Annotated in this window: 34 protein-coding genes and 3 pseudogenes; 29 read left to right on the plus strand and 8 right to left on the minus strand. The window is 68.3% G+C overall.

The genetic code is table 11. The features are described from left to right. The 4 genes and pseudogenes from AC4GY7_RS17165 to AC4GY7_RS17180 all read left to right on the plus strand — a co-directional run. Positions 1–101: pseudogene (locus AC4GY7_RS17165) on the plus strand (IS5/IS1182 family transposase); the annotation flags it as partial. 605 nt (positions 102–706) lie between these two features. Then, positions 707–1,957, plus strand: coding sequence for a toxic anion resistance protein (locus tag AC4GY7_RS17170; RefSeq protein WP_491116326.1), 1,251 nt, complete (start codon positions 707–709; stop codon positions 1,955–1,957). A gap of 4 nt (positions 1,958–1,961) precedes the next feature. Continuing rightward, positions 1,962–2,693 (plus strand): hypothetical protein, encoded by a 732-nt coding sequence (locus AC4GY7_RS17175; protein WP_491116328.1) that lies wholly within the window; start codon positions 1,962–1,964, stop codon positions 2,691–2,693. A gap of 64 nt (positions 2,694–2,757) precedes the next feature. Then, on the plus strand, positions 2,758–3,582 hold the full coding sequence (locus AC4GY7_RS17180; RefSeq protein ID WP_491116330.1) for a glycoside hydrolase family 16 protein: 825 nt from the start codon (positions 2,758–2,760) through the stop codon (positions 3,580–3,582). A 4-nt stretch (positions 3,583–3,586) separates the two neighbouring features. On the opposite strand, the gene AC4GY7_RS17185 is transcribed toward AC4GY7_RS17180, so the two are convergent. Together AC4GY7_RS17185 and AC4GY7_RS17190 are read right to left on the minus strand one after the other, a co-directional pair. Further along, positions 3,587–4,771, minus strand: coding sequence for an MFS transporter (locus AC4GY7_RS17185; RefSeq protein WP_491116332.1), 1,185 nt, complete (start codon positions 4,769–4,771; stop codon positions 3,587–3,589). Positions 4,772–5,267: 496 nt separating this feature from the next. Beyond that, a complete protein-coding gene (locus AC4GY7_RS17190; protein ID WP_491116334.1) occupies positions 5,268–7,493 on the minus strand; it encodes a beta-glucosidase in 2,226 nt (741 codons plus the stop codon). Positions 7,494–7,698: 205 nt separating this feature from the next. Between AC4GY7_RS17190 and AC4GY7_RS17195 the strand changes: the two genes are divergently transcribed. The 16 genes from AC4GY7_RS17195 (at position 7,699) to AC4GY7_RS17270 (ending at position 30,975) form a co-directional block, all read left to right on the plus strand. After that, positions 7,699–10,770, plus strand: a complete 3,072-nt coding sequence (locus AC4GY7_RS17195) for a TonB-dependent receptor (RefSeq protein WP_491116335.1) — start codon at positions 7,699–7,701, stop codon at positions 10,768–10,770. A 254-nt stretch (positions 10,771–11,024) separates the two neighbouring features. Then, complete coding sequence (locus AC4GY7_RS17200) at positions 11,025–12,530, plus strand: tryptophan halogenase family protein (protein ID WP_491116337.1); 1,506 nt, start codon at positions 11,025–11,027, stop codon at positions 12,528–12,530. Further along, the gene (locus tag AC4GY7_RS17205; protein WP_491116339.1) at positions 12,527–13,243 is read left to right on the plus strand and encodes a SapC family protein; all 717 of its coding nucleotides are present in this window, start codon (positions 12,527–12,529) and stop codon (positions 13,241–13,243) included. Before AC4GY7_RS17200 ends, AC4GY7_RS17205 begins: the two co-directional genes overlap by 4 nt. Before the next feature lie 16 nt (positions 13,244–13,259). Next, positions 13,260–14,258, plus strand: a complete 999-nt coding sequence (locus tag AC4GY7_RS17210) for a cupin-like domain-containing protein (RefSeq protein ID WP_491116341.1) — start codon at positions 13,260–13,262, stop codon at positions 14,256–14,258. After that, a complete protein-coding gene (locus AC4GY7_RS17215; protein ID WP_491116343.1) occupies positions 14,255–15,733 on the plus strand; it encodes a tryptophan halogenase family protein in 1,479 nt (492 codons plus the stop codon). The genes AC4GY7_RS17210 and AC4GY7_RS17215 overlap by 4 nt, the downstream gene beginning before the upstream one ends. Beyond that, positions 15,733–16,785 (plus strand): LacI family DNA-binding transcriptional regulator, encoded by a 1,053-nt coding sequence (locus tag AC4GY7_RS17220; RefSeq protein ID WP_491116345.1) that lies wholly within the window; start codon positions 15,733–15,735, stop codon positions 16,783–16,785. The genes AC4GY7_RS17215 and AC4GY7_RS17220 overlap by 1 nt, the downstream gene beginning before the upstream one ends. Positions 16,786–16,864: 79 nt before the next feature. Beyond that, on the plus strand, positions 16,865–18,061 hold the full coding sequence (uxuA, locus tag AC4GY7_RS17225; protein ID WP_491116347.1) for a mannonate dehydratase: 1,197 nt from the start codon (positions 16,865–16,867) through the stop codon (positions 18,059–18,061). Next, positions 18,058–18,810, plus strand: a complete 753-nt coding sequence (locus AC4GY7_RS17230; RefSeq protein ID WP_491116349.1) for a FadR/GntR family transcriptional regulator — start codon at positions 18,058–18,060, stop codon at positions 18,808–18,810. The genes uxuA and AC4GY7_RS17230 overlap by 4 nt, the downstream gene beginning before the upstream one ends. A 115-nt stretch (positions 18,811–18,925) precedes the next feature. Then, a complete protein-coding gene (locus AC4GY7_RS17235) occupies positions 18,926–21,955 on the plus strand; it encodes a diguanylate cyclase domain-containing protein (RefSeq protein ID WP_491116351.1) in 3,030 nt (1,009 codons plus the stop codon). Positions 21,956–22,085: 130 nt separating this feature from the next. Further along, positions 22,086–22,934 (plus strand): TorF family putative porin, encoded by an 849-nt coding sequence (locus AC4GY7_RS17240; protein WP_491116353.1) that lies wholly within the window; start codon positions 22,086–22,088, stop codon positions 22,932–22,934. Between the two features lie 106 nt (positions 22,935–23,040). Continuing rightward, positions 23,041–23,130 (plus strand): K(+)-transporting ATPase subunit F, encoded by a 90-nt coding sequence (kdpF, locus tag AC4GY7_RS17245; RefSeq protein ID WP_037531783.1) that lies wholly within the window; start codon positions 23,041–23,043, stop codon positions 23,128–23,130. A 14-nt stretch (positions 23,131–23,144) separates the two neighbouring features. After that, on the plus strand, positions 23,145–24,848 hold the full coding sequence (gene kdpA / locus AC4GY7_RS17250; protein WP_491116356.1) for a potassium-transporting ATPase subunit KdpA: 1,704 nt from the start codon (positions 23,145–23,147) through the stop codon (positions 24,846–24,848). 17 nt (positions 24,849–24,865) lie between these two features. Next, on the plus strand, positions 24,866–26,908 hold the full coding sequence (gene kdpB, locus AC4GY7_RS17255) for a potassium-transporting ATPase subunit KdpB (protein ID WP_491116358.1): 2,043 nt from the start codon (positions 24,866–24,868) through the stop codon (positions 26,906–26,908). A gap of 114 nt (positions 26,909–27,022) precedes the next feature. Then, positions 27,023–27,592, plus strand: a complete 570-nt coding sequence (kdpC, locus tag AC4GY7_RS17260) for a potassium-transporting ATPase subunit KdpC (RefSeq protein WP_491116360.1) — start codon at positions 27,023–27,025, stop codon at positions 27,590–27,592. A gap of 24 nt (positions 27,593–27,616) precedes the next feature. Beyond that, positions 27,617–30,304, plus strand: coding sequence for a DUF4118 domain-containing protein (locus tag AC4GY7_RS17265; RefSeq protein ID WP_491116361.1), 2,688 nt, complete (start codon positions 27,617–27,619; stop codon positions 30,302–30,304). Continuing rightward, complete coding sequence (locus AC4GY7_RS17270) at positions 30,301–30,975, plus strand: response regulator transcription factor (protein WP_491116363.1); 675 nt, start codon at positions 30,301–30,303, stop codon at positions 30,973–30,975. The genes AC4GY7_RS17265 and AC4GY7_RS17270 overlap by 4 nt, the downstream gene beginning before the upstream one ends. A 164-nt stretch (positions 30,976–31,139) precedes the next feature. Here the strand turns inward: AC4GY7_RS17270 and AC4GY7_RS17275 are convergent, their stop codons facing one another. The 3 genes from AC4GY7_RS17275 to AC4GY7_RS17285 are packed head-to-tail and all read right to left on the minus strand — an operon-like array spanning position 31,140 to position 34,350. Next, complete coding sequence (locus tag AC4GY7_RS17275; RefSeq protein ID WP_491116365.1) at positions 31,140–32,327, minus strand: ROK family protein; 1,188 nt, start codon at positions 32,325–32,327, stop codon at positions 31,140–31,142. Beyond that, the gene (locus AC4GY7_RS17280; RefSeq protein WP_491116367.1) at positions 32,327–33,487 is read right to left on the minus strand and encodes a hypothetical protein; all 1,161 of its coding nucleotides are present in this window, start codon (positions 33,485–33,487) and stop codon (positions 32,327–32,329) included. The genes AC4GY7_RS17275 and AC4GY7_RS17280 overlap by 1 nt, the downstream gene beginning before the upstream one ends. Next, complete coding sequence (locus AC4GY7_RS17285; RefSeq protein ID WP_491116369.1) at positions 33,484–34,350, minus strand: DUF6528 family protein; 867 nt, start codon at positions 34,348–34,350, stop codon at positions 33,484–33,486. Before AC4GY7_RS17285 ends, AC4GY7_RS17280 begins: the two co-directional genes overlap by 4 nt. Before the next feature lie 125 nt (positions 34,351–34,475). Here AC4GY7_RS17285 and AC4GY7_RS17290 point away from each other — a divergent pair, with 125 nt between their 5' ends. The 3 genes from AC4GY7_RS17290 (at position 34,476) to AC4GY7_RS17300 (ending at position 38,784) form a co-directional block, all read left to right on the plus strand. Then, positions 34,476–37,184, plus strand: coding sequence for a TonB-dependent receptor (locus AC4GY7_RS17290; protein WP_491116371.1), 2,709 nt, complete (start codon positions 34,476–34,478; stop codon positions 37,182–37,184). After that, a complete protein-coding gene (locus AC4GY7_RS17295; protein ID WP_491116373.1) occupies positions 37,184–37,939 on the plus strand; it encodes an acid phosphatase in 756 nt (251 codons plus the stop codon). Before AC4GY7_RS17290 ends, AC4GY7_RS17295 begins: the two co-directional genes overlap by 1 nt. Before the next feature lie 143 nt (positions 37,940–38,082). After that, entirely contained in the window at positions 38,083–38,784 is a 702-nt protein-coding gene (locus tag AC4GY7_RS17300; RefSeq protein WP_491116375.1) for a glycerophosphodiester phosphodiesterase family protein, read from the plus strand. 55 nt (positions 38,785–38,839) lie between these two features. On the opposite strand, the pseudogene AC4GY7_RS17305 reads toward AC4GY7_RS17300, so the two are convergent. Then, a pseudogene (locus AC4GY7_RS17305) lies at positions 38,840–39,091 on the minus strand (cyclic nucleotide-binding domain-containing protein); the annotation flags it as partial. A 251-nt stretch (positions 39,092–39,342) separates the two neighbouring features. Between AC4GY7_RS17305 and AC4GY7_RS17310 the strand changes: the two are divergent. The 5 genes from AC4GY7_RS17310 to AC4GY7_RS17330 all read left to right on the plus strand — a co-directional run bounded on the left by AC4GY7_RS17310 (position 39,343) and on the right by AC4GY7_RS17330 (position 45,100). Continuing rightward, positions 39,343–40,434 (plus strand): alpha/beta hydrolase, encoded by a 1,092-nt coding sequence (locus AC4GY7_RS17310; protein WP_491116377.1) that lies wholly within the window; start codon positions 39,343–39,345, stop codon positions 40,432–40,434. A gap of 55 nt (positions 40,435–40,489) precedes the next feature. Next, positions 40,490–41,572, plus strand: coding sequence for a catalase family protein (locus tag AC4GY7_RS17315; RefSeq protein ID WP_491116379.1), 1,083 nt, complete (start codon positions 40,490–40,492; stop codon positions 41,570–41,572). Positions 41,573–41,741: 169 nt separating this feature from the next. Then, positions 41,742–43,772 (plus strand): alpha/beta fold hydrolase, encoded by a 2,031-nt coding sequence (locus tag AC4GY7_RS17320; protein ID WP_491116381.1) that lies wholly within the window; start codon positions 41,742–41,744, stop codon positions 43,770–43,772. 11 nt (positions 43,773–43,783) lie between these two features. Further along, positions 43,784–44,869 carry a catalase family protein gene (locus tag AC4GY7_RS17325; RefSeq protein WP_491116383.1) on the plus strand — a complete coding sequence of 362 codons (1,086 nt, stop codon included), beginning with the start codon at positions 43,784–43,786 and terminating at the stop codon, positions 44,867–44,869. An 81-nt stretch (positions 44,870–44,950) separates the two neighbouring features. After that, entirely contained in the window at positions 44,951–45,100 is a 150-nt protein-coding gene (locus AC4GY7_RS17330) for an SDR family NAD(P)-dependent oxidoreductase (protein WP_491116385.1), read from the plus strand. Between the two features lie 227 nt (positions 45,101–45,327). Here AC4GY7_RS17330 and AC4GY7_RS17335 read toward each other — a convergent pair. Continuing rightward, positions 45,328–46,079 (minus strand): IS5 family transposase gene (locus AC4GY7_RS17335; protein ID WP_491116389.1). Its coding sequence is split into 2 segments (ribosomal slippage): positions 45,328–45,743 and positions 45,743–46,079, totalling 753 coding nucleotides; the frame shifts between segments, so codons are not numbered across the junction. Between the two features lie 83 nt (positions 46,080–46,162). Next, positions 46,163–46,329: pseudogene (locus AC4GY7_RS17340) on the minus strand (IS3 family transposase); the annotation flags it as partial. 127 nt (positions 46,330–46,456) lie between these two features. On the opposite strand from AC4GY7_RS17340, the gene AC4GY7_RS17345 reads away from it, so the two are divergent. Further along, a partial coding sequence (locus tag AC4GY7_RS17345) for a transposase (RefSeq protein ID WP_491116387.1) occupies positions 46,457–46,662 on the plus strand: 206 nt, incomplete at its 3' end.

Genomic DNA, 46,662 nt, shown 5'->3' on the forward strand with positions numbered 1-46,662 from the left:
GCCTCAAAGACTGGCGCCGGGTTGCTACCCGCTACGATCGATGCCCGACCGCCTTCCTCTCCGCTATTGCCCTCGCTGCCACCGTCATCTTCTGGCTGTGATCAACGAGTCCTGACCCTAACCGCCGCGTGGACTTTCGTGGATAGCGGCGACAGATGGTGGTTCGACCAGAAGGATGAAACCAATCCCCGTGCAGACGCAGCGGATTGGATTTCAGCAAGGGAAGCCGCCAAGCCAAAAATGTGATGTTAGCCACATTCGCGGCCGCGCGTACAAAAGCTGCCAGTCTCCAAGCGGCCCCCTTCCCGCCATAGGCCTGAACCTTAACAACGATTACTTTCGGGATGTTGAGCAGCCCTGAGTGACCGGGATCGGGCGGAAGCGGGCCGTCCGCATCGGGCGTAACAAACCGCCCAAGACAGTCTCGCGCAGACATCACCCCCACATCACCCTCACCCCCGCTGTCCTACACCCCGCCGTTCCGCTACACTGCCACCATGGTCACGCCCGCTCTCGCTTCGCTCCCGTCGCACGGGGCACATGCGAGGCGCGATTCCGACGCCGACGTGCCGTCAACTTTGGCAACTTCCGCACTTGAATCGCCCCCGGCCGCGGCCAGGCGTATTATTCACATGACACACTTGAACCCCGCCCCTGCAACCGGCACATTGCGGGCGACCGGGCCGATGCCTGCTGGAGGACGATGATGGCGACCACCGCCGATACGCTGACTGGACAGACTGGGACCGGACAGACCGGGACTGCACCCGGCCTGGTGCTCACCCCGCCCGATCCCGTGCCGACGGTGCAGGCCGAGCGTGCCGCCGGGCTGGTGCCGGTGGACGAGGCCAAGAAGACGCAGCTCGAGGCGCGCGTCGACACCTTCGTCACCGAACTGGTGGCGCAGGACGTCAACAGCCCCGAATTCGGCAAACGCGTCGATGCGATCACCGCGATGGGCGCCAAGGAAATCCGCGAGGCGGCGGGCCAGTCCAACCGGTTCCTCGACCGCCCGATCCGCGCGATGGACAAGGACACCGGCGTCGGCGCCGACCTTGCGCAGCTGCGCCGGGTGATCGAAGACCTCGATCCCGGCCGCAAGGGCGCGCTCAGCGGGCCGAAGAAGATCTTCGGCATCATCCCCTTCGGCTCCAAGATGCGCGACTATTTCGACAGCTACCAGTCGTCGCAGACGCACATCAGCTCGATCCTCAAGAACCTTGCCGGCGGCAAGGACGAGCTGCTGATGGACAATGCCGCGATCGATACCGAACGCGCCAACCTGTGGGCGGCGATGGGCCGGCTCGAACAGATGATCCACCTCAGCAAGACGATGGACGCGCGGCTGGAGGATACGGCCAACGAACTCGACCATACCGATCCCGCCAAGGCCAAGGCGATCCGCGAAACCGCGCTGTTCTACACCCGCCAGCGCACGCAGGACCTGCTGACCCAGATGGCGGTGACGGTGCAGGGCTATCTGGCGCTCGACCTCGTCAAGAAGAACAACGTCGAGCTGGTGAAGGGCGTCGATCGCGCCAGCACCACCACCGTGTCGGCGCTGCGCACCGCGGTGACGGTGGCGCAGGCGCTGACCAACCAGAAGCTGGTGCTGGAATCGATCACCCAGCTGAACACGACCACCGCCAACATCATCGATTCGACCGGCAAGCTGCTGCGCAGCAACACCGCCGCGATCCACGAACAGGCCGCCGCCTCCACCATCCCGCTCGAAACGCTGCAGCGCGCCTTCCAGAACATCTACGACACGATGGACGCGATCGATACGTTCAAGCTGAAGGCGCTCGATTCGATGAAGACCACCGTCACCGCATTGGGCAGCGAGGTGGAGAAATCCAAGGGCTATATCGCCCGTGCAGAGGGCGCCGCACAGGGCGCTCTGACGGGTTCGGGCAAGGGTCCGGGCGGCGACCAATACCGCCTGGAGTCGCTGTGACGCGATGACCGAGGTCGACCAGCAGATCGAACGCGCCCGTGCCGTGATGGCGCGGATCAGCGAGGATTATCGCGGGCAGGTCAGCACCGCCTATCGCGCGCACGGCAAGCGGCTGAAGCGCAAGGCGGTCGGCGTCGGCACCCGCCTCGCCTTCATCTTCGCGGTCAATGCGATCATCCTGATCGCGGCGGGCGTGCTCGGCGTGATGCTGCCGACGGGGATCGGCCTGTTCGGCGGGCTCGCCGTGCTGCTGCTGATGGCGGCGGTGACGATCGCCATCGCCATCGCGCCCGCCGCGCGCGCGCCGTCGGAAAAGACGCTGCGCGAGGTCGACATCAAGGCGCTGCCCGCCAAGACCGAACGCTGGCTGGAGGCGCAGCGGCCTGCGCTGCCGGCGCCGGCGCGCGGGCTGGTCGACCAGATCGGCGTCCGCCTCGAAACGCTGTCGCCGCAGCTCGGCCGGCTCCAGGGGCGCGAGGAAGAGGCCTATGAGGTGCGCCGCCTGATCGGCGAGCAATTGCCCGCCTTCGTCAACGATTATGCCCGTGTGCCCGAGCCGCTGCGCCGCGTCGAGCGCAACGGCCGCACCCCCGATGCCGAACTCGTCGCCGGCCTCCAGCTGATCGAGCAGGAGATCGCCGACATGACCGCCCGGCTGGCTCAGAACGACCTCGACAGCCTATCGACGCGCGGGCGCTATCTCGAGATCAAATATCGCGACGAGACCGGCGGGTAAGCTCGCTTGCCCCGCCGGATCTATGCGCTAATCATCTGACGGAGAACAATAAAGGGGAGAGACGATGCTGATCCTGCTGCTCGCCGCGCAAGCTGCCCAGGTGCAGCCGGCGCCCACCGGACCGACGCTGGGTGCCAGCGACCACCGTGTCGACCAGCCGATCGCCGCCCCCGCCCGCAAGCCCGACTTCGCCGACGAATTCAACGGCGCCCGCGTCGATACCGCCACCTGGCGCTTCGACGGCGATTATAACAAGCAGGGCTGGTTCAACCACGAGAAGCAATATTACGGCCCCGCCAACGCCCGCGTCGCCGGCGGCGCCCTGACCCTCACCGCACGCCGCGAGACGCCGACCGCCCCCGATTCCGGCGGCCAGTCCTATACGTCGGCCAAGCTCGTCAGCCGCGGCACCTTCGGCTACGGCTTCTACGAGGTCAGCGCCCGCCTGCCCTGCGGCCGCGGCATGTGGCCGGCGATCTGGATGCTGCCGACCAGCGGCACCTGGCCGGCGATGGGGGAGATCGACATCATGGAGATGGTCGGCTGGAACCCCAATGTGGTTCACGCGACGCTGCACAGCGAAGCTTACAACCACGTCAAGGGCACGCAGCGCGGCGCCGACGTCACCGTGCCCACCGCTTGCACGGCATTCCACCGCTACCAGCTCGACTGGCGGCCGGATGCGATCCTGATCGGCGTCGACGGCCGCGCCTATATGCGCGTCGCCAACGACAAGCCGGGCGGCGCCGCGGCCTGGCCCTTCACCCGTCCGTTCCGCATGATCCTCAACCTGGCGGTCGGCGGCGACTGGGGCGGCGCCAAGGGCATCGACGATGCCGCGCTGCCGCAGGCGATGCGCGTCGACTACGTCCGCTACTGGCGGCGATGATCGCTCACCGCCACGCCTTGACGCCGAGCATGCCCAGGCCGCCGCACGCGGTCAGCACCGCCAGCATCACCATCACCGCGCTGAAATCCTGTGGGCTGGCGAGCCACCAGGTCAGCGGCGGCCCGAGCAGCGAAGGCGCGGTGTTGGCGAGGTTGAGGAAGCCCAGGTCGCGGCCGCGGTGCCGCGGGTTCGGCAGCAACTGCATCGCGAACGCCGCATGCAGCGCCACGAACACCGAAGATCCCAGCGTATACACGCCGAACGCCACCGCCCCCGCCACCCAGCCGCGCGCCGCCGCCATCCCGATCAACCCGATCACCGCCACCCCCGCGGCCAGCAGCAGGAACGGCTTGCGCCGCCGGGTGAGGTCGGAAAGCCGGCCGAGCAGCAATGCGAAGGGCAGCGGCACGACGAAGGCCAGCGTCAGCAGATGGCCGATCCGCACCGGCAGGCCGCCATGCTCGCTTGGGGGCAGGAAGCTCTCGAAATAATAGAGCAGATAGGCCTGCGTCACCACCGCGGCGATCTGCACCAGCAACCGCGATACGCCCGCCACGACCAGGTCGCGGCGCGGCGGCACAGGCGCCGGCGCCGTCCCCTCCTCCACCGCCAGCCTCTGCCGGGTCAGCAGCAGCGGCAGGGTGCACACTCCGGTCACCACCGGCACCATCGCCAACCGCCCCGCCTCCGATGCCCATGCCGCGCCGACCAGCACCGCCGAGAATGCCGAAGCGGCCGGCGCACCGAGCGACAGCAGGCCGCCGGCCAGCCCCTTCTGCGCGTCCGGTATCTCCTCCGCCATGGTCGCCATCATCGGTGCGAGCAGGGCATTCACCGCCAGCTGGAAGGCGACGATCGCCGCGACGATCACCCCCGGCGTCGTGGCGAGCGCGATGCCGGCGTAGGTGATGGCGGTGGCGACGATCCCACCCGCCATCCACCGCCGCCGGCCGCCGCCCCGGCGCAGCGACCGGTCGCTCAGCCAGCCGAACAGGATGTTGGACGCGCTCGCCGCCACTGCGCCGGCGGTGGCGCAGGCGGCGAACACCCCGATCCGCGCCTCACCCCCCAGCCCCTCCACCTTCACCGGCAACAAGAGCGTCAACAACGGCAGATAGGCAATGACGCCACCGACATTCGCCAGCGCGAAGATGAGCAGAAAGGCGGGCGAGCGACGGACGGACGACATGGGTCCACGAACCTGCCCGCCCCGGCGCCTTCCTGCAACCGACACCCGCGCACCGCCATCGCCATGTGCCGTGTCGCACCTGTTCAAGGTCCAACCGTGCTCCTGCCTGCGCAGGAGCACGGCGCCCCCTCGATCGGCGCATCGGTTCAAAGCGATCTGGGGCTGATCGACCTTCCATCCTCCCCCGCCAGGGCAGCTATCGCATATGGCGATGATGGCTCACGGCTTCGGATGAAGGAGCATGCCATCCCAGTATCCTTCGTCACCCCGGACTCGTTCCGGGGTCCACCGTGCCGCAAAATCAAGAGCGTATGGGTGTGCGGCACGGTGGATGCCGGACCAAGTCCGGCATGACGGAGGATTGAAGATCGCGGATCAGACAGCCCATATGCGATAGCCCTCCCCCCGCCAGATGGAGGATTGAAGGTCGACTGGTCCTACAGGCCTGCCGCCGATCTCGTTCTTCAGCGACGGCCCTCCCTCGTAAACACGCCCGTCAGGGTCGCATCGTCGCCCCCTCCAGCATCGCGGTCGATACCATCGTCCGGTCGCCGGCATCGCGGGCCAGTGCCACCCGGTAGCGGCCCGGCGCGATCCGCCAGCCGGGCAGCTTGACGTCGTAATCTGCCACCACCCGCGGCTCCGAGGTCAGCGTCACCCGCCGCGTCTCACCCGGCTTTAGCGTGACGCGCGTGAAGCCCGCCAGTCGCATCGGCGCGTCGCCGCCGTCGCGCGCCACATACATCTGCGGCACATCGGCGCCGGCGCGCTTGCCGGTGTTCACCACGTCGAACGTCACCGACAGCCGCGCGCCGCCGGTCACCACCGGGTTGCGATAGGCGAACTGCGTGTAGCTGAGCCCGTGGCCGAAACGGAACAGCGGCGTCAGCCCCTTCTTCTCGTACCAGCGATAGCCGACATCGGCCCCCTCGACATAATCGACCGGGAAGCTCTCCAGTACATAGGTGGACGCCGCCGCCGGGTTCGCCGCCGCTGCCGCTTCCAGCCCGCCCAGCCGGTCGAGGCCGACGGGCCGCGGGCGTGGCGGCTGCGAGGCGTCTGCGGGAAAGGTGATCGGCAGCCGGCCCGACGGATTGACTCGCCCGGTCAGAATCGCGGCCAATGCCTCGCCACCACGCTGGCCGGGGTACCAGGCCTGCACCACCGCCGGCACCGCCTTGATCCACGGCATCAGCACCGGCCCGCCTGTCTCCATCACCGCCACGGTGTGCGGCTGCGCGGCGGCGATCGCCGCGATCAGCGCGTCCTGCTGGTTGGGCAGGCGCAGGTCGGGCACGTCGTCCGCCTCCGTCGTCCATTGCGTCGCAAAGACGATGGCGAGATCCGCCGCCTTCGCTGCCGCCACCGTCGCATTAAGGCTGCGTCCGTCGACCCAGTCCACCCGCACGCCCGGCAGCGCCTTGCGCAACGCGGCGAGCGGCGAAGAGGCGTGGTAGGTGATCCGCGCGAAGGACGCCGATCCCCCGGTCGCCAGCGGAATCTCGACCGGCGCGCCGCCGACCGATCGCACCTGGCTCGATCCGCCGCCGGACAGCACGCCGACATCGGCATTGCCGCCGATCACCACGATCCGTTTGGCGGTGCGCGCGATCGGCAGCAGGTCGCCGTCGTTCTTCAGCAGCACGATGCCCGCCTCCGCCGCACGCTGCGCAACTTCGGCATGCGCGGCATAGGGCGGCGTCTGCGCAATCGTCGGTACCGGCGCGTCATAGGCGCCCGTCTCGATCAGCCCGGTCAGGTAGCGCGCGACCATGTCGTCGATCCGCGACTGCGGCACCTCGCCCTTCTCTACCGCGGCCTTCAGCGGCGCGGCGAAATAGAGCGCCTTGTCCAGTTCCTGCCCCGATTGCTGGTCGAGCCCGGCATCGGCCGCCTTGATCGTCGAATGCACCGCGCCCCAGTCGCTCATCACCCAGCCTTGGTAGCCCCAGTCGCGCTTCAGCACGTCGGTCAGCAGGTGGCGGTTCTCGCACGACCAGTCGCCGTTTACCTTGTTGTAGGCGCACATCACCGATCCCGGTCGGCCGCCCTCGATCGCCAGCTGAAAGGCGAGCAGGTCGCTCATCCTCAGCGCCGCCTCGCCGATCCGCGCATCGACGACCATCCTACCCGTCTCCTGCGCGTTGAGCGCGAAATGCTTGACGGTGGAGACGATGCGGTTGGACTGCACGCCCGCGATATGCGCCCCCGCCAGCGTGCCGGCGAGCAGCGGGTCCTCGCCCATATATTCGAAATTGCGCCCGTTCCACGGATCGCGCGTCAGGTTGACGCCGCCTGCCAGCAGCACGTTGAAGCGCTTGGCGCGCGCCTCCGCGCCGATCATCGTGCCGCCCGCCCGCGCGACGGCGGGGTCGAAGCTCGCCGCGGTGGCGAGGGCCGAGGGCAAGGCGGTGGCGACGTCGCCCACGCGCTGCTCGACCTGGTTGGCGACGCCGAGCGAGGCATCGCTCTCGCGCACCACCGGCACGCCCAGGCGGGGGATGCCGTCGATATGGCCCGCGGACGGGATCAGCGCCTCGCGCGTCTTGCCCGCCGCCATCGGCGGGAACAGCCCGTGGAGCAGCGCGATCTTCTCATCCAGCGTCATCCGCGCGACGATCCCGTCGGCCCGCGCCCGCGCCGCACCGGCCGTCGCGTCCGCCGGCGCCTGCGCCTGCGCCGCAGTGCGCGTCTGTGCCGCAGCCGACGCCAGGGCCGCCATCGCAAGCACGCTCGTGCCCGCCCACATCACCAACCGCCTCATTGCATCCTCCCACACATGTTTTCGGCTCTTGAAAGCATATCACGTGAACGTTCACAACTACGCTGGATCAACAACATCAATCGCTTGACAGACTTTCCGCGATGAAAGAAGTGAACGTTCTCAAAGAGCGCGGGATCGCCGCGTCCGACAGGGGAGGTTCTAGATGCAGAGCGCACATGCTCGCTTGCTTTCGCAATTCGCCATCGGCGTATCCACCATCGCACTGGTCGCATTGCCCGGTGCCGCCGCCGCGCAGGACACGCGCGCGCCCGACGCCGCCGCCACCGTCGGCAATCCCGGCCCGTCCGAGATCGCGCCGCAGGCCAGTGCACCCGAAGGCGAGACGGGCGACGACATCGTCGTCTCCGGCATCCGCGCCTCCTTGCGCGAAGCGGTGGACATCAAGCGCAACGGCCAGGGCGTCATCGACGCGATCAGTGCCGAGGACATCGGCAAGTTCCCCGATACCAACCTTGCCGAATCGCTCCAGCGCATCACCGGCGTGTCGATCGACCGCTCCAACGGCGAAGGCTCGACCGTCACCGTCCGCGGCTTCGGCCCCGAATACAATCTCGTCACGCTGAACGGCCGCCAGATGCCGACCTCGACGCTCGGCGACGGCGCCAGCGCGCCGGCTTCGCGCTCGTTCGACTTCGCCAACCTCGCCTCCGAAGGCATCGCCGCGGTCGAGGTCTACAAGACCGGCCGCGCCGCCGTCCCCTCGGGCGGCATCGGCTCGACGATCAACATCCGCACCCCCCGTCCGCTCGAAAAGCCGGGTCTGCGCGGCAGCATCGCCGCCAAGGGCGTGCTCGACACCTCGCGCAACGGCAAGGACCCGGTGACGCCCGAAATCTCGGGCATCTTCTCGGACACCTTCGCCGACGATCGCATCGGCATCCTCGTCTCGGGCGCCTACCAGCTGCGCAAGGCGAGCAACAACTCCGCCAGCGTCGGCTTCCGCGACGGCTTCCTGGGATCGGAAAACAACTGGGGCACGCTCGCCCAGCCCGGCACGCCGGGATCGCAGAACATCACCAACCGTCCCGGCCCCAATGCGGTCTACGAGATCCCGCAGAGCGCCGCCTACGACCTCATCGACATCCGCCGCGAGCGTATCAACGGCCAGCTCGTCCTGCAGGCGAAGCCGACCGACACGCTCACCGCGACGCTCGACTTCACCTATTCGCGCAACAAGGTGGAGGTGCGCGACAGCAGCGTCGGCATCTGGTTCAACTTCGGCGACACGTCGTCCGCCTGGACCGACGGCCCCAACGCCGGCCCGGTCTTCTACACCGAGCGGTTCGCGCCGGGTAAGGACCTGTCCTACAGCAGCGCGCTGACCGCCAACCAGTCCGAGAACAAGTCGCTCGGCGGCAATCTGACCTGGGATGCGCCCGGCAACGTCACCGTGTCGCTCGACGGCCATCACTCCACCGCCACCTCGAAGCCGACCAATCAATACGGCAGCAGCACCTCGATCGGCGGCGCGATCTTCGGCGTGCAGAACCAGACGATCGACTTCACCAACGACCTGCCGATCATCTCCTACAACATGTATCCGGGCATCAATCCGCTCGATGCCTCGCTCATCACGCCGACCGGCAATGCCTTCCGCAACGCCTATTTCCGCGACGAGATCAATCAGGTCCAGCTGAAGGGGCATTACGACCACCAGGGCGACATCCTCGACAGCATCGATGCGGGCTTCTCGTTCGTCGACAATCAGGTACGCTCGGCCTACGGCTTCATCCAGAACGAAACCTGGGGCGGCGTCGACCCGCGCGGCGCCAGCTTCGGTGCGGCGGCGGTGCCCGACGACTTCTTCCGCCAGGTCAGCCTGCCTGACAAGTTCAAGGGCGTACAGGGCGCCGGCAGCTCGGCGCTGCCCCCGGCGATCTACACCTTCGACTTCGAGCGCATGGCCGAACTGCTGCGCCAGCAGTACAACATCTGCTCCAGCCCGCAGACCGGCACGGTGCAGGCGAACACCTGCCTCGCCAATTTCACCACCGATCGGCGCATCCGCGAAAAGACGATCTCGCCCTTCGTCCAGTTCAACCTGAAGTTCGACCTGTTCGACCGGCCCGCGCACCTCATCGCCGGCGTCCGCTACGATCAGACCAACGTCGACTCCTCGGCGCTGGTGCCGATCCCGACCGGCACGCGCTGGACGGGCGCCAACGAATTCGCACTCTCCTATGCGGCGAACAGCGCGTTCACGACCTTCAAGGGCAGCTACCAGAACTGGCTCCCGGCGTTCGACTTCGACATCGAGCCGGTGCGCAACGTCAAGCTGCGCGCCTCGTACAGCCACACCATCACGCGCGCCGACTACGGCAGCCTGCAGGGCGGGCTGGAACTCGATTCCAATCCGCGCATCGGCGGCGGCACCGGCCGCAACGGCAATGCCGGCCTCGTGCCCTACAAATCGAAGAACATCGATTTCTCGGCCGAATGGTATTATTCCAACGAAAGCTACATCTCGGTCGGCTATTTCAACAAGGACGTGTCGAACTTCATCGGCACCACGCAGGTCAACACTCCGGCCTTCGACCTGCGCAATCCCGGCTCGGGTCCACGCTACCGGGCGGCGGTGGCCGCTCTCGGCACCACCGATGCGGTGCGGGTGCGCGACTATATCCTGCGCAACTATCCCGGCTCCTCGCAGGTCACCGGCCAGACCGAGGCGGGCGGCGCCACCTATCTCAACGGCAACATCTTCGGCCTGCCCGAAGACGACCTGTTCAACTTCCAGATTTCGCAGCCGTTCAACAGCGATCAGACCGCCAATATCCACGGCTGGGAATTCGCGATCCAGCACCGCTTCTGGGATACCGGCTTCGGCACGATCCTCAATTACACGATCGTCAACGGCGATGCGAAATACAACAATACGCTGGATCCCTCGATCGGCCAGTTCGCACTGACCGGGCTCAGCGACAGCGCCAATGCCGTCCTTTATTACGACAAATACGGCCTGCAATGGCGCATCGCCTATAACTGGCGCGACCAGTTCTACGCCGGCGGTGCCTTCGATCCTACCTATGTCCAGGCCTACGGCCAGGTCGACGGCAGCATCAGCTACGCCTTCACGCCCAAGGTCACCGGCTTTGCCGAAGTCATCAACCTCACCGGCGAAGGGCGCCGCGGCCACCGCCGTTCGGATAATTTCGTCACCTTCGCGCAGCCGGGCTACGCCCGCTATTCGGCCGGCGTGCGCTTCACGTTCTAAGGGGGATCACGCCGTCATCGCGAGCGCAAGCGAAGCAATCCAGAACCGGACCAGGACACCCTGGATTGCTTCGCTACGCTCGCAATGACAGGCCAATTTGCCGTCATCGCGGGCATATACGGAAGCTCTGTTCTCGGCCGACGTCGAAAGCCCCCGACACACGGACAGGGTGACGCGGACGTGACGGCGTCTCGGCTGGCTTTTTCCGCCGCCACACGGCAGGCCTGTCGCACACGGATCGAGAAGGACGCGGGGTGAAGACGGCCATCGCCAGCATCGTGATCGTCGGCGGCGGCACCGCGGGCTGGCTCGCCGCCTGCCGCATCGCCGCGGCCGCGGCCGGGCGGGTCGCGGTGACGCTGATCGAATCGCCCGACGTACCGACGATCGGAGTCGGCGAGGGCACCTGGCCGACCATCCGCCGCACGCTCGCGGCGATCGGCATTCCCGAAACCGAATTGCTCCTCGCCTGCGACGCGTCGTTCAAACAGGGCACGCGCTTCGTCGGCTGGACGACCGGTGCCGATGACGATCGATATTACCACCCCTTCACGCTGCCGCTCGACGCCGATCCGGCGGACTGGGCGGACCGCGCCTATGCCGATGCGGTGTCGCCCCAGCCGCACGTCTGCGCCCGCGATCTCGCACCGCGCCAGCGCGCCATGCCCGATTACGCCGGCGCGCTGAACTACGCCTATCACCTCGACGCCGCGAAGCTTGCCGCGCTGCTGATGCGGCACGCCACGCAGCGGCTCGGCGTCACCCACGTCCGCGACCATGTCACCGGCGTCGATGCCGCCCCCGACGACACGGTCGCCGCGGTCCGCACGCGTGGGTCAGGGCCGATCGCCGGCGACCTGTTCATCGACTGCACCGGCCATGCCGCACTGCTGATCGGCGACCATTGCGGCGTCGGCACCGTGGATTGCGAGCGCATCCTCTTCAACGATCGCGCGCTCGCCGTGCAGATGCCGGTCTCGCACGGCAGCCCGATCGCCGCGCAGACGGACGCCACCGCCCATGCCGCCGGCTGGATCTGGGACATCGGCCTGCCGACGCGCCGCGGCATCGGCTGCGTCTATGCCTCCGCTTACATGAGCGACGACGCGGCCGAGGCGACGCTCGCCGCTTATTGCGCCCGCACCGCGCCCGGCGTGCCGATGCCGCCGCCGCGCCGCCTCACCTTCCGCTCCGCCTATCGGGAGCGGCAATGGCAGGGCAACGTCCTCGCCATCGGCCTGTCCGCGGGGTTCCTCGAACCCCTCGAAGCGTCGGCGATCGTCACCATCGAACTGTCGCTCGACGCGCTGCTCGCCGATTTTCCCGTGTCGGCCGCAGTGATGCCGATCCAGGCGCGTCGCTTCAACGCTTTGTTCCGTTACCGCTGGGAGCGGATCGTCGAGTTCCTGAAGCTGCATTACGCACTCGGCCGGCGCGACGAACCCTATTGGCGTGCGCATCGCGATCCCGCCACGATCCCGGATCGCCTTGCCGACAATCTTGCCTTGTGGCGCCACCGTCCGCCTGCCGCGATCGATCTGCCTGCGCAGGACGAGATCTTCCCCGCCGCGAGCTATCGCTACATCCTCTACGGCATGGGCATCGGGGCCCCCGCAACGGGACCGATCGCGCAGCCGGCCGCCGATGGCGCCGCCCTTGCCCAACTCGCGACCCGCACCCGCGCGCTCGCCGCCAGCCTGCCGACCAACCGCGCCTATCTGGACGCGGTGCGCGCTTCACCCGAAAGATGTGCCCGATGAGCCACCACGCCCTTCTCACCGCCGAAGCGCACCGCAGCCTGCGCATCCGCACCGAAGCCGATGCCGCTTTGGGCGATGCGCAGATGGCCTCGATCGTCATGCCGGCAGAGTTCCGTCAAGTGCAGAATGCCTATCCGATCCTCTTCCGCCTCAACGACCAGCGCGACCGCTTCACCGCGCTCGCCCTGTTCGGTTTCGAGGCGGGCGAGAACCTCTACCTGACGGCCGGCGGCTGGGATGCGCGCTATCGTCCGCTCGCCATGGAGGTGCAGCCCTTCCTTATCGGCGGCGGTCCCGACGGCGGCGGCGACCGGCAGGTGCATATCGACATGGCCTCGCCGCGGGTCGGCGGTGATGAGGGCATGCGCGTCTTCGACGACGCAGGCGCTCCGACGCCCTACCTCGAAGGGATCGCCGAGCGGCTGGGCGCGCTCGACCAGGGGTATCGCGACAGCGCCGCCTTCTTCGCCGCGCTGGAGCGGCATGCGCTGCTCGAACCCTTCACGCTCGACGTCACGCTGGACAGCGGCGCCACCCATCGCCTGGTCGGCTTCCATACCATCGACGAAGAGCGCCTTGCCGCGCTCGACGCCGCTGCGCTCGGCGAACTCCACGCCGCCGGCCATCTGCTGCCCGTCTTCATGGCGGTGGCGAGCCTTGCCAACCTCGGCACGCTCATCGCGCGCAAGAACCGGCAGGCATCCGGTGGCTAAAGCGGCTCCTGCCCCCATGCCGGTGCCGGAGGTCGCGATAGCCGATGCCGCCGCGCTCGACGTGCGCCTGCGCGATGCCGACCGGCCGTTCGTCGTCCGCGGCCTTGCCGCCGACTGGCCGCTGGTCCGCGCCGGACGCACCTCCGCCGCCGCGGCACGCGACCTGCTGCTGGGTCACCACCGCGACCGTCCCTTCACTGTCTCCGTCGGCCAGCCGGGCAGCGGCGGACGGCTGTTCTACGATGCGGCGATGCAGATGAACTTCCGCACGATGGAAGCGAAGCTGCCGGAGATCTTTGCGCGCATCCATGCCTTCGCCGGGCAGCCGGACGCACCTGCCATCTATCTTGCCTCGATCGACATGCACCAGTTCTTCGACGGGCTGCACGAGGCGAATCGGATCGACCTGGGCACGCGCGAACCGCTGGCGAGCATCTGGATCGGCTCGCGCACCCGCATCGCCGCGCACAACGACGTGCCGCACAATCTCGCGGTCTGCGCGGTCGGCCGCCGCCGCTTCACGCTCTTTCCGCGCGAACAGTTCCGCAACCTCTACCTGGGGCCGGTCGACCATACCCCCGCCGGCCGCGCGGTCAGCATGGTCGATTTCCACGCGCCCGATCTCGCCGCGCATCCCCGCTTCGCCGCCGCACTCGCCGAGGCGCAGGTCGTCGAGCTGGAGGCGGGCGACGCGCTCTACATCCCCGCCTTGTGGTGGCACCATGTCGAGGGGCTGGAGGATTTCAACGTGCTGGTGAACTATTGGTGGCGCGACGCCCCGCGCTGGCTCGGCCAGCCGCAGGAGGCGCTGCATCACGCGATGATGACGATCCGCGATCTGCCTGCCGACCAGCGCGCGCATTGGCGCGAGATGTTCGACCATTACGTCTTCGCCGCCGATGCCGAGGCGCTCGTCGCGCATATCCCGGCGGAGGGACGCGGCGTGCTCGATCCGATGACGCCCGCCTTGGCGGGCCGCATCCGCGCCTATCTGCTGCGGGCGCTCAGCCGATGACGCCGCGCCGCATCGTCGTCGCCGGTGGCGGCACCGCGGGCTGGATGGCCGCCGCCGCGCTGGCTCGCGTGCTCGGCCGCGCGGTAACGGTTACTTTGGTCGAATCCGACGCAATCGGCACGATCGGCGTCGGCGAATCGACGATTCCCCCGATCATCACCTTCAACCGCCTCCTCGGGATCAACGAGGCCGAGTTCATGGCCGCGACGCAGGCGACCTTCAAACTGGGCATCCAGTTCGATGGATGGAAGACGCCCGACAGCGGCTACTTCCATTCCTTCGGCCTTACCGGCAAGGATCATTGGGCGGCCGGCTTCCAGCATTTCTGGCTGGATGGCCTGTCGCGCGGCCACGCCGAACCCTATGATGATTACTGCCTCGAACTGATCGCCGCGCGCGAAGGCAAGTTCGCGCATCTGCCCGACGACCGGCTCAACTACGCCTATCAACTCGATTCGACGCTCTACGGCCGTTTCCTGCGCCGCATGGCGGAGGGTGACGGCGCGCACCGCATAGAGGGCCGGATCGCGGAGGTGGAACTGGACGGCACCAGCGGCGACATTGCCGCGCTGGTGCTCGAATCCGGCCTGCGCGTGGAGGGCGACCTGTTCCTCGACTGCACCGGCTTTCGCGCGCTGCTGATCGAGCGGGCGCTGCATGTCGGCTTCGACGACTGGACCCACTGGCTGCCCTGCGACGCCGCCATCGCGGTGCAGACGGCGAGCACCGGGCCGGCCGTGCCCTTCACCCGCGCGACTGCGCATCAGGCGGGTTGGCAGTGGCGCATCCCGCTCCAGCATCGTGTCGGCAACGGCATCGTCTATTGCAGCCGCTACATGACCGAGCATGCGGCGCTCGAACGCCTGCTCGGCACGATCGAGGGCGAGGTGTTGACCGAGCCCAACCGGCTGCGCTTCACGACAGGCGCGAGGCGGCGGCAATGGCATCGCAACTGCATCGCGATCGGCCTTGCCGGCGGCTTCATGGAGCCGCTCGAATCTACCAGCATCCACCTGATCCAGCGCGCCATCCTGCGGCTCATCCGCATGTTGCCCGCCGGCCCCGTCTCGCCCGCCGATGTCGCCGAATTCAACGACCAGCAGCACACCGACATGGTGCAGATCCGCGATTTCCTGATCCTCCACTACAAGGCGACCGAACGGCGCGACAGCGCGTTCTGGCGGCAGTGCGCGGGGATGGAGATCCCGGACAGCCTGGCGCAGAAGATCGCGCTGTTCCGCGATACCGGCCGCGTCTTCCGCCGGAACGAGGAATTGTTCGCGGAAAACAGCTGGGTGCAGGTGATGATGGGCCAGGGGATCACGCCCGCGAGCCACCATCCGATCGCCGCCAAACTGTCCGACGACGACCTCGCCCGACTGCTGGCGACGCTGCGCCAAAGCGTTGCGCAGACCGTCGCCGGCCTGCCGCACCACGCCGACTATGTCGCGCGCTATTGCGGAGCCGCCGCCTGATGGCGCGCCGCCGCCAGTCCGTCACCATCCGCCACGTCGCCGCCGACGCCGGCGTGTCGTTGCAGACGGTCAGCCGCGTCATCAACAAGGAACCCAATGTGCGGCCGGAGATGCTGCAACGCGTCCAGGCCTCGATCGCGAAGCTCGGCTACGTGCCCTCGATCGCGGCGCAGCGGATGGGCGGCTCGCGCTCCTATCTGATCGTCGCGCTCAACGATCGCGAGCGCACCATCGCCGACTGGCGCAGCCGCCAGGGGACCGACTGGGTCGACCAGATGCTGCTGGGCGGCATGCTGACCTGCGCCGAACATGGCTATCGCCTGATCGTCGAGCTGGTCGACACGCACAGCGACCATATCGAACGCGAGCTGACCGGCGCGATCGCCGCGTTGCAACCCGATGGCGTGATCCTGACGCCGCCGCATTCGGAAAACCCGCTCATCACGCGCCTGCTGGAGGCGCAGGGGATCAGCTTCGCGCGCATCGGCTCGCTCAAGGCAGGCGGCGGCTTCGCCCTGACCATGGACGACGAGGGCGCGGCGCGGCTCGCCACGGAGCATCTCGTCGGCCTGGGCCACCGCCGCATCGGCTTCATCGCCGGCTCTGCCGAATACGAACTGAGCGGCTGGCGGGTCGCGGGATGGCGACGGGCAATGGCCGCGGCCGGGCTGCCGACGGAGGGACTGCTGGCACAGGGCGATTTCGGTTTCGCGTCAGGCCGCGCCGCCGCCATCGCCCTGCTCGATTCCGCTGCGCCACCGACCGCGATCATCGCCAGCAGCGATCAGATGGCGCTTGCCACCCTGGAATGCGTGCGCGAACGCGGCCTCGACGTGCCGGCCGACCTGTCCATCGTCAGCTTCGACGACACGCCGATCGTCCGCTTCGCCCATCCCCCGCTCACCGCCATCGTCCAGCCGATCGCCGAGGTCACCGCACGGGCGGTCGAGTGCATCATCGCCGAACAAGCCGGCCGCCCCGTGCCTGCCGGGCCGGTGGTCGTACCGGCGACGCTGGCGGTACGCGGCTCCACCGGACCGTTGGCCGATTGATTGGCCTGCCCACTTGATAGCCACTGGCCTGTCCTCCCGCCTTGATATATCGGTGCGGCGGTAAGCCAGGGAGACGCGGGTGCACACCGATACGCTGATGACGCAGACGATGCGCTGGTTCGGGCCGGGCGATCCCGTCTCCCTCGCCGCCATCCGGCAGGCGGGTGCCGGCGAGGTGGTCACCGCGCTGCACGACGTGCCCAACGGCGCCGTCTGGACGCAGGACGCGATCGCGGCGCGCAAGGCATCGATCGCGCAGGCGGGGCTCGGCTGGACCGTGGTCGAAAGCCTGCCGGTCGACGATCAGATCAAGACGCGCGGACCCCTGTGGGACGAGCGCATCGCCGCCTATCGCGCCAGCCTGACCCATCTCGCCGCGTGCGGCATCACCGTCGTCACCTATAATTTCATGCCGCTGCTCGACTGGACGCGTACCGATCTTGCCTATCGCATGCCCGACGGCGCGCTCGCACTGCGGTTCGACTGGGACGCCGTGGCGGCCTACGATCTCCACATCCTGCGCCGTCCCGGCGCCGAACGCGATTACGACGACGCCCGCATCGCCGCCGCCGCCGCGCACCATGCCGCCCTGTCGGAGGAGGAAGCGCACCGCCTCGAAGCCACCATCCTCGCCGGCCTGCCCGGCAGCGAGGAAAGCTTCACCTCGCAAAGCTTCCTCGCCGCGATGGAGCAATATGCCGACGTCGACGCAAGCCGGCTGCGCGACAACCATGCGGCGTTCCTGGATGCGGTCTGTCCGCATGCCGAGGCGCTGGGCCTCCGCCTCGTCGTCCACCCCGACGATCCGCCCTTCCCCATCTTCGGCCTGCCGCGCGTGGTGAGCACCGAGGACGATCTGGCGCAGCTGTTCGCGCGGGTGCCCAATCCGGCGAACGGCCTGTGCTTCTGCACCGGCTCGCTCGGCGCGCGCGCCGACAACGACCTTGCCGGCATCGTCGAGCGTTACGGATCGCGCATCGGGTTCCTCCACCTGCGCTCGGTCGAGCGCGACGGCACCCGCGCCTTCCACGAGGCCGCCCATCTGGACGGGGATGCCGACATGCCCGCCGTCGTCGCCGCCATCCATCGCCTGTCGCGGCGCGAAGGACGCAGCATTCCGATGCGCCCCGATCACGGCCACCTGATGGCCGACGATCTGGGGCGCCGCTGCAATCCCGGCTATCCGCTGATCGGCCGCCTGCGCGGCCTCGCCGAATTGCGCGGGCTGGAACGCGGCATCGCCTATGCCGCCTCCGCGCAGGAGCCGCAGCCATGAAGCAGCGCGGCGAAAAGCTCTACCAGCGCGTCGTCAACGCGATCAGCGAACGCATCGCCCAGGGCCGCTACACCATCGGCACGCGCCTGCCCGGCGAACGCGAGCTTGCCGAGGAGTTCGCGGTCAGCCGCCCGACGATCCGCGAAGCGATGATCGCGCTCGAAATCCGCGGGCTGGTGGAGGCGCGGCACGGGTCCGGCCTGTACGTCACCGCCGCGCCCGCGCAGCAGGTCGGGCCGGCCGAACTCGACATCGGCGCCTTCGAACTGATCGAGGCGCGCATCCTGTTCGAGGGCGAGGCGGCCGCGGTCGCCGCGACGATGATCGACGATGCCGCGCTCGCCGACCTCGACGCCACGCTTGCCGAGATGGCGGCCTGCGATCCGTCCAGCAGCGCCGCCTTCGACACCGACCGCCGCTTCCACCTGCGCATCGCAGAGGCGACCGGCAATACCGTCATAGCGACGGTAGTCGACATGCTCTGGCGGCTGCGTGACAGCGCGCCGCTGAGCGCCCATATCTTCGCCGAGGCATGGGCAGGCGGCGTCCATCCCCGCGTCGAGGAGCATCAGGCGATCGTCGAGGCACTGCGCGCCCGCGATTCCGCCGCTGCCCGCGGCGCGATGCGCGCGCACCTCAACCGCGTGGTCGAAGATCTGCTCGCCGCCACCGAGGTCGAGGCGCTGCGCCGCGCCCAGTCGGAAATCGAGGAACAGCGCGGCGCCCTGCGCCGCCGCCTCCATGCCTGATGCTGCGGTGGCATGTGCCGCCCGTCATGCCTAACCCCTTCCCACTACAGGAATAAGCAGCGCCGGCCGTTCCGGCCTTAAACACTCTTCAATGCTGGCATGGCAGCGTGCCGGGATGCTGTTAGCCCGCTCCCTCGCCTGTGTGCTCGTCGCCTGCGCGACCTGCGTGCTGGCGGCGTCGGCACCGCTGGCGCCCCATGCGGCGGCACCGCGCGAGCGTGGCGACGCGGCGCCACCCGATCCCTGGCGCGCCGCCGCCGACCGGTTCTTCAAGGTGGTCGCGCGCGACGAGGCGATCCCCGATACAGGCCTGCCGCGCGCCGTGGCGCAGGATGGCGACGGCTTCGTCTGGCTCGCCACCGACGCCGGCCTCGCCCGCTGGGATGGGACGGGTTTCAAGAGTTATACCACCGAAGCCACCGCCGATGCGGGTGCCCTGCCGGAGGTGATGGTCAACCTGCTGTTCGCCGATGCCGCCGGCAGGTTGTGGCTGGGCATGAGCGCCGAAGGGCTGTTGTGGCACGACCCCGTCACCGAACGATTCGTGCGGCCGCCCAATCGCACGCCGCTCGATGCGACGCATGTCACCGCGATCGACGACGATGGTGCAGGCGGCCTGTGGGTCGCCAGCGATATCGGCCTTGCCCATGTTCGCGGCGCCGACCGGCGGGTGACGCTGATCGCGCCGGATGCCGCCAACAATGTGCCGAACGGCCCGATCCGTGCGCTGCATCGCGACACGCGCGGCGCGCTGTGGATCGCCGCCGATCACCGCCTGTTCGTCCGCCGGACGGGCGCGAGCCGGTTTGTGCCGGTCGTGCTGCCGGGGGCCGGTGCCATTGCCGATCTGCTCGACGACGCGCGCGGCAACCTCTGGGTGTCCACCTCCAACGGCTTCTACACCGTCGATGCCGGTGGCGCGGTGCGTCACCTGCCGGTGGGCGAGCGCGAGCGGCCGCCGGTACTAGGTGCGATGATCCGCGCCGGCGACGGCACGATCTGGACGGCGTCGCGCACCGGGATCTGGATCGTCGATCCGGCGACGTCGCGCATCCGGCACTTGCGCCACGATCCGCTCATCGCCAGCAGCCTGCCCGAAGATGGGCTGAACCAGCTGATCCGCGATGCCGCCGGCCGGGTGTGGGTGGTCGGCGATGCGACGCTTGCCTATGTCGATCCCGCGCCGCGCCGCGTGCTCGGCTTGGTCGGCGCGCTGCGTCCGGCACCGGGCGCGCTGCCCGATCAGGCCTGGGCGGTCGGCGCCGCGCCCGATGGCACGCTCTGGTACGGCGCCGCCGACGTGCCGGCCGCCCGCCTGGTGCCGTCGGCAGGCGGCATCGCGCCGCCGCAGCGGCTGCCGGGGGCGCGTCGCGACGTCCATGCCTTCGCCTTTCCGCCCGGCCGTGGCGCCTTCACCGCCGGCGACGACGGGCTGTTCCACCTGTCGCTTGCCGGCACCGACGCGCGACGCCTGTCGGCGGAACCCTGGTCGCGCCTGCTGCTCGACGGCGATCGGCTGTATGTCGGCGGCACCGGCGTCGGCGTCGTCGACGTGCGGCGGCCGGGTGCGCCTGCGCGCGCCGCCTGGTCCGCCCGGCTCACCGATCCGCGCGTCCGCTCGTTCGCCGTCACCGGCGACGGATCGCTCTGGGTCGGTACGGCGCGCGGGCTCAATCGCGTCGACCCGAGGACAGGAACGGTGGAGCAATTCCGCCCCCGCACCCGCGCCGGCGCGGCGTTGCGCGGCAATTACGTCAGCACGCTGCTGACCGATCGGCTGGGCCGGCTCTGGGCCGGCACCGTCGGCGGCGGCCTCACCATGTTCGAACGCCACGGCGGCGCCTGGCGGGGCATCGCCCATCTCGGCCGCCGCGAGGGCCTGCCGCACGATACGGTCGACAAGCTGCTTGCCGGCCCGGACGGCGCGATCTGGGCAAGCACCGACGGCGGCATCGCCCGGATCGACCCCGCCACCCGTGCGATCACTCTGCTGAAGCCGGCCGACGGCGTCGCCTTCACGGCGAACTGGACCGGGGCGGGCGATATCCTGCCGGACGGACGGCTGGTGTTCGCCGGCTTCGGCGGGCTGACGATCATCGATCCTGCGCTGCCGGCCACCACGCCCTGGCAGGCCCCGCTGCGCTTCACCGCGATCCGCGGCGGCGGCCGCTCCATCCCCGCGCAACAGGCGACGACGCTTACCATCGGCTCCGACGAACGCAGCCTCACCGCCGAATTCGCCCGGCTCGATTATGCCACGGGTCGCGATCAGGCCTTCGCCTATCGGCTGGAGCCGCAGGAGAGCGAATGGACGCGGGTCGACGCCCAGCACCGCATCGCCCGCTACACCAATCTGCCGCCGGGGCGCTCGACGCTGGTGGTCCGTGCGCTGGAGGGCAGCGGCGCCAGCGGCGACCGCCTTCGTCCGATCGGCGCACCGCTGACGCTGACGCTCGACGTGGAGCATCGCTGGTCGGAAACGCCGATCGTCCGCGCCGCTGCCGTCGCCGGCGTGCTGGCCGCCACGCTCGGCCTCGTCCACCTGCGGCTGCGGTCCGCGCGCCGGCGCGAGCGGTTGCTGGAAACGCTGGTCGAACGGCGCACCGCCGAACTGCTCGTCAGCCGTTCCGAGCTCGAAAAGCTCGCTTATTCGGATACGCTCACCGGCCTCGGCAATCGCCGCCTCTATGGCGAGGTGCTGGCGCGGCTGGTCGCCACCGCATCCGCCAGCTCGCCGTTCGCGCTGCTGCTGATCGATCTCGACCGGTTCAAGCAGGTCAACGACGGCTTCGGCCACGATGTCGGCGATGCCCTGCTGGTCGAGGTCGCCGACCGGCTGACCGCGACGGTCCGCCAGCGCGACAGCATCTTCCGCCTCGGCGGCGACGAATTCGCGATCCTGATCGCCGATGCGCGCGACGATCAGGGCGTCGCCGACCTCTGCCGGCGCCTCCAGGCCGCCTGCGCGCCGCCGGTGACGATCGACCGGCGCACGCTCCACCCCGCGCTCAGCATCGGTGCGGTGGTGGCGCGCGACGGCGCGACGACGGCGGAGGCGCTCTACAAGGCGGCGGACCTCGCCCTCTATGAGGCGAAGCGTGCCGGCCGCGGCACCTGGCGATTGGCGCCCACCGCCGCCGGCTGACGCCCGCAACCCTATGCCGACACTATGCGAAAGCCGGGAATCGCTCTCGAATTGCTACGCGGCATGCGCTTAATCGCACGTCCTTGATGGGATGCTCCGACGGTCGGGGCGCTCCCGATGAGGACCTGAGATGAAGACGCTGCCATGGTTCGCCGCGCTGCCGTTCATGCTGTCGCCGGCTGCCGCTTTCGCTCAGGCCGGGGCCGCGCCGCCGCCGGTCGTGACGGTGAGCGGCTCGGCCGGGATCGTCTCCGACTATCGCTTCCGCGGCGTGTCGCAATCGGACGATCGGCCGGCGGTGCAGGCCGGGCTGACGATCGCGCATGGCAGCGGCCTCTACGTCGGCACCTGGGCCTCCAGCCTCGCCGGCTGGGGGACGTTCGGCGGCGCCAACATGGAACTCGACCTGATCGGCGGTTACAAGACGCGGATCGGCGCCACCGGCACGCTCGACGTCGGCGTCACCTGGTATCTGTACCCCGGCGGCGCGGCGAAAACCGATTTCGCCGAACCCTATGCCAAGCTCAGCGGCACCGCCGGCCGCGCGACGCTCACCGCCGGCGTCGCCTATGCGCCCCGGCAGGAGGCGATCGGCGCCTGGTATGACGACGGCGCCAGCGCCGCCGCGGGCGTCTACGACCATCGCGGCGCGAAGGACGACAATCTCTACCTGTGGGGCGACGGCGCCTATGCGGTGGCCGGCACGCCGTTCACCGCCCGCGCGCACATCGGCCACAGCCGGGGGCAGGACGGGCTCGGCCCCAATGCCACCGCGCTATCGCCGACCGGCGCCTATTGGGACTGGTCGCTCGGCGTCGACACGACGTGGCGCGGCCTGACGCTCGGCCTCGGCTGGGTCGATACCGACCTGTCGGACCGCCGCGCTGCCTATCTCCGCCCCAGCTTCAGCAAGGGGCAGGACGGCACCGGCTCGATCGCGGGCAGCACGTTGCTCGCCTCGCTCACCGCCGGCTTCTGAAGGGAACCGACCGATGCATGACCTGATCTGGCTGCTCGTCATGGCCGGGCTGGCGGCGGCGACGCTCGCCTATGCCCGATTGTGCGACCATGCGTGAGATGACGCGATGACCCTCGACCTCTGGCTCGCCGCGCTGACCGCACTCGGCCTTCTCGTCTATCTGGTGGCGGTGCTGATCCGCCCCGAACGCTTCTGAAGGGAGCGGATCCCATGACCTTGCAGGGCTGGCTCCTGATCCTCGGCTTCGTCGCCATCCTCCTTGCCGCCACCAGGCCGATGGGGCTGTGGCTGTTCGCCCTCTACGAGGGGCGCCGGACGCCCCTCCACCGCCTGCTCGCGCCGGTCGAGCGCGGTATCTACCGCCTCGCCGGTGTCGATCCCACGGCCGAACACGGCTGGCGCCGCTATGCCCTGCACATGCTGGCGTTCAACGTCATGCTGCTGGCCTTCACCTATGCGGTGCTGCGGCTGCAGGGCATGCTGCCCGGCAATCCGCAAGGGCTCGCCGGCCTGTCGCCGGATCTCGCCTTCAATACCGCGATCAGCTTCACCACCAACACCAACTGGCAAAGCTATGCCGGCGAAGCGACCATGTCGAACCTCAGCCAGATGCTCGGCCTCACCATCCACAACTTCGTGTCGGCGGCGACCGGCATCGCGCTCGCCTTTGCGCTGTTCCGCGGCTTCGCGCGGCGCTCGGCGACGACGATCGGCAATTTCTGGGCGGACTGCACCCGCGTCACCCTCTATCTGCTGCTGCCGCTCGCCAGCCTTTACGCGCTGTTCCTCATCGCCAGCGGCGTGCCGCAGACGCTCGCCGGTGTCGTCGACGTCACCACGCTCGAAGGCGCGAAACAGTCGCTGCTGCTCGGCCCCGTCGCCAGCCAGGAAGCGATCAAGATGCTCGGCACCAACGGCGGCGGCTTCTTCAACGCCAACAGCGCGCATCCCTTCGAGAACCCGACCGCGCTCACCAACCTCGTCCAGATGCTGTCGATCTTCCTCATCGGCTTCGGCCTCACCTGGACGTTCGGCAAGGCGGTGGGCGACACGCGCCAGGGCTGGGCGATCCTCGCCGCGATGGTGATCCTGTTCCTCGCCGGCGCCACCCTCACCTATGCGCAGGAGGCCGCGGGCAATCCGATCCTCCATCACCTCGGCGTCGCCGGCGGCAACATGGAGGGCAAGGAGGTGCGCTTCGGCATCGCCGCCTCGTCGCTGTTCGCCGTCGTCACCACCGCCGCCTCGTGCGGCGCGGTGAACGCGATGCACGACAGCTTCACCCCGCTCGGCGGCCTCGTGCCCCTGTTCAACATGCAGCTGGGCGAGGTCGTGATCGGCGGTGTCGGCGCCGGCATCTACGGCTTCCTGCTGTTTGCGCTCCTCGCGGTGTTCGTCGCCGGGCTGATGGTCGGTCGCACGCCCGAATATGTCGGCAAGAAGATCGAATCGCGTGAGGTGAAGCTCGCCGTGCTGGCGATCGCGGTGCTGCCGCTCGCCATCCTCGGCCTCACCGCCCTGTCGTCGGTGCTGCGGCCCGGGCTCGCCGGGCCGCTCGCGTCCGGGCCGCACGGCTTTTCCGAGATCCTCTACGCCTTCACCAGCGCGGTCGGTAACAACGGCTCGGCCTTTGCCGGCCTCTCCGCCAACACGCCCTGGTACAACGGCCTGCTCGGCGTCGCGATGTGGGTCGGCCGGTTCTTCATCATCGTGCCGATGCTCGCCATCGCCGGCAGCCTCGCCGCCAAGGCGCACACGCCCGCCGGCGCCGGCTCGTTCCCGACCACCGGCGCGCTCTGGGTCGGCCTGCTCGTCGGCATCGTGCTGATCCTCGGCGGCCTCACCTTCCTGCCGAGCCTCGCGCTCGGTCCCATCGCCGATCATCTCAGCATGATCCGCGGCCAATCCTTCTGACAGCGAGGGCGTCCATCATGGCTCGCGCAGCCACCAATTCCCTGTTCACCGCCGAGCTGATCGTGCCCGCGATCCGCGCCGCCTTCGTCAAGCTCGATCCGCGCGCGCTGGTCCGCAATCCGGTGATGTTCGTCACCGCCGCGGTCGCGCTGCTGCTCACCGTGCTGCTCGTCCTCGGCCACGATGCGCTCGGCCTCGGCTTCAAGCTCCAGCTCGTCGTCTGGCTGTGGCTCACCGTGCTGTTCGGCACCTTCGCCGAGGCGCTGGCCGAAGGGCGCGGCAAGGCGCAGGCCGCCTCGCTCCGCGCGACCAAGGCCGAACTCACCGCCCGGCGCCTGACGGACGGCCGCACCGAACGGGTCGCCGCCAGCACCTTGCGCGCCGGCGACCTCGTCCGCGTCGAAACGGGCGATCTCATCCCCGCCGACGGCGAGGTGACCGAGGGCGTCGCCTCGGTCAACGAAGCGGCGATCACCGGCGAAAGCGCGCCGGTGATCCGCGAGGCGGGCGGCGATCGTTCGGCGGTGACCGCCGGCACCCGCGTCATCTCCGATGCGATCACCGTGCGCGTTACCGCCGATCCCGGCCAGGGCTTCCTCGACCGCATGATCGCGCTGGTCGAGGGCGCCGAGCGGCAGAAGACGCCCAACGAGGTGGCGCTCACCATCCTGCTCGTCGGCCTCACCATCATCTTCCTGATCGCGGTCGGCACCATTCCCGGCTTCGCAGCTTATGCCGGCGGGTCGATCCCGGTCGCCATCCTCGCCGCCTTGCTCATCACCCTCATCCCGACGACGATCGCCGCCCTGCTCTCGGCGATCGGCATCGCCGGCATGGATCGGCTGGTGCGCTTCAACGTCCTCGCCAAATCGGGTCGCGCGGTGGAGGCGGCGGGCGACATCGACGTGCTGCTGCTCGACAAGACCGGCACGATCACCATCGGCGATCGCCAGGCGAGCGAGTTCCGCCACCTCGCCGCAACCGATGCCGATACGCTCGCCGAAGCGGCACTGCTCGCCAGCCTCGCCGACGAGACGCCGGAGGGCCGCTCGATCGTCGCGCTCGCCAGAACCCGCCTGACCGACGCCGCCATCGTGCTGCCGGAGGGTGCGGAGGTCATCCCCTTCACCGCGCAGACGCGCATCTCCGGCGTGCGGATCGGCGGCACCACGATCCACAAGGGCGCGGTGGATTCGATCCTACGCGCCAACCCCGGCCTCGGCGAAACCGCGGCGGCGACCGAATTGCGCCGCATCACCGATGCCATCGCCCGCGCCGGCGGCACGCCGCTCGCCGTCGCGCAGGACAGCGGCGACGGCCCGCGCCTGCTCGGCGCGATCCTGCTCAAGGACGTGGTGAAGGCCGGGATACGCGAACGGTTCGGCGAACTGCGCAGCATGGGCATCCGCACGGTGATGATTACCGGCGACAATCCGCTCACCGCCGCCGCCATCGCCGCGGAAGCCGGCGTCGACGATTTCCTCGCGCAGGCGACGCCGGAGGACAAGCTGGCGCTGATCCGGCAGGAACAGCAGGGTGGCCGCCTCGTCGCGATGTGCGGCGACGGCACCAACGATGCGCCCGCGCTCGCCCAGGCCGATGTCGGCGTCGCGATGAACACGGGCACGCAGGCGGCGCGCGAGGCGGGCAACATGGTCGACCTCGACAGCGATCCGACCAAGCTGATCGAGGTCGTCGGCCTCGGCAAGCAGCTGCTGATGACCCGCGGCGCGCTCACCACCTTCTCGGTCGCCAACGATGTCGCCAAATATTTCGCGATCATCCCGGCGATGTTCGTCGTGCTTTACCCGGGCTTGGGCGTGCTCAACATCATGCACCTCGCCACGCCGCAAAGCGCGATCCTGTCGGCGATCATCTTCAACGCGCTCGTCATCCCCTGTCTCGTGCCGCTCGCGCTGAAGGGCGTCGCCTACAGGCCGATGGGCGCCGGCCCGCTGCTCGCCCGCAACCTCGCCGTCTACGGGCTCGGCGGCCTGCTCGCGCCGTTCCTCGGCATCAAGCTGATCGACCTCGCTGTCGCCGGCCTCGGGCTGGCCTGACCCCAATAAAGCCCCTCCCCTTCAGGGGAGGGGTTGGGGTGGGGGACGTCTCACAGAGACCGGCAACCCCCACCTCCTCCCTCCCAAAGTGAACGGACGTCAAAAGGACGCACCATGAACCAAGACCTCACCACCGCCCTCCGTCCGGCGATCGTCCTCACGATCCTGTTCGCAGCATTGCTCGGGATCGGCTATCCCCTTGCCATGACCGGCATCGGACAGGTCCTGTTTCCCGCGCAGGCGAACGGCAGCCTCGTGACCGTCGATGGTCGCGTGATCGGCTCTGCCGTCGTCGGCCAAGCGTTCACCAGCGATCGCTATGTCCGGACGCGTCCCTCCGCCGCCGGCAAGGGCTATGACGGCCTCGCCTCTGGCGGCTCGAACCTCGGCCCGACCAGCAAGACGCTCAGGGACCGCGTCGCCGCCGACGTCGCCCGCCGCCATGCCGAGGGGATGACCGGCCCCCTGCCCGCCGACCTCGTCACCGCCAGCGGCTCGGGCCTTGACCCCGATCTCTCGCCTGCCGCCGCGCTTGCACAGGCGCCGCGCATCGCGCGCGTCCGCGGCCTGCCGCTCGCCGAGGTCTGGGCGCTCATCACCCGGTTGACCGACGAATCTCCGTTCGGCGACCCGCACGTCAATGTCCTCGCTCTCAACCGCGCCCTAGACGCGATGCGGCGGTGACCGCCGCCCGATGACCGACGCGCGATGATTGCCGCGAGCCGCCCGGACCCCGACGCCCTGCTGCGCACCGCCGCGCAGGAAGGGCGCGGCCGCCTCAAGATCTTCCTCGGTGCCGCCCCCGGCGTCGGCAAGACCTTCGAGATGCTGTCCGAGGGGATCGCCCGTCGGCGCGATGGCGTGGACGTGGTCGTCGCCGTGGTCGAGACGCACGGCCGCGTCGAAACCGAAGCACTGGTCCGCGGGCAGGAGGTCGTCGCGCGCCGCGCCGTCCCCTATGAAGGACGCACCCTGCACGAGATGGACCTGGACGCGGTCCTCGCCCGCGCGCCGCGCCTCGCACTGGTCGATGAACTCGCGCACAGCAATGCGCCCGGCAGCCGCAACGCCAAGCGCTACCAGGATGTCGAGGAGCTGCTCGCCGCCGGCATCCACGTCTATTCGACGGTCAACATCCAGCATGTCGAAAGCCTCAACGACGTCGTCGCCGGCTTCACCCGCGTCCGCGTGCGCGAGACGGTGCCCGACCGCATCCTCGAAATGGCGGAGATCGAGGTCGTCGACATCCCGCCCGACGAGCTGATCGAGCGGCTGAAGGCGGGCAAGGTCTACCTGCCCGAGGAAGCGACGCGCGCGCTTGCGCACTTCTTCTCCAAATCCAACCTGTCGGCGCTCCGCGAACTCGCGCTGCGCCGCGCCGCGCAGGCGGTGGATGCGCAGATGCTCGACCATGTCCGCGCGCTCGGCGTCGGCGGCACCTGGGCCGGCGGCGAGCGGATCGTCGTCGCCGTCGGCGAGCTGCCCGGCGCCGACGCCCTCGTCCGCGCTGCCAAGCGTATCGCCGATGCCCTGCGCGCGCCGTGGACGGCACTGTTCATCGAGACGCCGCGCACGGCGCAATTCGGCGAGGCGCAGCACCAGCGCATCGCCGCCACCATGACGCTGGCGACGCAGCTCGGCGGCGGCATCGCCACCGTCCCCGCCGCCACCGTGCTGGACGGCATCCGCGCGTTCCTCGGCGAAGCGCGCGCGACACAGCTCGTCATCGGCAAATCGAAACGGTCGCGCTGGTTCGAGCTGCGCCACGGCTCGCTGGTCGATCGGCTGGTGCGCGACACGCCGGGCATCGCGATCCATGTCGTGCCCTCGTCCGGCGGCACGGCGCGATCCCGCGGGCGGCGGCGGCGGCACGGCTGGGGCGCGCCGATCGGCTATGCGATGACGCTGTTCGCCGTCGCGCTCGTCACCGGCGTCGGCACCGCGCTGCTCCACGTCCTCGACCTCGGCAACGTCGCGCTCCTCTATCTGCTGCCGGTAATGATGGCGGCGAGCCTCTACAATCTGCGCACCGGCCTCTTCGCTGGCCTCCTCTCCAGTCTTGCTTACAACTTCTTCTTCCTGCCCCCCATCGGCACCCTCAGCGTCAGCAACCCCGAAAACGTCGTATCGATCTTCGTCTTGCTCGGCGTCGCGGTCGCGACCAGCCAGCTGACCGCTCGCGTGCGCGCGCAGGCCGACATGGCGGCGGCGAGTGCCCGGGCCAACGCCACGCTGGCGGGGTTCCTCCACCGGCTGACCGGAGTCAGCGATCCGGCGGAGGCCGCGCGCGTGATCGGCGACGATATCGGCCGCCTGTTCGACGTGGAGGCGGTGCTGCTCGTCCCGGCGGCCGATGCCGGCACCGGCACCGGTCTCGTCGTGCAGGCCGCGACGCGGCCGGATTATGCACTGGGCACCATGGATCTTGCCGCGGCGCACTGGGCCCACGACGCCGGCACTGCCGCGGGCAAGGGTTCGGGCACGCTCGCCGCCTCCGAATGGCTGTTCCAGCCGATGAAGGCGGGGGAGCGGACGCTGGCCGTGCTCGGCATTGCGCGCGCGGATGGCGGCGATCCGGTTCGCGCCGACCAATTGCCGCTCCTCACCAGCCTGATCGACCAATCCGCGCTGATCCTCGAGCGATTGCGCCTGCAAGCCGAGCTACGGGATTTGGAGACGATCCGCACCCGCGATCGACTGCGCGCGGCGCTGTTGTCCTCGGTCAGCCACGATCTGCGCACGCCGCTGACGGCCGTCATCGCCGCGGCGGATGCGCTGGGCCACGGCACCACCCCCGATCTGGTCGCGACCATCCGGACCGAGGCGGCACGGCTCAACCGCTTCATCGCCAACCTGCTCGACATGGCACGGGTGGAGGCAGGCGCGCTGCGGCTGGCGGTAGAGGCGACCGATCTCGGCGAGGCGGTGGCGGGCGCGGCACACGACGCGCGACGCGCGTTAGAGGGGCATGCGTTGCAGTTGGAGGTGCCGCCCGACCTGCCGCTGGTGCACGTCGATCCGCATCTCCTCCATCATTGCCTGCTCAACCTGCTCGACAACGCCGGCCGCTATGGCCATCCCGGCACACCGATCGTCATCCGTGGCACGCATCGTCACGGTCGGTTGCGCCTCGTCGTGCTGGATGCCGGCCCCGGCCTGCCCGCCGGCCGGGAAGCGGAGGTGTTCGAAACGTTCCGCAGGCTGGCCGGCTCCGATCGGGCGACGGGCGGCACCGGCCTCGGCCTTGCCATCGTCAAGGCGTTCGCCGAGGCGATGGGCATGGGCGTGGAGGCGGCCAATCGCGACGACGGCACAGGGGGCGCCGCCTTTGCCCTTGTCTTCCCCCCTAGCCTCATCCTGCGCCTGCCCCCGCCAGAAAGCGTATCCCCAACATGACCGCCCGCATCCTCGTCATCGACGACGAACCCGCGATCCGTCGCCTGCTGCGCAACACGCTGGAACGGGCGGGCTATGCCGTGATCGAGGGCGTGAACGCCCGCGAGGCGCTAACGCTGGCGGCAGCCGAACAACCCGATGCGGCGCTGCTCGACCTCGGCCTGCCCGATCGCGACGGGCTCGGCCTCGTGCCGCTGCTGGTCCGGACCTGCGCGGTACTCGTCGTGTCGGCGCGCGATGCGACCGAAGAGAAGGTCGCGGCGCTGGATCTGGGCGCGGCGGATTACGTCACCAAGCCGTTCGACACCGACGAACTGCTCGCCCGGCTGCGTGCCGCGCTGCGCCACCGCGGCGTCGCCGAGGCACCCCAGGTCGTCGTCTGCGGCGACCTGTCGATCGACCTCGACCGCCGCATCGTCCGCCGCGCGGGCGAGGAGGTCCACCTGACCCGCAAGGAATATGACGTGCTCGCGCTCCTCGCCCGCCACGCCGGCCGCGTCCTGACGCACGCCCGCATCATGGACGCCGCCTGGACCCGGCAGGAGGATCCCCGCATCGAATATCTGCGCATCCTCATCCGCAACCTCCGCCAGAAACTCGAATCGCCCGGTCCGGTCGGCAGCGTGATCTCTAATGAATTGGGCATTGGCTATCGGCTGCGGGATCATTGATGCTGTTCGGCTGAAAGGATCACATCCGCGCCATCGTGCCCTCAGGTCATGCCGATTCACGCCTCTACCATCCCATGGATCTCGCCAGTTAAGAGCGGCAGGCATGTATGTAACGCTCTGCGTGGAGCTCCATGCTCGCGGACGCTAGAGACGTAAATTCGAGCTCATTCGGCGCCATAAAGCAAAGCGCCACCAGCCGAACTGTCGAAGAAGGCGGCGCGCAGCGGCAGTGTCGCTGCACCTATCGCGGTCGCGTCCCCATCGATGGTCGAGGACACGATCACGGGGGGCGGGCGGTGAAAGCCGCGTCGTTCGGGATTGGTGAACGTGACGCGCGTGATGATCCGTGCCGCCAGCGCCGGCGGTAGGCGGCCACCGAGCACGATCATCTCGGGATCGATGGTGGCCGAGATCGCCGAGACGACGAGATCGAGCGATGCCATGCTGTCGTCCAGCCAGGCGGTGACCGCCGGGTGCTCGGCATCGAAATCGGCAAGCATCGCGTGCAGATCGGCGAACGCCACGCCCATCCGCTGGAAGGTCATGCGGAGCGCTTCGAGGTTCGGCTGCGGCCAGCCGCCCGGCAGGATCGATGCGAATTCTCCCGCATTGCCATGGCGCCCGCGCAGCGGCACGCCATCGGCGATGATCCCCCCGCCGAACCCGGCGGCGAAATAGAGGTAGGCGAAGTCGCGCACGGTGCGGCCGTGGCCCAGCATCGCCTCGCCGATCCCCGCGACATTGCCGTCATTGTCGATCCACACCTTTTCGCCCAGCGCTTCGGCCAGGATCGTGTCGAGCGGCACGAGCGCCCAGGGATCGAGCATCCGCGGCGGGTTGAGCCGCGCGCCGTCGCCGATGAAATAGCCGGTCACGCCCACCCCGATCCCGACCAGCGTCGACCGGTCGCGCCGCGCGTCGGCCACGGCGTCATCGATCATGCGCCGGATCTGGCCGCAGGCAGACGCGATGCCGGTATCCACGAGCCGCTCGCTGCGCGCGCTCTGCACGGTGCCGGCAAGATCGAGCAGAACCAGCGAAACGGCATCGGTCATCACCGAAAGCCCGACCGCGAACGCAGCCGATCCCTCCAGCGCCAGCTTCGCTGCCGGCTTGCCGCGGCCGGCGGCCACCGGCGCCGCTTCGTTCAGCAGGCCGCGCGCGATCAGCGGCTCGACCAGCCGGGTGATCGAATGGGGGGCAAGGCCGGTCAGCCGGGCGAGATCGGCGCGGCTCAGCGACCCGTGGCGCGACAGCAGGTCCATCACGACGCGCTCGTTCATGGTAGCGGTGCGGCGGCCGTCTTCGCGCAGGAAATGCGCCGGAAATTCGCCTGCGGTGATGCCGTTCATCAGCCAGAGAAGGCGCGTGCCGAGCCGGCTGTCAAGCGAAGCGAGGCGAGCAGCGCCGCGATCCCGCACGCGGCCGCCACGGTCAGCGCGAAGACGATGAAGCCGCCGGGCGTGAAGGTCGGCACGCGGCCGAGGCCCCCCGCCAGTGCGAGGCCCGCCGCGCCGAGCGCCAGCTTGGACGCCATGGTATAGAGGCCGTACCCCCGCGGTCCCGCCGCCAGCGCAGGCAGCAGCGCCCAGCCGACGAGGTTGGTGACGCCCATCGCCAGCCCGAGCAGCATCAGCAGCAGGAGGCCGGTACTCCACGCACAGGCCAGCGCGATCATCGCCGATCCGGCGTAGGCGGCAGCCAGCAGGGCAAGGCCATGCCGGGGGCTGCGAAAGCGCATCGGGATCATCGCGGAGGCGGTCCGCCCGGCGATCAGCAGTGCAAGGATCGTCGTTCCGTCCGCGCGGGGCCAGGATGCCGGCAGGTGCAGCATCGCCTTGCCCAACGCCCCCAGCGCGACGATGCCGATCACGCTGGCGACGAGGAACGGCAGCGGCAGCCACGCACCCCCGGCGCCGTTCCGATCGGTGGCGGGCGACGGGAGCGGGTGGGCGGCGAGCAATGGCACCATCGTCGATCCGATCACGAAGGCGCCCGCGGCCACGCTCCACAACAGCGGCACCGTCGCCATCGTCTCGCGGTCGCCCACCGCGCCGATCGCGAGGAGCGAGGCGAGCGCGGTGCCCACCGTCCGGCCGCGCGACAGGCGGATCGCGCGGGCGGGATCGCTGCCCAACCGAGTCATCAGCGCATTGTGCGGCACGTCGCAGCCGGCATAGGCGATGCGGAAGACCAGCGTCGCCGCCAGCAACGCCCAGGCGCCGTACGGCGCGAGCAGCACGGTGGCGGGGAACGCCAGCGCCGCCAGCGCCAGTCCGCATCCGGCGACCGGCGCCGCGTGGCGGGGATGGCGCCCCAGCCAGATGCCGACGCCGAGATCCGCCAGCCCGTTCGCGGCAAGTCCCGCCAGGAACACGCCGCCCGCGATAATCGGATCGAGTGCGAAGGTCGAGACGAGCAGATACAGCGTCAGCAGGTCGCTGGCGGTCCACAACAGGCTCTTGCCGACATGCGCGGCGCAATAAACCGCCCAGGCGCGGCGCCAGTTCAACGGATCCAGCGCACCTTGTAGAGCTTCAACCCCGGCGTCTCGATCCGGTGGGTTGCCGTCGCATTGCGGTTCGCCACCGTGAAGCCGTTCGCCCACCAGCTGTCCTCCGCCTGCACCCACGCCATCGCCCCCGGTGATATGCTGACCGCCTTCACCCGCAGCTTCGGGTTGAGCGCCGCGATCGGCGTGAAGCTGCCTGCATCGGGATCGAAGGTCCATGCGCCGTCATCGGTGGTGACGACATAGTCGCCCTCGGGCGCCGGCGACAGGTCGTGCCCGTCCCGGCGGCCGGGCAGCGTCCAGCGCGCGGTTTCGACGAGGCGCGGCTTGCGCGCGCGCGGATCGAAGGAAAAGGCCTGCACGAGGTCGTGCGACAGCGCGAACAGCCGCCGGCGGCGCGCGTCCCACACCGCGCCATGCCCCGAAGGCAGCGGCAGGCTGGCGATCGGCGTCTCGCTACGCGACAGCTTGTAGAGCTGCAACCGGTCGCCGCGTTTGTGGATCGAGAGCGCGACCGCCGCATAGCCACCCGGCAACAGGTCCGCCGAATGCGCCATCGGCGTGTTCGCACGGAACCGCACCTTGCCGGTCGCACGGTCGATCAGCACGACGCCGCCCGTCGATGCGGTGACGAGGATCGACTTGCCGTTCTCGACCGGTTTGCAATCGTCGATGTGCGCCAGCAACGTGGTGCGATATGCGTCAGGCAGATCGCCGGCCTGCGCCGCGGTCCAGCGCCACGTTTCCGCTGCCGAATCGCCCGACACCGCATATTCGCGAATCTGGTCGTCGCCGCAGGCGTACAACCGCTCCGCGGCGCTTGCGCTGCCACTCGCCATCACCGTCACGATGGCTGCCAACATCCTCAGCTTCTTCATCTTTCCCCGTCCCGATCGAAGGCGATTGCGCATCGCTGCGCATCGTCATACATATGTCACTCAAGGTGAATAATAACGCACCGGCCTGGTCGGGGAAAGAGGGGATCATGATGAAGGCGTCATCCGCAGCGCGCAGGCTTTTGTTGCTGTCATCGGCGCTTGCCGCACCCGCAGGGGCGCAGACCGTGCCCGCTCCTCCCGCAGCGCCTGCCGCACCCGTGGCGCAGGAGAGCGACGGCGCCGACATCGTCGTCACCGGCGCCCGGTTGCAGGCGGTGCGCGAAATCGAGGCGAAGCGGACGATCGGCGTCATCTCCGACAGCATCAGCGCCGACGAGATCGGCACGCTGCCCGACTTCGGCCTCGGCGAGGCGCTGACCCGCGTTCCGGGCGTCTCCACCGTCCAGAACAACGCGCGCGGCGAGGCGCAATTCCTCTCCATCCGCGGCCTCAACGCCGATTATAATCTCGTCGAGATCGACGGCGTGCCGCTGCCCGCCAACGAAGTCGGGCGGCGCAACGTCTCGCTCGACGTGATCCCGTCCTCGCTCGCCTCGCGGGTCGAGGTGTACAAGTCGGTCAACGCGGCGATGAACGGCAATGCGATCGGCGGTGTCGCCAACCTGCGGACGCGCAGTGCGTTCGACAATGGTGGCAAGGGGTTCCTCGGCGGTCGCTTCGACATCGGCACCTGGGACTATCGCCGGGTGCGTCATGGCGCGACCCCGTCCGGCCAGGCCGAGCTGATCGCGGCCGATACGTTCGGGCCGGACAGCAAGTTCGGCTTCGTCGTCTCGGCCAGCTATTTCCGCCGCGACTCCGCCTCGCTCAGCTCGGCGACGGACAATTACCTCTATTTCGATCCTGCCACGGGCAATCGGCTGGTGTCGCCGACCAACGACGTGTCGAACGCCTTCGTCGCGCCCGACCGCAGGCGCTGGTTGCACTATGACAACGTCCGCCAGCGCTACGGCGCCTTCGGCAAGCTCGAATTCGACGACCATCACATATTCAGGGCGGCGTTCACGCTCGCCGACTTCCGTCACACCAATGACGAGGAGCGGCAGTCGAACATCGTCATCGCCAACACGGCCAACGCCAACAACCGCTACACGAACTTCGGCAACGTCACCGCGACCGGCGGTTCGGTGTCGAACGCCAATGCCCAGGTCGATCTCGCCCAATATGCCCAGCAGCGCCGGGTGCGTTACGGCGATTTGCATGCCGAGCTGAAGCCCGGCAGCGGCATCCACGCCGACCTCGGCGTCAACTACGCCATTTCGACCTATCACCAGGATGCGACGCTGGCGACCTATCGCATCGCGAACACCAACAGCCTGGCCTATCGCTATGCCATTACGCCGGGTGACTTCACCCAGTTCACCTTCGCCAATCCGACCTACGCCTTCGATCCCGCCAACTACCGCCAGTTCGAATACGGCACCACGACCGACGACAATCGCGAGCGCGCGCTGACCGCGCAGGGCAATGTCGGCATCAACATGGATGCGGCCGATCGTGGCTGGGGGATTCAGGCCGGCGGCTACGGGCGGTTCCTGAAGCGGCGCTACGATTTTACCGTGCTCAACTATCGCCCGCTGACGACCAGCACCTACCTGCTGTCGGCGGTGGACGATCCGGATGCCCGCTTCCTGCCCTATAATGGCGGTGGCCAGCCGATGCTGTTCGTCGACCCCGGGCTCGCGGCAAGCTTCTACGCCGCCAATAAAGCCGGCTTCGCGCCGAACAGCGCCAATGCGGCGGGCAGCCTCACGCCCGATTATATGTTCGGTGAGGACATCGGCGCCGGCTATGTCATGGCGCGCTATGCGACCGATGCGGTCGAGGTGGTGAGCGGCGTCCGCTACGAACACACCGACCTTCGCACCGGGTCGTTCTCGAGCAACACGCGCGCCGGCGTCACCAGCTATGTCTACGGGCAGCGCGGGCAGAGCTACGGCTATTGGCTGCCCTCGACGCAGGTCAATTGGAACGTCACCGACCGCTTCAAGCTGCGCGCCGCGGCGAGCCGGACGATCGGCCGCCCCAATTACGACGACCTGGCAGCACGCGAGGTCGTGTCGATCTTTTCGCAGGCCGATGGCGGCGGACGCACGATCACCAGCGGCAATCCCGACCTGAAGCCGCGCGTGGCGAGCAACTACGATCTCAGTGCGGAATTCTACGTCGACCGCGACATCCTCTTCTCCGCCGGCCTGTTCCTGAAGGACATCCAGAACGAGATCCTGACCGCGCGCAACCAGGCGATCGAGACGGTCGACGGCGTCGCGACGCTGGTCACCCGGATCCGTCCCGTCAACGGCAGCACGTCGCGGATCAAGGGGCTGGAGCTGAACGCGGTGGTGTCGCGGATGCGCTTCCTCCCCGGTCCGCTCGCCGGCTTCGGCTTCTCGGCCAACGTGACGCTGCTCGATCCCACGCCGCCCAGCGTGGTGTCGCCCAGCGGGCTCGGCGCACGCCGGCTGTCCGGCCTGTTCGAGAGCGCCGACACCGTCGCCAACGTGAAGCTGTTCTACACCGCCGGCCCAGTGCAATTGCAGGGCGCCTGGAATCACCTGTCGCCGGTGCTCTTCTCCGTTTCGACGTCCGATCCGCTGCAGGACCGGCGCTATGCGACGAGCGATCTGTTCGACACGCAGATCCGGCTCAAGCTCAACCGGCACTTCACCATCGTGGCGCAAGGCAAGAACCTGACCAACTTCCGTCCACAGCGGATGTTCGGGCCGAACTTCGGCCTGCTGCGCGAAGAGATCAACAACGGCCGCGCCTTCTACATCGGCGCGCTGGTGCGCTACTGATGCGGTACGCGGTCATGATCGCGGTGCTGGCGACGGCGACGCCGGTGGCGGCGCAGCGCTATCTTGCCGGTCCGGGCGTCGCGCTCGGCGAGGTGCTTCCGCCGGCGCCGGTCGCGGGATCGCCGGAGGATGCCGCCGACCGCGCCACGTTCCGCGCGACGCGGGTGCAGCAAGGGAGCCCGCGCTGGCAGCAGGCGATCGGCGACGCCGACGAAAGCGTGCCGGCGATGCTTGCCGATTTCACGCCAGCGGCGGGTCGCGACCTGTCGCCGGCCGCCACGCCCGCCGTGGCACGGCTGCTCACCCGCATGCGCGGCGATGTCGCCGCGGCGGTGAACGCGGTCAAGCCGATCTACGCGCGGCGTCGCCCGTTCCTCGTCGACGCCGGGGCCATCTGCCAGCCGCGCGCGAAGCTGCAGAACAGCTTCGACTATCCCTCCGGTCACACCAGCTGGGGAACGTCGGTCGCCTTGGTGCTGGCCGAACTGATGCCGGCGAGGGCGTCGGAGATACTCGCGCGGGGCCGCGAGTACGGTGATAGCCGGGTGATCTGCGGCGCGCACAATGCCAGTGCGGTGGCGGCTGGCCGCCAGGCAGCAGCGGCGGTCGTTGCGCGGCTGCACGGCGACCCCGGCTTCCGTCAGGATCTGGACGCGGCGCGACGGGAGCTCGATCCTGCGCCGTCGAGCGCCGAACGGGTGGCTGATCCGTCCGTGAGCACCACGCCGATGCAGAGCGCGGCGGAGGCACGATGATGGGCTCGCGCGCCCCGAGCCCTGCGCGTGCCGGCTCATCCCTCCGATGGCGCCCGATCGTCCCGACCGCCATCCGGCAGCTTCTCGGCATCGCCGCGATCGCTGCCGCAATGCCTGCGCACGCGTCGGATTCGGCTGAGATCATGCGCCGCATCCGCGACCCGCAGGCTGGCCTGATCGTCATCGCGCATCGCGGCTGCCATGATCCGGCACCGCGTCACGGCCTGTCCACGGCACTGGATAGCTCGGCGCTGGCGCTCGATCATTGCGCGCGGCTCCGCGTCGATGTGATGGAGACGGATGTCCGCAAGAGCCGGGATGGCCATCTGGTCATCATGCACGATGCCACCGTCGACCGGACGACGAACGGCACGGGCGCGGTGGCGGATCTGACGCTCGCGCAGTTGAAGGCGCTGCGGCTCCGCCAGGACGAAGGTAGGAATGCTGCACCGCTGACCGGGGAGCGCGTGCTGACGCTGGAGGAGATGCTTGTACTGGCGAAGGGACGGATCGTCCTCAACCTCGACGTCAAGGACGCAATCTATGCCGAGGTGATCGACCTCGCGGCGCGGCTGGGCGCGGCCGATCGGGTGATCGTCAAGGTATCGGCCGGCGCGGGATCGGCTCCGCTCGCCGCGATGGCCTCCTACGATCGCGTCCCGTTCATGCCGATGGTGGTGTCCGCGTCGGCGGACGGCGCCGACCTGGCGGCGGTTATCGACCGCCAGGCCGCCGCGCTCCGCAAACCGATCGGCTACGAATTGCCCCGCCTTTCTGCTGCTGCCGTCCCGCGCTCGCGACGCGTGCACGGACGGCAGGGGGCAGGCTGGACATCTGGGGCATGACCAGGTCGACGAAACGGAGCAGGACGGTTCGGATCGTCGGGCGTTCGGCCAGTATCTCGTTCAACGCTGCAGCCGACAGCCTGATCGCCGTGCCGTGTTCGGCCCTCACCACCACGTCGTGCGACCAGCGCCCATTGCCAAGCAGCAGCTGCCATTTGATGACCTCCTCGCTTCCCACCAGCGCAACGGCGTAGCGGCGGTCACCCTCGGTCGGATCGAGTACCGCAGCGGTGCCAGTCCGTGGGCAGCGGATGCTGTCTGCCGCGTCGCCGGCCTGTGCAATCATGTCGCCATTGCGAAACGGCACCAGTTTCCGATGCGGGGCAGGGGCGGCGCGGTCAGCGTCGTTCAATCGATGCAAGGAGCATTCGCTTCACACGGCACCGTGATGGAACCGCGAATCTCATCCGCCGTCAAAGCCTGACCATCCAGGCCGTCCACAGTTCGGAACCTCGCTGCCCAAACGCTTGCGTCTACTTTCGTACGGAAACGCTAAAGGTCACCCAATGGTTGGGAAACAGATAGTTACAGGAGGGATATTTGCGCAGAACCATTGCAATGCTGATCGCCGCGTCGACCGCGATCGCAGGCGTTCCAGCCCTGGCCCAATCAGCTCGCTCGATTAACGCCCCTCCTCCTCCGCCGCCGCTCGTTACATCCGTGCAGCCCCCGAAAGCCGCACCCGACATGCAGTCGGTACTGGACGCGCTCGCGTTGCTCGGCGGCAAACCGATCGAGACGCTCACGCCTGCGGAAGCCCGCGTGCAGCCCTCGGCTGCGGACGGAGCCAAGGCGGTTATGCAGAAGAAGGGGATGTCGACTTCGCCAGATCCATCGGTGACGACGCAGGACCTCCCGTACGGGAGCGACCCCAAGCAGTTCGCGCGCATCTACAAGCCGGCCGGTGCGCCTATGGGTGGAAAACCCATGCCGGTCGTCGTCTACTACCACGGCGGTGGCTGGGTCATCGCCGACGTCGAGACCTACGATGCTGCGCCGCGGGCCATGGCCAAGGCGCTCAACGCGATCGTCGTCTCTGTCGAGTATCGCCATGCGCCCGAATTCAAGTTCCCGGCGCAGCATGACGATGCCGCCGCGGCCTATCGTTGGACGCTGCAGAATGCGGCGGGCTGGGGCGGCGACCCTGCACAAATCGCCACGGTCGGCGAGAGCGCCGGCGGCAACCTTGCGGTCGCAACCGCGATCTACGCGCGCGACAACGGCCTGACGGTGCCGCGGCACATCGTGTCGGTCTATCCGATCGCGAACAGCAGCATGACGCTGCCATCGCGGCGGGATTCGGCCAACGCGAAGCCGCTCAATGCCGCGATGCTGCCGTGGTTCGGCTATTACTACCAGACGAGCAAGGCGGATGCGCAGGATCCGCGCCTGAATCTAGTCGCGGCGAACCTGCGTGGTCTGCCGCCGACGACAATCATCAACGCGCAGATCGATCCGCTGCGCTCGGATGGCGAGACGCTGGCAGCAGCGATGCGGGCGGCCGGTGACAAGGTCGAGCAGAAGACCTTCCCGGGCGTGACCCATGAGTTCTTCGGCATGGCCAAGGTCGTGAACGGTGCCAAGCAGGCGAATGACCTCGCGATTGCTCGGCTGCGGGCAGCGTTCGCAGCACCTGCGCCCCGGCGCTGAGCGTACGGGGCGGCCTGTCGGTCGCCCCCCTCCTCCGTCGATAGGATCTGTGACCATGACCCAAGCACCTATCCGCTACTCGCCCGACGTTGAGGACGTGAAGCCGGAAGAAGCCGAGACGATCGCGGAGCTCAACCAGACGTTTGACAAGATCCTCGAGACAACAGCGAAGGATTACGGTCACGCGGTCCGTTCGGTCCACGCCAAGGCGCACGGCTTCCTTGAGGGGGTGCTGACCGTCCATGACGGCCTTCCCCCCGAGCTGGCCCAAGGCTTGTTCGCCACTCCGGGCGAGCACGCGGTCGTCATGCGCTTCTCGACCAACGCGGGCGACATCCTGCCGGACACCATCAGCCTGCCACGCGGTCTGGCGCTGAAGGTCATGAACGTCGAAGGCGAACGCCTGCCCGGCGCCGACGGACAGACGCAGGACTTCGTCATGGTCAATGGCCCGGTCTTCCAGAACAAGACCGCCGACCAGTTTCTCGGCAACCTGAAGCTCCTGGCCGGCACAACCGACAAGGTCGAGGGCACCAAGGAGGCGATGTCGAAAGTGCTGCGCGGCGTGAACACCGTGCTGAGCGCGGTCGGTATCGAGAGCCCGAAGGTACAGACGCTCGGCGGCGCACCCAACTCCGATCCGCTCGGCGAGACCTACTTCAGCGTCACACCCTTCCGCTATGGCGACTACATCGCCAAATTCGCGGTGTTCCCCGTGTCCAAGGATCTGACCGATCAGACGGGTACGACGATCGATGCCAGCACCCGTCCCGACGCGCTGCGCAACGTAATTCGGTCAGAGGCTCAGGTGCTCGAAATGGTGTGGGAGGTGCGGGTCCAGCTCTGCCGCGACCTCGACGAACAGCCTGTCGAGGATCCGACCGTCGAATGGAAGCAGGACGAGGCGCCCTTTCGGACCGTGGCGACCCTCCGCGCGGCCAATCAGGACAGCCTGAGCGAGGACAAGGTCCAGCAGATCAACGAGGAGATGCGCTTCTCGATCTGGACCGGGCTTGCCGCACACCGGCCGCTGGGGAACATCAATCGGGCCCGCAACGAGACATACCGCCACTCCGCCGACTTCCGGGCTCGCGTGAACGGCTGCCCCTACCACGAGCCTGTTGGCGGTCGTGCCTGATCGGCAGAGGTCGCGTCTGATCGGTCGACGCTCGCCTTTGGGAGATCCGCGGGGAGACTAACGGGGCGTTCGGCCGTTCTGACTGTGGTCCTGTCATGCATCCAAAGCATTGATGGGGCGGCAGGTTTACCACCGCACGCAAAAGGTTGCACCGCCAGGAGGCTGACGAATGCCGATGATTACCGCTGGCGACCTCAACATGGAGGTCTTGCTTTTCGGCGCGGAGCAGGGACAGCCGTTGCTCCTCATCCATGGCTGGCCGGATGATGCGTCGACGTGGGATCAGGTGGCACCCGCTCTGGCCGCGGAAGGGTTCCGCGTCATCGTCCCGACGTTGCGTGGGTTCGGCGCCACGCGCTTCCTCAACGACGACGCCCCGCGGACCGGCAACAGCGCGATGCTCGCGATCGACATGATCGCGCTGCTCGACGCGCTCGGCATCGACCGCTTCATGGTCGCCGGGCACGACTGGGGATCGAACACCGCCGAAGCGCTTGCGGTAGGCTGGCCAGAGCGGGTGGAGCGGATGGCGATGCTGTCGACCCCGCCCCGGCTCGGCGGCATGCCGACACCGCCGTTCGAGCAGACGCAGCGGCAATGGTATCACTGGTTCATGGCGACTGCGCGCGGGGCGAAGGCGGTACGTGCCGATAGGCGCGGCTTCGCGCATCTGCATTGGGTCAACTGGGCACCACCGGGATGGTTCGACGAGGCGACGTTCGACCGCGTCGCGAAGTCCTTCGACAATCCCGACTGGGTCGACGTGACGCTCCATAGCTATCGCGCGCGCTGGGGCGAAGCGGAACCTGATCCACGAAGCGCTTGGTTGGAGGACAAGGTCAAGACGACCAAGACGTTGTCCCTGCCGACGCTCTACATCCACGGCGATGCCGATGGCGTGAATCCGCCTTCGACCGCGGGGGACGTGCGAGCAAAATTTGCCGGCCAGTTCGCGCGCATCACCATGACCGAGGTCGGCCACTTTCCGCAGCGCGAGAACCCGCAAGCCGTGGTGCGCCACCTCCTTAATCTATTCGCCGGCGACTTTGCCGCTCTCACAGATACGATCGACAGGAGCCTGCCCATGAAGAAAGCCGCCCCCTATGCCGCTGGGATTGCCGCCATCGGCTTGGTCGCCGCTGCCGCAGCCGGCGTCGCCCACGCTCAGGGACGCAGTGCACAACTGACGCAGGTGGCGCAGTTCGACCATCAGGCGACCGGCGTCGCCGTGACCGAGGATGGCCGGCGCTTCGTCAACTTCCCCCGCTGGACCGATGACGCGCCGATCTCCGTCGCGGAGGTGATGAAGGACGGTAGTTTGCGTCCCTATCCCGACGCCAAATGGAACAGCTGGCGCAACGCCCGCGCCAACGAACTGCCGGTCGGCGACTATTTCGTTTGCGTCCAGTCGATTGTGCCCGATAGCCACGGCAATCTCTGGGTGCTCGATCCCGGCGCGCCGGGCAACGAGAAGATACTTGAAGGCGCGCCGAAACTCGTCCGTATTGATCTGGCGTCGAACACGGTGACGAAGACGATCCTGGTTCCCGGCGATGTGGCGCTGCAGGGCACCTACCTCAACGACATCCGCTTCTCGCCCGACGGCAAGACCGGCTACATTACCGACAGCGGCACGCGTGGCGCAATCATCGTTGTCGACCTGGAAAGCGGCAAGAGCCACCGCGCCCTCGACGGGCACGCGTCAACCCAGATCGACAAGACGGTGAAGGTCACGCTCGACGGCAAGCCGCTGGTCCGCCCCGACGGCCGCCAACCCGCTTTCGCTGCGGACGGCATCGCCATCTCCAAGGATGGCAAGACGCTCTACTATCAGGCGCTGACCGGCAAGACGCTCTATTCAATCGCCACCGCCAAGCTGCGGTCGGACGTCAGCGAGCCCGACAGGGCGGCAGCGGTGAAGACGGTCGCGCAGACCCACGTCGCTGACGGCCTGTGGATGAGCAAGGCGGGCGTGCTCTACCTGACCTCACCGACCGACTATGCGATCAAGCGGTTGAACGGCACGATCGTTGAGACAGTGCTGACCGACCGCCGGCTGCGCTGGCCCGACACCTTCTCTGAAGGGCGCGACGGGACGATGTACGTCACCGCCAGCCACATTCAGGACACCAATTGGTTCACGCCCGGCGCACCGCCGTCGATCAAGACGCAGCTGTTCTCCTTCGCACCCGCCAAATGATCGGACATCCCATGACCTATCTGCGCTATTCGCCCGACATCGAAACACACGAGCCCGACGAACAGGAGAGCATCGACGGCATCATCCAGGGCATGACCCAGGAGAGCCAGACCGTCGAGAAGCGCGACGGGCGCGCGGTACGAGCGAGCCATGCCAAGAGCACGGCATGCGTAGTCGGCAAGCTCATCGTTGCGCCTGAATTGCCGCCCGAACTCGCACAGGGCCTTTTCGCGGAACCAGGCACGTTCGATGTCGCCGTCCGCTTCGCGCAAGGACCTGGTGAAAAACTCGGCGACCGCGTTTCTACCCATCGCGGCATGTCGATCAAGGTTTTCGGCGTAGAGGGCGCGAAGCTGCCCGGCCATGACGCGCCGACGCAGGACTTCGTCCTCGCCAGCGGCACGACCTTCCCGGCTGGGACCGCCGCGGGCTTCCTCTCGCAAGCCAAAAAGATTGGGCTGACGGTGCGCATGCCCGAGGGGGTGAAGAGTGCGGCCGCTTCTGTCGCCCGCAACATCAACAAGGTGCTGAACGCCGTCGGTGCGGGTCCAAGCCCGACACTGGACTTTTATGGCCACCCCTTCAGCCACCCGCTGGTCGAGGCATATTTCAGCCAGTGCCCGGTCCGCTTCGGCGACCACGTCGCCAAGATCGGGGTCTTTCCCGTCGCGCCCGAGCAGAAGGCGCTCGCCGATTGGCGGCTCGACCCGCATCAGGACGAGGATGGCTTCCGCCATGCCGCGGTCGATTACTTCGAGAGCAAGGATGCGGTGTTCGAGCTTCGGGCGCAGCTGTGGACCGATGCCGAGACGCAGCCCATCGAGGACACCTCCGTCGACTGGCCGACGCGTGAAAGCCCGTATCGCACCGTCGGCACGATCCGACTGCCGCGGCAGTCAGCCTATGGGCCGGACCGAGTTCGCTACTTCGACGAGGTGATGACGTTCCGCCCGGCCCATAGCCTGGAAGTGCATCGCCCACTCGGCGGCGTGATGCGCGCGCGCATGCAGGTCTACCAGGCGCTCAGCGACTTCCGCCACCGCGAGACCGGCATCGCCGCTGCCAACACCGCCGACATTCAGGACATTCCAGTCTGAGCTGAACGCCGGTGCTGACGATAGTGAGAGGACGATCATGAAGTTGGAAGGCAAGCACGGCGATCAGGCGGGGAACGCGTAATGGCGCGCTTTTCCAACAAGGTCATCGTCATCACAGGTGCCGCCTCGGGGATCGGTGAAGGCGCCGCACGCCGGTCCGCCGAGGAGGGCGTGACGCTGATGTTAGGTGACATCGACAAGGCGGCGCTCGACAAGCTGGGGGCGGACTGAGCGGCGCGGTCGAACCTCGCGAAACCGATATGTCCGACCGCGCGGCATGCGGGGCGCTCGTCCAGGCAAAGAAACGCGGTGGGTTTGCCGGAGGCGGTTGGATGCGGGTTACGCAGCCATATCGGTGATGTACGCTGCAGGATAATATTGCTCCTCGGCTTCGATGGGCGGGCTGTTGCCGCTGGGTTCGAGCAGTCATCGATGATTGAACTAGGACGGATCGACATTCAGCGTAGCCAGATCATGGCGGCGGCGAGATGGATGAAGCCGGTGAAGTGGATGATGCGGGGGTCGTAGCGGGTGGCGAAGCGGCGGAAATGCTTGAGGCGACCGAAGCATCGCTCGATCTGGTTGCGATGCTTGTAGATGCCAGCATCGTGCGGGATGGCGACCTTTCGGTTGCGCTTGGACGGGATCACTGCCTCGGCGTGCATCGCCGCGATCTGGCTACGTAAGTCATTGCCGTCATAGGCTTTGCCGGCGAGCGCTGCTTTGCCACGCTGACCTTCGAGCAGCCTGGATGCCGAGGCGATGTCACTGGCTTGCCCGGGCGTGATGCAGAACCGCAAGGGCCGGCCGAACGTGTCGGCAAGCATGTGAACCTTGGTCGTCAGTCCGCCTCGGGAACGCCCCAGCGCCTGATCCTTGGCCCCCCTTTTCCGCTCGCCGCCTGCTGGTGGGCGCGAACGATGGTGCTGCCGATCATCAGATACTGGTTGTCCCGGTCGGCTGTCAGCGTCTCGAACACCCGCTCCCAGACGCCGGCGTGACACCAGCAGCTGAAACGCCGGTGCACCGTCTTCCACTTGCCGTAGCGTTCCGGAAGATCGCACCAATGGGCGCCAGAACGCAGCACCCACAAACAGCCGTTCACGAACAAGCGGTTATCCGCACCCGTCCGGCCAGGATCAGCCGTCTTGCCAGGAACAAGCGACGCTACCCGCGACCATTGCGCCTCGCTCAGTTCGTACCGCTTGATCCCCATCACTCGCTCCGCGTCCCGAAACGGACACCTATGAATCAGCCTTCAACAGCTTTGGGAATCCTGAATGTCGATCCGGCCTAGTCGATCCATTCCAGCGTGGCGTACTCGACCGCTTCGAAGCTGCGCCATGGTCTGCCCCGGTGGATCACCTCGGGACTGTAGAGGCCGTTTATTGATTCCGCCAAAAGCTGTCGCCGACGCTGCCGATCGATGGTTCGATCCCGACTTGGGCAAGGCGTTCGGTGTCCTGTCAGGGACGGTAGTCCGAACCAACTTGCCGCAAATCACGCCGGCCAAGCCCATCGCTGACGTGACCCCCGTTTCTTCATCCAGGTGGAACTAGAGACCGGCCCCTCGAAGGGACGGATGGAATGAAGCGGAAGCAGTTTTCGGAAGAGCAGATCATCGGCATCTTGAAGGAGGCCGAGGCGGGTGCGGTGATGACGGAGCTGTGCCGCAAGCACGGGATGTCGAGCGCGACCTACTATGCGTGGAAGGCGAAGTTCGGCGGCCTAGAGGTGTCCGACGCAAAGCGCCTGCGGTTGCTCGAAGAGGAGAACGCCCGGCTCAAGCGGCT

Source organism: Sphingomonas sp. SP5, from assembly GCF_058313455.1.

What these genes read in the sequence shown, in the direction of transcription:
- AC4GY7_RS17170 (WP_491116326.1), top strand. Translation starts at nt 707, where the DNA reads ATGGCGACCACCGCCGATACGCTGACTGGACAGACTGGGACCGGACAG.
- AC4GY7_RS17175 (WP_491116328.1), top strand. Translation starts at nt 1,962, where the DNA reads ATGACCGAGGTCGACCAGCAGATCGAACGCGCCCGTGCCGTGATGGCG.
- AC4GY7_RS17180 (WP_491116330.1), top strand. Translation starts at nt 2,758, where the DNA reads ATGCTGATCCTGCTGCTCGCCGCGCAAGCTGCCCAGGTGCAGCCGGCG.
- AC4GY7_RS17185 (WP_491116332.1), bottom strand. Translation starts at nt 4,771, where the DNA reads ATGTCGTCCGTCCGTCGCTCGCCCGCCTTTCTGCTCATCTTCGCGCTG.
- AC4GY7_RS17190 (WP_491116334.1), bottom strand. Translation starts at nt 7,493, where the DNA reads ATGGCGGCCCTGGCGTCGGCTGCGGCACAGACGCGCACTGCGGCGCAG.
- AC4GY7_RS17195 (WP_491116335.1), top strand. Translation starts at nt 7,699, where the DNA reads ATGCAGAGCGCACATGCTCGCTTGCTTTCGCAATTCGCCATCGGCGTA.
- AC4GY7_RS17205 (WP_491116339.1), top strand. Translation starts at nt 12,527, where the DNA reads ATGAGCCACCACGCCCTTCTCACCGCCGAAGCGCACCGCAGCCTGCGC.
- AC4GY7_RS17210 (WP_491116341.1), top strand. Translation starts at nt 13,260, where the DNA reads ATGCCGGTGCCGGAGGTCGCGATAGCCGATGCCGCCGCGCTCGACGTG.
- AC4GY7_RS17215 (WP_491116343.1), top strand. Translation starts at nt 14,255, where the DNA reads ATGACGCCGCGCCGCATCGTCGTCGCCGGTGGCGGCACCGCGGGCTGG.
- AC4GY7_RS17220 (WP_491116345.1), top strand. Translation starts at nt 15,733, where the DNA reads ATGGCGCGCCGCCGCCAGTCCGTCACCATCCGCCACGTCGCCGCCGAC.
- AC4GY7_RS17230 (WP_491116349.1), top strand. Translation starts at nt 18,058, where the DNA reads ATGAAGCAGCGCGGCGAAAAGCTCTACCAGCGCGTCGTCAACGCGATC.
- AC4GY7_RS17235 (WP_491116351.1), top strand. Translation starts at nt 18,926, where the DNA reads ATGCTGTTAGCCCGCTCCCTCGCCTGTGTGCTCGTCGCCTGCGCGACC.
- AC4GY7_RS17240 (WP_491116353.1), top strand. Translation starts at nt 22,086, where the DNA reads ATGAAGACGCTGCCATGGTTCGCCGCGCTGCCGTTCATGCTGTCGCCG.
- kdpF (WP_037531783.1), top strand. Translation starts at nt 23,041, where the DNA reads ATGACCCTCGACCTCTGGCTCGCCGCGCTGACCGCACTCGGCCTTCTC.
- kdpA (WP_491116356.1), top strand. Translation starts at nt 23,145, where the DNA reads ATGACCTTGCAGGGCTGGCTCCTGATCCTCGGCTTCGTCGCCATCCTC.
- kdpB (WP_491116358.1), top strand. Translation starts at nt 24,866, where the DNA reads ATGGCTCGCGCAGCCACCAATTCCCTGTTCACCGCCGAGCTGATCGTG.
- kdpC (WP_491116360.1), top strand. Translation starts at nt 27,023, where the DNA reads ATGAACCAAGACCTCACCACCGCCCTCCGTCCGGCGATCGTCCTCACG.
- AC4GY7_RS17265 (WP_491116361.1), top strand. Translation starts at nt 27,617, where the DNA reads ATGATTGCCGCGAGCCGCCCGGACCCCGACGCCCTGCTGCGCACCGCC.
- AC4GY7_RS17270 (WP_491116363.1), top strand. Translation starts at nt 30,301, where the DNA reads ATGACCGCCCGCATCCTCGTCATCGACGACGAACCCGCGATCCGTCGC.
- AC4GY7_RS17275 (WP_491116365.1), bottom strand. Translation starts at nt 32,327, where the DNA reads ATGAACGGCATCACCGCAGGCGAATTTCCGGCGCATTTCCTGCGCGAA.
- AC4GY7_RS17285 (WP_491116369.1), bottom strand. Translation starts at nt 34,350, where the DNA reads ATGTTGGCAGCCATCGTGACGGTGATGGCGAGTGGCAGCGCAAGCGCC.
- AC4GY7_RS17290 (WP_491116371.1), top strand. Translation starts at nt 34,476, where the DNA reads ATGAAGGCGTCATCCGCAGCGCGCAGGCTTTTGTTGCTGTCATCGGCG.
- AC4GY7_RS17295 (WP_491116373.1), top strand. Translation starts at nt 37,184, where the DNA reads ATGCGGTACGCGGTCATGATCGCGGTGCTGGCGACGGCGACGCCGGTG.
- AC4GY7_RS17300 (WP_491116375.1), top strand. Translation starts at nt 38,083, where the DNA reads ATGCGCCGCATCCGCGACCCGCAGGCTGGCCTGATCGTCATCGCGCAT.
- AC4GY7_RS17310 (WP_491116377.1), top strand. Translation starts at nt 39,343, where the DNA reads ATGCTGATCGCCGCGTCGACCGCGATCGCAGGCGTTCCAGCCCTGGCC.
- AC4GY7_RS17315 (WP_491116379.1), top strand. Translation starts at nt 40,490, where the DNA reads ATGACCCAAGCACCTATCCGCTACTCGCCCGACGTTGAGGACGTGAAG.
- AC4GY7_RS17320 (WP_491116381.1), top strand. Translation starts at nt 41,742, where the DNA reads ATGCCGATGATTACCGCTGGCGACCTCAACATGGAGGTCTTGCTTTTC.
- AC4GY7_RS17325 (WP_491116383.1), top strand. Translation starts at nt 43,784, where the DNA reads ATGACCTATCTGCGCTATTCGCCCGACATCGAAACACACGAGCCCGAC.
- AC4GY7_RS17330 (WP_491116385.1), top strand. Translation starts at nt 44,951, where the DNA reads ATGGCGCGCTTTTCCAACAAGGTCATCGTCATCACAGGTGCCGCCTCG.